General features: G+C 44.1%; 28 protein-coding genes (2 of these 28 cut by a window edge). 17 read left to right on the top strand and 11 right to left on the bottom strand.

Annotated features, from left to right (window positions below):
* From ACEN9X_RS13980 to ACEN9X_RS14000, 5 genes are all read left to right on the top strand, one after another.
* A protein-coding gene (locus ACEN9X_RS13980; RefSeq protein ID WP_413670946.1) for an AsmA family protein crosses the window boundary here: on the top strand, positions 1–1,310 show its 3' portion. The gene continues 1,807 nt to the left of window position 1, outside the view; 1,310 of the gene's 3,117 nt are visible here — the last part of the coding sequence; its start codon lies off the left edge, out of view; it ends in the stop codon at positions 1,308–1,310.
* A gap of 160 nt (positions 1,311–1,470) precedes the next feature.
* Positions 1,471–3,114: a tetratricopeptide repeat protein gene (locus ACEN9X_RS13985; RefSeq protein ID WP_413670947.1), complete on the top strand. Its 1,644-nt coding sequence runs from the start codon at positions 1,471–1,473 to the stop codon at positions 3,112–3,114.
* A gap of 258 nt (positions 3,115–3,372) precedes the next feature.
* A complete protein-coding gene (locus tag ACEN9X_RS13990; RefSeq protein WP_413670948.1) occupies positions 3,373–6,144 on the top strand; it encodes a TonB-dependent receptor domain-containing protein in 2,772 nt (923 codons plus the stop codon).
* 34 nt (positions 6,145–6,178) lie between these two features.
* Positions 6,179–7,432, top strand: a complete 1,254-nt coding sequence (locus ACEN9X_RS13995; protein WP_413670949.1) for a right-handed parallel beta-helix repeat-containing protein — start codon at positions 6,179–6,181, stop codon at positions 7,430–7,432.
* Between the two features lie 61 nt (positions 7,433–7,493).
* Complete coding sequence (locus ACEN9X_RS14000) at positions 7,494–8,594, top strand: phytase (RefSeq protein WP_413670950.1); 1,101 nt, start codon at positions 7,494–7,496, stop codon at positions 8,592–8,594.
* Between the two features lie 278 nt (positions 8,595–8,872).
* On the opposite strand, the gene ACEN9X_RS14005 is transcribed toward ACEN9X_RS14000, so the two are convergent.
* Positions 8,873–9,433, bottom strand: coding sequence for a thioredoxin family protein (locus tag ACEN9X_RS14005; RefSeq protein WP_413670951.1), 561 nt, complete (start codon positions 9,431–9,433; stop codon positions 8,873–8,875).
* Positions 9,434–9,845: 412 nt separating this feature from the next.
* Here ACEN9X_RS14005 and ACEN9X_RS14010 point away from each other — a divergent pair, with 412 nt between their 5' ends.
* From ACEN9X_RS14010 to ACEN9X_RS14020, 3 genes are all read left to right on the top strand, one after another.
* Positions 9,846–13,052: a VCBS repeat-containing protein gene (locus ACEN9X_RS14010; protein WP_413670952.1), complete on the top strand. Its 3,207-nt coding sequence runs from the start codon at positions 9,846–9,848 to the stop codon at positions 13,050–13,052.
* A gap of 9 nt (positions 13,053–13,061) precedes the next feature.
* Positions 13,062–14,387, top strand: a complete 1,326-nt coding sequence (locus ACEN9X_RS14015) for a vanadium-dependent haloperoxidase (RefSeq protein WP_413670953.1) — start codon at positions 13,062–13,064, stop codon at positions 14,385–14,387.
* Between the two features lie 142 nt (positions 14,388–14,529).
* Positions 14,530–17,730 carry a glycoside hydrolase family 2 TIM barrel-domain containing protein gene (locus ACEN9X_RS14020; protein WP_413670954.1) on the top strand — a complete coding sequence of 1,067 codons (3,201 nt, stop codon included), beginning with the start codon at positions 14,530–14,532 and terminating at the stop codon, positions 17,728–17,730.
* A 55-nt stretch (positions 17,731–17,785) separates the two neighbouring features.
* Here the strand turns inward: ACEN9X_RS14020 and ACEN9X_RS14025 are convergent, their stop codons facing one another.
* Positions 17,786–19,615, bottom strand: a complete 1,830-nt coding sequence (locus ACEN9X_RS14025) for an ABC transporter ATP-binding protein (protein WP_413670955.1) — start codon at positions 19,613–19,615, stop codon at positions 17,786–17,788.
* 195 nt (positions 19,616–19,810) lie between these two features.
* Here ACEN9X_RS14025 and ACEN9X_RS14030 point away from each other — a divergent pair, with 195 nt between their 5' ends.
* Both ACEN9X_RS14030 and ACEN9X_RS14035 read left to right on the top strand, forming a co-directional pair.
* Complete coding sequence (locus ACEN9X_RS14030; protein ID WP_413670956.1) at positions 19,811–21,739, top strand: sialate O-acetylesterase; 1,929 nt, start codon at positions 19,811–19,813, stop codon at positions 21,737–21,739.
* 27 nt (positions 21,740–21,766) lie between these two features.
* Positions 21,767–23,290 carry an acetylxylan esterase gene (locus tag ACEN9X_RS14035; protein WP_413670957.1) on the top strand — a complete coding sequence of 508 codons (1,524 nt, stop codon included), beginning with the start codon at positions 21,767–21,769 and terminating at the stop codon, positions 23,288–23,290.
* A gap of 568 nt (positions 23,291–23,858) precedes the next feature.
* Here the strand turns inward: ACEN9X_RS14035 and ACEN9X_RS14040 are convergent.
* Positions 23,859–24,605, bottom strand: a complete 747-nt coding sequence (locus ACEN9X_RS14040; protein WP_413670958.1) for an SDR family NAD(P)-dependent oxidoreductase — start codon at positions 24,603–24,605, stop codon at positions 23,859–23,861.
* Between the two features lie 16 nt (positions 24,606–24,621).
* Positions 24,622–25,650: a LacI family DNA-binding transcriptional regulator gene (locus ACEN9X_RS14045; protein ID WP_413670959.1), complete on the bottom strand. Its 1,029-nt coding sequence runs from the start codon at positions 25,648–25,650 to the stop codon at positions 24,622–24,624.
* Between the two features lie 157 nt (positions 25,651–25,807).
* On the opposite strand from ACEN9X_RS14045, the gene uxuA reads away from it, so the two are divergent.
* The 3 genes from uxuA to ACEN9X_RS14060 all read left to right on the top strand — a co-directional run bounded on the left by uxuA (position 25,808) and on the right by ACEN9X_RS14060 (position 30,514).
* A complete protein-coding gene (uxuA, locus tag ACEN9X_RS14050) occupies positions 25,808–27,013 on the top strand; it encodes a mannonate dehydratase (protein WP_413670960.1) in 1,206 nt (401 codons plus the stop codon).
* 184 nt (positions 27,014–27,197) lie between these two features.
* Positions 27,198–29,378 carry an alpha-glucuronidase family glycosyl hydrolase gene (locus ACEN9X_RS14055; RefSeq protein WP_413670961.1) on the top strand — a complete coding sequence of 727 codons (2,181 nt, stop codon included), beginning with the start codon at positions 27,198–27,200 and terminating at the stop codon, positions 29,376–29,378.
* 23 nt (positions 29,379–29,401) lie between these two features.
* Positions 29,402–30,514 carry a glycoside hydrolase family 43 protein gene (locus tag ACEN9X_RS14060; protein ID WP_413670962.1) on the top strand — a complete coding sequence of 371 codons (1,113 nt, stop codon included), beginning with the start codon at positions 29,402–29,404 and terminating at the stop codon, positions 30,512–30,514.
* 67 nt (positions 30,515–30,581) lie between these two features.
* Here the strand turns inward: ACEN9X_RS14060 and ACEN9X_RS14065 are convergent, their stop codons facing one another.
* The 4 genes from ACEN9X_RS14065 to ACEN9X_RS14080 all read right to left on the bottom strand — a co-directional run bounded on the left by ACEN9X_RS14065 (position 30,582) and on the right by ACEN9X_RS14080 (position 40,737).
* A complete protein-coding gene (locus ACEN9X_RS14065; protein WP_413670963.1) occupies positions 30,582–31,505 on the bottom strand; it encodes a S1C family serine protease in 924 nt (307 codons plus the stop codon).
* Between the two features lie 238 nt (positions 31,506–31,743).
* Positions 31,744–32,928, bottom strand: coding sequence for an alginate lyase family protein (locus tag ACEN9X_RS14070; RefSeq protein WP_413670964.1), 1,185 nt, complete (start codon positions 32,926–32,928; stop codon positions 31,744–31,746).
* Positions 32,929–33,283: 355 nt separating this feature from the next.
* Positions 33,284–39,070 (bottom strand): gliding motility-associated C-terminal domain-containing protein, encoded by a 5,787-nt coding sequence (locus ACEN9X_RS14075; protein WP_413670965.1) that lies wholly within the window; start codon positions 39,068–39,070, stop codon positions 33,284–33,286.
* Between the two features lie 317 nt (positions 39,071–39,387).
* Entirely contained in the window at positions 39,388–40,737 is a 1,350-nt protein-coding gene (locus tag ACEN9X_RS14080) for an alpha-L-fucosidase (RefSeq protein WP_413670966.1), read from the bottom strand.
* 117 nt (positions 40,738–40,854) lie between these two features.
* On the opposite strand from ACEN9X_RS14080, the gene ACEN9X_RS14085 reads away from it, so the two are divergent.
* The 3 genes from ACEN9X_RS14085 to ACEN9X_RS14095 are packed head-to-tail and all read left to right on the top strand — an operon-like array spanning position 40,855 to position 46,976.
* A complete protein-coding gene (locus tag ACEN9X_RS14085; RefSeq protein ID WP_413670967.1) occupies positions 40,855–42,036 on the top strand; it encodes an ROK family protein in 1,182 nt (393 codons plus the stop codon).
* Between the two features lie 41 nt (positions 42,037–42,077).
* Positions 42,078–45,389, top strand: a complete 3,312-nt coding sequence (locus ACEN9X_RS14090; RefSeq protein ID WP_413670968.1) for a SusC/RagA family TonB-linked outer membrane protein — start codon at positions 42,078–42,080, stop codon at positions 45,387–45,389.
* Positions 45,390–45,407: 18 nt separating this feature from the next.
* Positions 45,408–46,976, top strand: coding sequence for a SusD/RagB family nutrient-binding outer membrane lipoprotein (locus tag ACEN9X_RS14095; protein ID WP_413670969.1), 1,569 nt, complete (start codon positions 45,408–45,410; stop codon positions 46,974–46,976).
* Positions 46,977–47,063: 87 nt separating this feature from the next.
* Here the strand turns inward: ACEN9X_RS14095 and ACEN9X_RS14100 are convergent, their stop codons facing one another.
* A complete protein-coding gene (locus ACEN9X_RS14100) occupies positions 47,064–47,981 on the bottom strand; it encodes a PorP/SprF family type IX secretion system membrane protein (RefSeq protein WP_413670970.1) in 918 nt (305 codons plus the stop codon).
* 28 nt (positions 47,982–48,009) lie between these two features.
* Positions 48,010–55,299: a putative Ig domain-containing protein gene (locus tag ACEN9X_RS14105; RefSeq protein ID WP_413670971.1), complete on the bottom strand. Its 7,290-nt coding sequence runs from the start codon at positions 55,297–55,299 to the stop codon at positions 48,010–48,012.
* A 1,447-nt stretch (positions 55,300–56,746) separates the two neighbouring features.
* On the opposite strand from ACEN9X_RS14105, the gene ACEN9X_RS14110 reads away from it, so the two are divergent.
* Positions 56,747–57,490 carry an SDR family oxidoreductase gene (locus ACEN9X_RS14110; protein WP_243483182.1) on the top strand — a complete coding sequence of 248 codons (744 nt, stop codon included), beginning with the start codon at positions 56,747–56,749 and terminating at the stop codon, positions 57,488–57,490.
* A 49-nt stretch (positions 57,491–57,539) separates the two neighbouring features.
* Here the strand turns inward: ACEN9X_RS14110 and ACEN9X_RS14115 are convergent, their stop codons facing one another.
* Positions 57,540–57,671 carry the 3' portion of a PLP-dependent aminotransferase family protein gene (locus ACEN9X_RS14115; RefSeq protein ID WP_413670972.1) on the bottom strand. The gene runs 1,344 nt beyond the window's last position, so 132 of the gene's 1,476 nt are visible here — the last part of the coding sequence; its start codon lies beyond the right edge, outside the window; its stop codon occupies positions 57,540–57,542.

Consider the following 57,671-nt stretch of genomic DNA (forward strand, 5'->3'; position numbering starts at 1 on the left):
CATTAAAAGGCCTTAAGGTAAACATCAAGCCGGTGTCGTTTAACTTTGAAGGTCAGCCATTTTTACTGAGGGCTAATCTCCGCAATTTTGATGATCTTGATTATAACGTGGCCTCACGCGGTAGTCTTGACCTGGGTAAAATTTATAAGGTATTTGCCGTTAAAGGATACGATGTAAATGGTTTTGTAAGTACCAACTTCAAACTGAAAGGCAAGCAAAGCGATGCTACCTCGGGGCATTATGATAAACTGGACAACTCAGGCAGTATGAAGGTGAAGAACATCAAACTTACCACCGAGTTGTTCCCTAAGCCATTTTTTATTACCAATGGCGTGTTCAGCTTTAACCAGGACAAAATGAAGTTCGACCAGTTTAAGGCCAACTACGGTAAATCGATAGTGGTGCTTGACGGTGCTTTATCCAACGTGATAGGTTATGCTATGCAACCAAATTCACCGTTAAAAGGTGAGTTTAATTTGAAGAGTGACCTGATCATTGCCGATGATTTTATGGCCTTCGCAGGTGTGCCCGCTTCTGCCAAGCCAACCAAATCATCTGGGGTAATATTGGTGCCTTCCAATCTCGATCTTAATTTTGCTGCCGATGTTAAAAAAGTAAAATATAACGGTTTGGATATCAGCGATGCCAAAGGTGCAATGAATATCACCAATGGGCAGATCGTGCTTAAGCAAGCCGGATTTAGCCTGATAGGGGCTCCCGTTGTTATGGATGCCACTTACGGCAGTATTAATCCGCAGAAAGCATTTTTTGATTATCACATCAATGCCAAAGAGTTTGATATTCAACGAGCTTATCGCGAGATCAAATTGTTCCATGATATGGCTACTTCGGCAGAGCATGTGCAGGGTGTTGTATCGTTGGATTATAAATTGGCCGGCAAGCTTAACAGCGACATGAAGCCTGTTTATCCGTCATTAAAAGGCGGTGGCGTACTCTCCGTAAAACAGGTTAAGGTATATGGATTGAAGCTACTGAGTGCTGTAGGAAAACAAACCGGGCACGACAGTGTTGGCCACGGCGATGTGAAAAAAGTAGATATCAAATCAACCATTGCCAACAACATCATGACCATCGAGCGCACTAAAATGCGCATTGCCGGTTTCAGGCCAAGGTTTGAAGGCCAGGTAGGTTTAGATGGTAAACTAAACCTGAAATTCAGACTGGGACTGCCGCCTTTCGGCATTTTTGGTATCCCGATGACCATTACAGGTACCCAGGATAAACCTATTATCCATTTGGGTAAGGGTAAAAAGGAAGATGAGCTAAAAGAAACGCAGGACGATGAATAGAAGCGGGTTGAGCGGCCTGATTAGTGTAATATAGTTAACATGCTGCGGTTTGTTAACATTAAAGTAACATTGAAGTGCTTCTTTTGTATGCTCTTTTGACGCTTTAGTGGTTAAAGAGTGGCTTCTTTCGCTTAAAGATCACCCCGCTCAATTTTCAGATATGATTAAACGCTACGCCAGGCTTATTCAAATAACGCTGTATCTGTTTTTATTAATAACTGGTACAACGGTTTTGGCTCAGTCAAACAAAACTGACCGGTTTCAGGAACTGCAATTACAGGCCCAGCAGCATCCCGATTCAGTGCTCCTCGTTCTTAAAAAGATCCATGCCGATGCAATTCAGGATAATGATAACCTTACTGCGGGCTTGAGTCTGCAGCAAATGGGGCAGATCTGTTTTAACCAGGGGCATTATGCCCAGGCCCTTGATTTTTATTTACATGCTGATAAGGTATTCGGGCAGATAGGTAACAAAGATTTGATGGCCGAAAACTGGGGCAAGATGGGGATCCTGTATTATTACAACCGGCAGTCGGACAAATCATTTCAATTATACAACAAGGCACTCAATCTTTACAAGACCACCAATAATAAAAAAGGACAAGCTGAAATTTTCGGTGCAATAGGGCATCTCTATGAGAAACATCATAAGTACGATAGCTCTTTTTACTACCAGCGCCTGGCACTGAACAGCTATCAGCGCATAGGTGATGATTATGGACAGGCAAAAATTTACGAGAACCTGGGCAGTATCCATGAAGACCTGGCCAATTACGATTCATCATATTCCTGTTTTAAAAAGTCATTAGAAATCTATAATAAGTACAATAACGAGGTTGCCAGCATTGAGGTGATCAATAACATCGGCGATATTTTACGAAAAACCGGCAAATATGAAGCAGGGATCCTGCAATCGCGCAAGGCATATGCATTATCATTAAAAACAGGAAACCTGTACCAGTTAGCTGCCTCCTGCCGTGACCTTGGGAAATCATATCAGCTGCTTAACCGTATGGATAGCGCTTATCATTACCTTGAACTGAGCCGTAAGTATTCGCTTGATGTATACTCAAGAGAAAGTTTAAAGCAGACCTCGTTTTTGCAGGTGCTGTATGACATGGATAAAAAGAGTGATGAAATTGTTCGCCTTAACAATATCCGCAAAACCAACCAGATAATTACCATTGCAGGTATTTTGATATTTATGCTACTTGTTGTACTTGGGTTTGTGACGTTCAGCAGGCAGCGCCTTAAAATGCGCGACCAGCGCGCCCTGGCCGAACAAAACCGGTCCATATTTGAAGCCCAGCGCGATTTAATGGAGCTGGAACTTAAGAATAAACAGCTACAGGAAGAAAGCCTTAAGCAGCAACTGGAACTTAAAGGGCAAGAACTGTCATCGCACACATTAAACCTCATCAAGAATAACCAGTTGTTGGAGAGCATGCGCAATACGCTGCAGGATATGGTGAAAGAGGATAAGCGCGATCAGAAACGTCAGATGCAGCAAATCATTCAGCAAATAAACCAAAGCTTTAACCATGAGCAACATTGGAAAGAATTTACTGTTGCTTTTGAACAGGTTCACCAAAGCTTTTTTGAGAAGCTGAAGCAGCAGAGCAATGATCTTACCTCAACAGATCTACGTTTGATTGCCCTGCTGAAAGTTAACATGGATTCAAAGGATATTGCCGGTTTATTGGGTATCTCTATTGATAGTTTACGCGTTGCCCGCTACCGTTTACGCAAGAAACTCAATATTGATCAGGGTGAAAACCTGACCACTTTTATACAGGCTCTGTAGTTTAATTGCCGCTGATTTCTTTGTCTTTTTGCGGCTTAACATTAGCTTAATGTAACGGTAACTGAATGATAATGGAGGTTTGCGTTTTTGTTATTTATTTGAAAATCAATTGATTGAAATTTTATGCTGCTGTTGCGTATACGCCTCATGTAACGCTGTTTCCTTTTTGTAACGGCATGTTTTAGCAAATGTATTGTTGGTTTAAACACTTTTGCGCCGTCAAAAAGCAAATCACAATTGCATTAATCGTTTCGCAAAATGAAAAAATACTTACAATCATTATTATTCATGCTGTTATGCGTTACCGCCGCTAACGCAACCAAGCTAAAAGGGCATGTTTATGACCGTAAAACCGGCGAGCCTATGGTGGGGGCCACCGTAAGCCTCGACCGAACGAAGATTGCTACGACCACCGGTTTGGATGGCTCCTTTGAGTTAAAGGATGTGCCAAAGGGTTCATATACCGTTAGGGTATCTTACATTTTGTACACTACGGCAACGCAACAGGTTGAAATAGCCAAAGATGATAACCCGCATCTGAAAATATACCTGGAAGAAGCCAATAAACAATTACAGGAGATCAGCGTAGTGTCGCAAAAAAACGGCTCGACCGAAAGGACAGCCCGCCGTATTGAACAGCAGGCCACACAGGTAATGAACATTGTTTCGGGCAGAGCTATCGAAGTTTCTCCCGATTTAACGGTGGCTAACGTGATTTCCCGCGTATCCGGTGTATCGGTTGAACGTAATACCAATGGCGATGGCCAGTATGCCATTTTACGTGGTATGGATAAACGCTATAACTATACTCTGGTAAATGGCATTAAAATACCGAGCCCGGATAATAAATACCGTTACGTGCCACTTGATATTTTTCCTTCAGATCTGCTATCAAGGCTGGAAGTTTATAAAACGCTTACCCCAAACCTGGAAGGCGATGCCGTTGGTGGTGTTGTTAACATGGTGATGAAGGATGCCCCGGAGCGCTTTGAAATTAACGCAAATATCGCGGGTGGCTACAGCCAGTTGCTTCTTGATCGTAAGTTTATGAGCTACGATTATTCAGGCATCAACCACAAATCGCCTTATGAAATAAACGGCAAAACATACCAGGCAACCCAGGCCGATTTTGGTACCGGCACTTTAAACTATTCGCTTAAGCACCCTGCACCAAACCTTGTTGGTAGCTTATCATTAGGTCAGCGCTTTTTTAACAATAAATTGGGCGTGTTGGTAGCTGGTAGCTATCAGAATACTTATCGCGGTAGCAACAGTGTGTTTTACAACACCAAAGTAGTTCCAACTGCCGAGTACGCCGCTGTTACCAGCCGGGCCGACAGGCAATACTCAGAACAACAAAAGCGTTATGGCTTATTTTCAAAAGTTGATTACGTGATAAACAGCCGCAGTAAACTGAGCTTGTTTAACACTTATGTTAACTTAACCAATATCCAGGTCCGTGATGAAAAATCTACCAGCTTTTCAACCGATTATGATCCGGATAAAGGAAATGCGCAGTTAGGATATTCAACCCGCAGCCGTTTTACCGAGCAACAAATTTACAGCGGAACGTTGCGTGGTGATCACAAATTATTTAACGATAAACTTAAGGTGCAATGGTCGGCAGTTTATTCTTCGGCCGAAAACGAAGTGCCAAATAATACCACCATTAGTCTGAATGGTGTGCGCGAAAACTTTGTAGACAGGCCTACCTATTTAACCAACGGTACCTCGCTTACCCACCGTTGGGAGCGCAATACCGACGAGGATAAAGCAGGTTATTTAGACCTTACCTATACCGCGCCAATTGGAGGTGTTAATGTAGATTTCTCTGCCGGTGGTTTATATCGTGATAAAGAACGCAGCAGCTTCTATAACAACTACAATCTTACTGCTGCCAATCCAAGTGCATTGTACGGAACAGATTTTACAAACTATACCCAGCTGAATTTTAACGTAACCAACCCGGCCGGCGCGGTAAATAATTCCTTAACCAACGATGCATCTGAAAAAATCGGTGCTGGTTATGGTATGTTTAAATTCACCACAAAAACTATCCAGGTAGTTGGTGGTGCACGTGTAGAACATACAGACCAGGGTTACAGGATGCTTTTCCCGCAGGGCGAGTCAAGGCCAACAGGCAATCAGAAATATACCGATGTATTACCGAGCTTAACGCTGAAATACTTCCTGACTGATAAGCAGCAGTTTCATGCTTCTTACTTTAAATCAGTTAACCGTCCCGGCTTTTATGAGCTTATCCCGGGCGGAAGAATTGGTGATGAGTACAACGAGCGTGGTAACCCTGATCTTAAACATGCCGTTGCCGATAACTATGACTTAAGGTACGAGTTATTCCCTGATGCAAGCACTCAGTTATTAGCAGGTGCATTTTACAAAAGGATCACCAATCCTATTGAGTACAGCTTCCAGGCGGATGCAACACGCGGCCAGGATACTTATTATGTGCCAGGTAACTTTGGTACAGCTAAAAACTACGGTTTGGAGCTCGATTTCATTAAATTCTTTAACAAGTTTGGTGTAAAGGCAAACTATACCTACACGCACTCGCGCATCACTACGCCTAAAGACACTTATGTAACTGATGCTACTACTGGTGATACCCACAAAATTTCGGTAAATCAAACAAGGCCATTGTATGGTCAGTCAGAGCATATCGCCAACCTTTCATTGTTATATAAAGACACCAAAAAGGGCTGGGATGCGCAAATTGCCGGAGCTTACACAGGGCCACGTATCAACACAGTATCGCAGTTCCTGAACAATGACCTTTGGCAGCGCGGCTTTATCCAGATGGATGCATCTGCCGAAAAACGTTTCAAAAACAACCTGAGCGTATTTATCAAAGCGGGTAACCTGCTTAATACACCGGCTAAATTGTTCCTGAAAGGTACCAACCCGGAGAACGCAACATTGAAAGATGATAACATTGTAGCAAACGGACAAACGCTTATCCGCAGCGACTACTACAAGCAAACTTACCTGATAGGCGTTCGCTATAAACTTTAAATTAATTTATCAACCATAAATAAAAGGCATTACAATGAAACTAAAACAAATATTTGCAGTAATGCTGCTATCGGCCATAGCCTTTAGCAGTTGCAGAAAAGCTAATCTTGACGTTGATGCAAGCTCTGGCGACGGATCAGCAAGCGGTGAAGTATCAGGTGTTTGGGCTAAAGGCAGCACGCAGATCATTAAAGGTGATATCATTATCCCCGAAGGTAAATCGCTTACTATTGAAGAGGGTGTAACCGTACTGATGGATACCATTGCCAAACCTGAGTTTATAGTAAAAGGCAACCTGTATTCATTAGGTACTGCCGAAAACCCGGTAAGGATAACTGTAAACCCGGCATATCGCACCGACGCCAAAAAATTCGGTAAAATGTGGGGCGGCATCCTCGCAGCTAAAACCTGTGCCGAGCTGGTGCTTGACCATACCATTCTGGAGTACGGCGGCAACACTACATCTGATGGTTCAACATCAGTAAAATTAGGCCTTTATAAAGCTGTTGCCGGCGAAAACTTACCTGCCCTTTGGTTTTCAAACGTGAATGGTAAATTGATTGTTGTAAACTCAACTGTGCGTAACTTCCAGGAAGATTGTACTTATATTGAAGGTGGTAAGATCATTTTTGCCAACAATACTTTTTACACTACCGGCGTTACTGGTGGCGAGGCCATGAACTTTAAATCGGGCTGTTTGGCCGATGTTGGTTTCAACCTTGTTTATAGTGCCAACACCAATGCCTTGAAATTATCAAACTCGGGCGACCGTGACCCGCAGGCTTACATCATCTGTTATAACAATACCATGGTGAATACCGGCTGGCGCAGGCCATCGGCTAAAGGTGGTTCTGTTTGGTTGGAGAATAACGTTCGTGCTGATATCTATAACAACCTGTTTGCAAACACCCGTTTTGGTATCAAACGCGATACTAAATCAACCGAAGATAAACGTACCGTGATCAGCAATAACCTTTACTACGGTTATGATCAAACTACGGTAAACCAGTTCCAGCCATCAAAGGATATTATTGGCGGAGTAAATGAGATCAAGGGTACCAAAGCGGGCGATAACGATCCGAAATTTGTGAACTATCCCGAATCAACTCCGGTATTGAATGCGGTTTATGATACCAATTGGGATTTTCATTTACAAAGCGGTTCTCCTGCTTTAAATAAAGGTGTAACCAACTTTACCCGCCACCATGCTGCAGGTATCACCGTAAACGGGATAACTTACGTTTCTCCTGATCCGGCTACTTATATCGGCGCCTTCGGAACAAAATAAATTAACTCATTGCAATGGTCCTGCATACTCCTGCAGGATTATTTTTTATTACTAATGATCAATGAATAAACTGAGCAAATTAGCTTTTGTAGCACTTGCTGTTGCCATAGGTAATGCCGCTTGCGGTCAGAGCCAGGTACATAACAGCAAAGCACTTACCATTCCCGGCAGTACAGCATCCGAAATAAAGCCGGTAGTAATTACCGAAGCTGTATTATATGACACCGACGATCCTGCTATATGGGTTAACCCGGTTGACCCTTCTAAAAGCCTGATCATCGGCACCGATAAAAATAGCGAAGGTGCCCTTTTTGTGTTCGATCTGCAAGGTAAGATTATTAAAGATAAAGTTGTACGCGGCTTGAAACGCCCGAACAACGTTGACCTGGCCTATGGTTTAATGCTTGGCGGCAAACCAACGGATATTGCTATCACCACCGAACGCATGACCCACAAACTCCGGATCTATTCATTGCCAGATATGAAACCGGTAGATAACGGGGGCATCGATGCCTTTGTTGGCGAAACCGGCTTTGAATACCGCGATTTGATGGGCATCTCTATCTACACCGCGAAAGACGGAAAAATGTACGCTATAGCGGGCCGCAAAAATGGCCCGCAAACCGGCGGATATATCTGGCAGTATTTGCTTGAGGATGACGGAACCGGTAATGTGAAAGCCACGCTGGTACGCAAGTTCGGTAAATACAGCGGCAAAAAGGAGATTGAATCAATTGCTGTTGATAATGAGCTGGGTTACATCTATTACTCAGATGAGCAGGTAGGTGTTCGCCAGTATTATGCCGATCCTGAAAAAGGCGATCAGGAACTGGCAATATTCGGTACATCGGGTTTTAAAGCCGATCACGAAGGGATTTCCATTTATAAATTAACTGACACAACTGGCTACATCCTGGTATCTGATCAGGGGGCTAACCGCTTCCAGATCTTTAGCAGAGAGGGTACCAAGGCAAATCCTTTTGAACATAAGCTGCTGAAAATAGCCAATGTAGCCGCAAGGGAAAGTGACGGTAGCGATGTAACCGCTACTCCATTAAACGATACCTTTAAACATGGTATCTTCGTGGTAATGAGTACCGATAAAACTTTTCATTATTACCGTTGGGAAGATATAGCAGGCAAAGAGCTTAAGGTAAAATAACAGGACAAAAAAACTTCTATGTGTCCATATCTTTTTTATTGTACTATTATATAAAAAATGTCATTTCGACGAACCCAGGGTGGGATTTATGCGTTGGAGGCGAGGAGAAATCTTCTACGCCCTGCTTTTACAGGCATAGTTGCAGAGCCTGAAGTAGAAGATTTCTCTTTCGCCCCGTCGTTCATGCCCATCCTGCTCTATCGAAATGACATTTTTTTAATTGTGTACGCACAATAGCCTTTGGATAGGGTTTGCATGAAAGTTGTTTCCCCCAAAAATCATAATATCTGATTAATTATCTCTAAAAACTCCAGCTGAAAACTTACGCCTTTATCTTCATTATACCATTTCTGGAGCGCTATCTTTTTTTCGCTCATTTCAACGTGGTCTTTAACCATTTGCAGGTATAAGCGCTGGCATTCTGCTGGCCGGGGACCCCAGGTGCCGAGATCTTGATTGTTTTCATCTGCAATAATAATTTTCGGTATTGACCGGGTACTATTGGTAAGATAGCTCTCAATCAAAAACGGCGGAGAATCCCTTAGCTGATAATCAACCTTGATGAGCGGATTCAATTCCGAAAGACGATGCAGGAAGGGTATAGTATGCGATGCATCGCCGCACCACGCTTCGGTAATAACCGTCCATACTTGTGGTTTGCTGATCTTTTCAATGGCGGCTGTCAAATCAGGGTTCAGTACGCCAACTTTTAACCATCGCTGCTGGCGCGACCAATTTAGCTTTGTATAATTTAAATAATCCGGGTTGTCATAAGGAGCCGGCGGATTAGGGCTGTTCAAAATATCGAAAAATAGCTGCTGATATGCTGTGAAATCCATAATAATTGCATTTGGCGCCATTTATGGCAATTCCTTTTACGACATGAAATTAAATAATGTACAGGTGAATTTTGTTGATGTAGGTTAATTTCGATAACCTTTACAGGGTTATGATAAAATGTGCGATATTTCCTTTATCCATAAATCCACAAATCTGCTCCGAATAGTCTCCTAAAGCTATTTTTCTAAAGATGTTTTACATGCAGAATAATTGTTATATTGACATCAAATTTGCGATGCCCATTATCGTAGCCACAATTAAACCAAAATGAAGATATTCCGGTTCCTATTCCCGCTTAAAAAGCGAAAAGAACGATTGTTTTTGCTGTTTCCCGCCTTATGTGTTCTGATACTATCCGCAGGTTGTAATCATGAGTCCCCTGAAAGTTCAGATCAACCTTTATTTAAACTATTGCAGCCAGAACAAACCCATATTGATTTTGCAAATACCTTAACCGAAGGTTTGAACACCAACGTACTGATGTACGAGTATTTTTATAATGGCGGTGGTGTAGCCGTTGGCGATTTGAACGACGATGGCTTGCAGGACCTTTATTTTACCGGCAATATGACCGATAATAAATTGTACCTGAACCAGGGCAATATGCAGTTTAAGGACATTACAACTGATGCAGGCGTGGCCGGCAGGCCGGGTCCGTGGAAAACAGGTGTTACCATGGCCGATGTTAACGGCGATGGTAAGCTGGATATCTATATCTGCTATTCGGGTAAAATACGGGCCGAGAAACGGGTTAATCAATTATTCATAAACCAGGGAAACAACGCTGCCGGTGTGCCCATATTTAAAGATATGACTGCTGATTACGGTCTTGATTTTCCATCGTTCAGTACACAGGCCTACTTTTTTGATTATGACCGGGACGGTGATCTCGACCTGTTGTTAGTTAACCATAACCCGGCGCGGATCAGTATTCTTGATGATGCCTTTGTTAAAGAGATGTCGGCCAAAAAAGATAGCGAATCCGGGATCAGGCTGCTAAGGAATGATAATAATCATTTTACTGATGTTACCGGCCCTGCAGGTATTATCAATACTTCACTGTCATATGGCCTTGCAGCAGGTATTGCCGATATTAATGGCGATGGATGGCCGGATGTTTATGTATCAAATGACTACAGCATTCCCGATAGGCTGTATATTAATAATGGTAAGGGTGCTTTTACGGATGAACTGCAGAAACAAATCGGTCACACTTCATTTTATTCCATGGGGAATGACGTGGCCGATATCAATAACGACGGCAAGCCAGATATCTACACGCTGGACATGCTTCCTGAAGATAACAAGCGGCAGAAACTGCTGTTCGGCATTGATAATTACGAAGCTTTTGATCTGAACCTGCGGGTTGGCTTTTATTATCAATACATGCGCAATATGCTGCAGATTAATAATGGTAATAACTCGTTCAGCGAGATAGGACAGCTGGCAGGCATTTCCAATACAGACTGGAGCTGGTCGCCCCTTTTTGCCGATTATGATAACGACGGCTGGAAAGACCTGTTTGTAAGCAACGGCTATACCCGCGATTATACTAACATGGATTTCCTGAAATTTATGGGCGATAACCTTAAAGACAGGCGCGTAATGCGGCAGGACCTCCTGGATATTGTGAGCCAGATGCCATCATCGCAAATGAAAAGTTATTTGTTTAAGAACAATGGTAATACAACATTCACCAATAAAAGTGAGCAATGGGGCATAACACTGCCATCAAACAGTAACGGCGCCGTTTATGCCGATCTGGATAATGACGGCGATCTTGACCTGGTGGTAAACAATATCAATCTCCCTGCTTTTGTTTATGAAAACCAGGCGGCTAAACAAAATGATAACCATTATTTGGCTATTAAGTTAAACGGCAGCGGTGCAAACACGCAGGGAGTAGGAGCTAAGGTCAGCATTTATTCGGGTAATAAAACACAATACCTGGAGCAAATGCCAAACCGCGGTTATCAATCTTCAGTTTCAACTATACTGCATTTTGGCCTGGGGAAAGATAAGCAGGTTGATTCATTGCGGATCACATGGCAAAGCGGCAAATCGCAGGTACTTCAAAAAGTAAAAGCCGACCAACAAATTGTCTTAAACGAAAAGGACGCTACTGCCGCAAGCCCTGCGCAAAAACTAATCAATCCGATATTTAAAGAGGTACCTGCCCCCATCGCAACCAGTGAGAGAGATAATACCATCAATGATTTTAAACGGCAGCCTTTAATGGTTAACTCTATCTCGTTTTCGGGCTCTATCCTTGCCAAAGGTGATGTAAACGGCGATGGATTGGAAGATATATATGCCGGCGCGCATGATGGCAAAGCCGGTGTTTTATACCTGCAGCAAAAGGATGGTAAATTTATAAGCAATGCAGTTGCCGCCTTTGAAGCCGATAAGAATAGTACCGATGCCGCAGCTTTGTTTTTTGATGCCAATGGCGATGGTAAGCCCGATTTGTATGTAGCCTCTGGCGGTTATGCCGATTATAAACCGGATGACATCCTGCTGCAGGATAGGTTATACCTTAACGATGGCAAAGGGAACTTTAGCAAAGCTAATGGCGCCTTGCCCAAAATGATCAGCAGTAAAAGTTGTGTAAAAGCAGCCGATATTAATGGTGATGGTTTCCCTGACCTGTTTGTTGGCGGCAGGGTAATACCCGGGCAGTATCCCGAAGCGCCCGAAAGCTATATTTTGATCAATGACGGTAAAGGACATTTCGCCGATGAAACCGCAAAATATAATCCGTTGTTAAAAAATATAGGTATGGTGACTGATGCCGCCTGGGTTGATATGAACGGCGATAAAAAGCCCGACCTGGTGCTGGCCGGCGAGTGGATGCCGATCACCGTTTTTGAAAATAACGGCGCTAAGCTAACCGATGCCACAACAAAATATTTTGATAAAAAATATGCGGGCTGGTGGAATTGCCTGCAGGTAAGCGATATCAACCATGACGGCCATCCCGATATTATTGCCGGAAACATTGGCTTAAATACGCAATGCAAGGCAAGTGACGCCGAGCCGGCAGAAATGTTTTATAAAGATTTTGACGATAACGGCTCTGTTGACCCGGTGCTTTGTTTTTACATTCAGCATAAAAGCTACCCCTTTGTAAGCCGCGATGAGTTGCTTGACCAGTTAAGCGTTATGCGAGGCCGCTTTCCCGATTATAAAAGTTATGCTGATGCCACGATGGACAAAATTTTCACCCCGGAAGAGTTGAAAGGCGTGAAAAAACTGACCGCTAATGAACTTGCAACAACCTGCTTTATCAGTAATACGCAGGGACGCTTAAAGCAAATGGCACTGCCTTTACAGGCCCAATACTCGCCCATTTTTACCATTACTACGCTTGACTATGACCATGATGGTAAAGATGATCTTTTGCTTTGCGGCGATATCAACAAGGCGCGCATCCGTTTTGGTAAATATGATGCTAACTACGGCGTATTGCTTAAGGGAGATGGAAAAGGCAACTACCAATATATAAATCAGCAGCAATCGGGCTTCAACATCAGGGGCGATGTAAGAAGTGTACTTCAATTAAATAACATTTTACTGTTTGCTCTTGATAAAGGCAAACTAAAGGCATATAAGCAATAATACAAGGTGATGAAAAAACTGTTAATGCTGATACCTGCCTGCGGCTTATTTGCAATGATAAGCTGCAGCAAGAAAAAGCAACCCGAATTAACCAACCAGGATGTAAGCAAGGTTATTGGTCACATGACCAGCGTAATGATCCATGATGTTACCAACCCGCCCTTAGCCTCGCGTTTTTTTACTTATACCTGCCTTGCCGGTTACGAGATTGTCGCCGAAAATGACAAGCAGATCAGGAGTATGAGCGGTGTATTGAACCAGTATCCTGATATCAAACATCCCAAACAAAACACGGGTTACAACTATCAACTGAGCGCTGTACTGGCCATGTTTGAAACTGCAGCCAAGCTACAGCCATCAGGTACTTTGATGCTGGGATATGAGGCTTCATTTATTGATTCATGTAAAAATATCGGCTTCAGCAGTGAGGTTATCGACAGTTCAAAAAGTTATGCCAAAGTAATCAGTAAACAGATCCTGGCCTATGCCAAGGCCGATGGCTACAGGAAAATAAGCAACTACCCGCGTTATAAGCTTAAGCAAACACCGGGCAGCTGGGACCTCACCCCGCCTGCTTATATGCTACCAGTGGAACCTTATTTTAATACCATAAGGCCCATGACGCTTGATTCGGCGGGGCAGTTTGTTCCTGATGCACCCATTCCTTTTTCAACCGATAAAAACTCAACTTTTTATAAATACCTGCAAATGAGCTATGCCAAAAGCGGCGACGGCTTAAAGCAGGAAGAAAAGGATATTGCCAACTTTTGGGACTGCAACCCTTTTGCTGTTCAAAATGACGGGCACATGCTTATCGGCCTTAAAAAGATTTCGCCGGGGGCGCATTGGATGGGAATAACAGCCATTGCATGTAAGCAGACCAAAACCGGTTTCTCTAAAACGATGCAGATCAATACAGCCGTGGCCATAGGCCTGCTTGACGGTTTTATTTGCTGTTGGGATGATAAGTACCGCACCAACCGCATCCGCCCCGAAACGGCTATCCGCAGATACATCGACCCTCATTGGAAACCCCTGCTGCAAACCCCGCCATTTCCGGAATACATCAGCGGGCACTCGGTAGTTTCATCATCAGCGGCAGTTATCCTCACGCATTATTTGGGCGATAACTTTAAATATACCGATAATGTGGAAGTGAGTTATGGCATACCGCCAAGGCATTTCAATTCGTTTACCCAGGCCGCTAAAGAAGCTGCCATATCAAGGTTTTGGGGCGGTATCCATTTTATGGATGCTATTGATAATGGTATTGTGCAGGGTAACAAGGTTGGCAACCTGGTTGTTGCTAAACTAAGCGGGCAAAAGAAGCCGTAAAATAAGATGACAGGGAGTGATAAAAGGTTTTAGCTTTTTAATACATATGTATATGTGACAGTTGTTATATTTGGTTTTTATATTTCTTTGTTCTGAATCTGCCATATAAAAATCAAATCATTGCAAACAATTATATATACCTATGTGCCAATCTCATTTTAACAAACAATTCCTTAGGGTTTTGTTGCTTTTCATTTTTGTTTTTAGCCATAAAGCAGGCTTTAGCTTTCAGCAGGCAGATAACGGGCTATCGAAGTCAGATACAGCTTCTGTTCCGAAAGAGATCGAAGATCCCGAAAATATCGGCATCAATAAAGAAGCAAGCCATGCCACGCTTATGCCTTATGCATCTTTAAAAGAGGCTTTGGCCGGTAATAGGCGTGCTTCAACCTTTAGCCGCAGCCTGAACGGGCTTTGGAAATTTAATTGGGTTGACTGGCCACAAAAACGCCCGGTTAATTTTTATAAACCCAGTTATGACGTATCCGGCTGGAAGGATATCAAAGTGCCATCAAATTGGCAGGTTGAGGACTACGGTACACCTTACTACAGCAACTTTACCTATATTTTTCAAAAAGATTTTCCGAGGGTGATGAGCACCCCGCCGGTAAAATATACCGCCTATAAGGAAAGAAACCCGGTAGGCAGCTACCGCCGCGATTTTACCGTGCCTGCCGAATGGAACGGTCGCCGTATTTTTATCACTTTTGACGGGGTTGATGCAGGTTTCTTTATTTGGGTAAATGGTAAAAAAGTGGGCTACAGTGTAAACAGCCGTAACGCTGCCGAATTTGATCTTACCAAATATGTTAAACCCGGCAAAAATACATTGGCCGTCGAGGTGTACCGCTTTACAACCGGCAGTTATCTTGAAGACCAGGATATGTGGCGCTTAAGCGGCATATTCAGAGATGTAACGCTTTGGAGCAGTCCGCAGGAGCATATCAGGGATTATTTTGTAAAGACCAATCTGGATAAACAATACAAAAATGCTGATGTGCTGGTATCGGCCAAAATAAAAAACTACGGGACAGCCGCTGTTAAAGCCCGTTTACTTGATGTTGCTTTGTATAATGGCTCGGTTCCTGTTCCGGGTGCTACTGTTAAAAAAGCTATCCCGGCCCTGAAGCCAGGTGAGGAAGTAACGGTTGAAGCCAGCTTCCATGTAAATAATCCGCAGAAATGGACGGCAGAAACACCAAAACTTTATACTACGGTAGTAAAAATTGATGATGGTACCAATACCGTTGAAACCCTCTCGTCACGAACCGGTTTCAGAAGTATCGAAATCAAGGGCCGGTTGTTTTTGGTTAATGGCGTACCCATTAAACTCAAAGGCGTAAACCGCCATGAAAACTGGCCGAATGATGGCCATGCTGTTACCGAAGAGCAAATGATCAGGGACATTGTATTGATTAAACAAGCCAATTGCAATCACGTACGTACCTGCCATTATTCTGACGATCCGAGATGGTATGAGTTGTGTGACCTGTATGGAATTTACCTGGTTGCCGAAGCCAATTTGGAAAGTCACGGTGCATGGGACGAGTTTAATGAAGAACCAAGGATCAAGGCCGCGCTGATTGACAGGAACGTGGCCAACGTAGAAAATTTTAAGAATCATCCTTCGGTTATTATCTGGAGCTTGGGTAACGAATGCGGCAGCGGCGGCTCAAACTTCAGGGCTATCCTGAAAGTGATCAAAAGTATTGATGATACACGTCCAACACATTACCAGGGTTTTGGCATAGGCAAAAACAACCCTGCCGATATGGACAGCGAAATGTATACCGATGTAGAGAACCTGGAAAAACATGCCAACGATCAAACCCTAACCAAGCCGTTTTACCTGTGCGAGTATGCACATGCCATGTTTAATTCCATGGGTTCGGTTGATATTTATAATGATCTGTTTGATAAATATCCGCAGTTGTTAGGTGGCGCCATCTGGGAGTGGCAGGATCAGGGTATCTATAATAATCGCGACCCTAAACATCCTATAACTGCTTTTGGCGGTGGCTTTGGAGAGTATCCTAACGATCAGTATTTCATTCACAAAGGCGTTGTATTTTCCGACCGTTCGCTGAAACCGCACTATCCTGAATTAAAGCATGCTTATCAGTGGATCAGCATTCATCCAAAAGATCTGAAAAATGGCCTGGTAACAATTAAAAACCGCTACCAGTTCATTAACCTGAATAGCTTAACTGCTAAATGGGAGGTGACTGAAAATGGAACATCCATATCGTCGGGTAATTTAGCACTTAAGGAAATCAACCCGGGCGAAGAGCTTGATGTAAAAGTTCCGTACCAGGTTGCCCCTAAACCCGGAGCAGAATATTTCCTGAGGATATCATTTGACCTTGCTACAGATAAAATGTGGGCCAAAAAAGGGTTTGAAGTAGCAGCTCAGCAGCTGGAACTGCCAATTGCTATTCCGGCCGCCAAAGAACAACCTGCAACGGGTAAACTATCTTTATCAGATGCCGGTAACCAGATCAAAGTAAAAGGCGACGGTTTTAGTCTCGAGTTTGATAAAGAAAAAGGCACTTTCTCAAAAATGGAGAAAGATGGGGAAAACGTTTTGCAAAATAACGGCGGCCCTATTCTGCACTTATGGCGTGCACCCCACCGCAAAGATGATATGTGGGCTTATGAGGATTGGGTTAAATATGGTTTGAAAGAGATCAGCTGGAAAACTGATGCGGTAAAAAGTATGCAGTTGTCAACCGGCCAGGTGGAGATCAAAGTAAATCTTACCGGTACCGGTAAACATGATTTTGTTATTCATCACCAGGTAATTTATACCATAAATGGTAACGGAGTTATCAAAGCAGATAATAACGTGAGCTTTAATGCGGATCCTAAACTGGTGCTGGCCAGATTAGGCGTACGCTTGTTTTTGAAAAAGGACCTGGATCAATTTGAATATTTTGGTCGCGGCCCGATGGAAAACTATGCAGACAGGAAGAGCGGCTTCGATGTTGGCCGTTACTCAAGCAGTATAGCACAGCAGCAAACCCCGTATGAAAAACCAATGGATTGCGGCAACCACGAGGATGTTAGGTGGGCCAATGTGAGTACTGCTAAAGGTATGGGCATTGCTGTTAAGCAGGCTGGTGAACTGTTCCAGATAACTGCGCTGCCATACAGCGATGAGGAAATGACCGATGTGGAGTACAAGATAGATTTGCCGAAAAGCAAAGGCACCGTACTATGCATCAGTCATAAAACTTTGGGCGTTGGCTCATATGGATGTGGCCCTAAACCGTTGGAGCAATACAGGGTTTATGCAAAAAATGCAAGTTTTAGCTACCAGATCCAGCTATTCAGTAAAAAATAGTTGCTGGTTAAAATAATATAAACTGGGGGAGCAGATGATCATTTGCTCCCCCAGTTTATTGATATCCCGCTGCCTGCAAACTAAATAATTCGGCATAACGGCCGTTGTTTGCCATTAGCTCCTGGTGCGTGCCGGCTTCAAGGATCTTGCCTTTTTCTAATACGATGATCCGGTCGGCCAGCCTTGCCGTTGAAAACCGGTGCGAAATAAGCACGGCCGATTTACCCTGAGTCAGAGATGAGAAACGTTGAAACACCTCATACTCGGCCCGGGCATCAAGCGCTGCAGTGGGCTCGTCAAGAATAAGCACCTGCGCATCTTTCATATAGGCCCTTGCCAGCGCTACCTTTTGCCATTCTCCGCCCGATAATTCAACACCCTCATTAAACCGCCTGCCCAGCCATTGCTCATACCCCTGCGGAAGTTTAGCCGCAAGTGCATCTGCAAGGCTTTCATGCGCAGCCTTACGGATCAGCTCAGTATTGTCCTGTTCATCAATATTTCCTACTGCTATGTTTTGCGAAAAGCTCATCTGGTAACGAATATAATCCTGGAAAATAATACCCAGGTTTAGCCGGAGATCGACGATGTCATAATCTCTCAAATCTGCGCCATCCAATAGGATCCGTCCTTCTGTAGGATCATATAAGCGGGCCAGCAGCTTAACCAAGGTTGTTTTACCTGCACCGTTTTCGCCAACCAGCGCAATCTTTTCGGCGGGGTGCAGTGTGAAGTTCAGATGCCTGTTGGCCCATGATTCGGCGTTGTTGTATTTAAAACCAACATCCTCAAATGTGAACCCTTGCTTTATTGGGTTTGGAAATGGTAAAGGAGAAGCAGCAACTTTGATCTTTGGTTTGATCTCGAAAAATTCATGGAAATCATTGAGGTAAATAGCGCCTTGCGATACGGAAGTAAACCGGTTCAATGAATTTTCCATCAGGCTGCTCAATTGCCTGAATGAACCAGCCAGGAAGGTGAGTGTACCTACCGAAGATTTGCCCGTGACGGTTTGATAAATAATAAAACCGTACGCTGCATAGTAACCAACACTGCCTAAAACAGAAAAGAAAGTGCCCCAGGCCGAACGCCGCACGGCCAGTTTGCTGTTATCAGCATAAAATTTATCTGATAATGTTTTAAAGCGGTTAATAATAAAATCAGATAGGCCGAAGATCTTAACTTCTTTAGCTGTTTCATCGCTCGCGCCAAGGTAGCGTACATAATCCAGTTCTCTTCGTTCAGGCGTTTGGCTCCGGGTGAGTGCATAATTTTGGCTGTTGAAATAGCTTTCGCCCATAAATGAAGGGATGATTGATATAAGCAGCAGCAGGATGAGCCAGGGATTTAAAGTTAGCAGGCCGGTAAGCAGGAAGCCTATGGAAATGAAATCCTGAATCTGGCTCATTACCTGTGATAAAAGTATGGTACGCCCAACGGTTTGCTGTCTTGCCCGTTCCAGCTTATCATAAAAAACAGAATCTTCAAACTGCTCCAGATCGAGGGTGGCCGCGTGGCGCATGATGCGCATAGAGGTGTAGTTGGCAAAAAGATCGCCCAGCAAGTTATCCATGAGGCTGATCATGCGGTTTAAGCCGTCGGTTGCAACCGCCAGCAAAAATTCGATGATGACCAGTTGCCACAATTCATGCTGGCTACCACCGTGGCGGTTAAGTAATACAACCTGGTCTATAATCAGCTTGCCTACATATAGCAAAGCAACCGGCATGGCCGAACGTACGATGCGTAGCAGAAAACTCATGGTTGTTTTACCCGGGCTGCTTTGCCATACCAGTTTGAAAAACTCGGGGAGATTGCTTAATGCCGACAGGCGCTCTCTGAACGAGATCTTTTGTTCTGGTTTGATATTTCTTGTTTTAGCCATCTGCCGGTTTTGATAAATGCGATTTTAAACAAAAAAATGTTCATTGCTACTGCATTGCAGGTTTAAGGGCCTATTTATGATGGTTTACTGACCAAGCGGTAATTAAAATAAAAAAAGATTTGTGCAATCGATTGCACAAATCTTTTTTTATTTGTTACTTAGTGAAATAAACCATCAATAAAAATTTTCGGAGTTATGAGGTCAGTGAAGCTGTTAATTGTAGCGCTGTTCGCTTGTTTGATATTGCCGTGCTATGGAATAGTGCGCTTGCCGCAATTGGTTGCCAATGGCATGGTGCTGCAGCGCGATGCCAAAGTGAAGATCTGGGGATGGGCAGATGCGGGTGAAAAGATCACCATTAACTTTCAGCATAAAACATACCGTACAGTTACCAACCAAAGCGGCTCATGGAAAATTACCCTGCAGCCAATGAAAGCAGGAGGGCCATATACCATGGAAATTACCGGTAATAACCACATCACAATCCAGGATATCTTGATCGGTGATGTATGGTTCTGCTCGGGCCAGTCAAACATGGTTTTGCCTATGGAGCGGGTAAAGGAAAGATACCCTGATGAAATAGCTAAAGCCAATTATCCGCAGATCAGGAATTTTTTTGTGAAGACAGAAGCAGATGTAACCAAACAGCATCAGGATCTGTTACCCGGTAAATGGGTTAAAGCCGATTCTGTAGCGGTGTTAGGTTTCGGCGCAGCATCCTGGTTTTTTGCTAAACAGCTGTATCAAAAATATCACACACCTATTGGTATCATCAACTCAAGTGTAGGCGGTACGCCTATTGAGGCATGGATCAGCAATGATGGCCTGAAAGACATCAAACCCTATCATGACCGGGTTGCCCAGTTTGGTAATGCTGCTTTTATAGACAGCGTGATGAAAAAGCGCCCGCAACCCGAGCTTCCGGCTAATGTTGATAAAGGTTTAAATGAAGCCAGGCCATGGTACGATACTGATTATTTGCCGCACGGCTGGCACCATTTCTGGCTGCCCGGCTATTGGGCCGATCAGGGTATAAAAGGCCTCAATGGCATCGTATGGTTCAGGAAGGAAATAAACCTGCCTGCATCCGTACAAGGTAAAGCGGCCAAACTGTTTTTAGGCAGAATAGTGGATGCCGATCAAACATACATTAACGGCAAACAGGTAGGGAACATTACCTATCAGTATCCGCCAAGGCGTTACCCTGTGCCTGCCGGATTATTGAAGCAGGGGAAAAATATTATTGTGGTACGTATTACCAATACATCGGGCAAAGGTGGTTTTGTACCCGATAAACGGTACTACCTGGCAATAGCCGGCGATACTATCGATATTCGCGGCGACTGGCAATACAAGGTAGGGCAGGTGTTTGAACCGGTTTGGATGAAACCGGAGTTTTCGGCCCAGAATGAACCCACGGGGCTCTATAATGCCATGGTAGCGCCGGTTATCAATTATACTATTAAAGGCATGGTTTGGTACCAGGGCGAAAGTAATGCTTCCCGTGCATCCGAATATGGTACACTATTAAAAGCCCTAATTGCCGATTGGCGTAACCGCTGGCAACAAGGTAATCTCCCCTTTATCTATGCACAGCTTCCTAACTTTAACGAGGTACAGTACTCGCCAGCGGAGAGTGACTGGGCGAAGTTGCGGGAAGGGCAGCTTAGTGCCCTGGAAGTACCCAATACAGGAATGGCGGTGACCATCGATGCCGGCGAATGGAATGATATTCATCCCCTCAATAAAAAAACGGTAGGCGAACGGCTTGCCCGGGTTGCGGAAAATGTGGCTTATGGTGATGCGGATGTCGTTCCAACAGGACCGATTTATCAATCGGCTAAAATTGACGGAAATAAGGTTGAGATCACTTTTAAAAGTACAGGTGCAGGACTTGTTGCTGAGGATGGCGATGAGCTGTCGCAATTTGAAATAGCCGGTGCCGATAAAAAGTTTGTTTGGGCAAAGGCTGTTATCAAAGGAGATAAAGTACTGGTTTGGAGCGATAAAATCTCAGCGCCGCTTTATGTAAGATATGCCTGGGCCGATAATCCGGATGGAGCGAATCTTTATAATAAGGAAGGCCTTCCTGCATCTCCATTTCAAACGGAGAAACTACAATAACCATAAACCCCAATTAAATCAGGAGCAATGAAAAGTACTGCCTTCTTTTTCTTACTCACATGCGCTATCGCGGCCAAAGCTCAAAATGCTGCACCGGTAAACTTTACTGCCGATCAGGATCATCAGAACATGATGAAACAGTTGGGGATTAAAACCTTACGTAACGGGCCCAGCGGTGATGAATCTGCCCCTAATCACGCTAATTATGATGAAGCGCTGGCTAATCCTTACCCGGATTTGCCCGATGCGCTCACATTAAAAAATGGTAAAAAAGTAACCACAGCCGAAATGTGGTGGAAGCAGCGCCGCCCCGAAATTGTGGAGGACATGGAGCGCGAGGTTTACGGTCGCATTCCTGCCAACGTGCCCAAAGTAACATGGTCGGTTAAGGTTACAGATAAAGAACGGGTTGGCTTTTATCCGGTGATCGCCAAACAGCTTATTGGTCATGTTGATAATACGGCTTACCCGCTCATCAATGTCAATATTGAAATGACCCTGGTAGTTCCGGCAAATGCCAAAGGGCCGGTACCGGTATTGATGATGTTTGGCCGAAGCGCTTTACCTGCGCCCGCGCAACCCCCTGCGGCCGATGTAGAAAAAATCAACACTGCATTAAAAGAGTTGCTTGTAAAAGAACACCCCGAGTTTAAAGCCATTTTTGAACAATATCCCGCCTATAATCCCATTGCCGAACAATCCCCTTTTGGCCCCGGTGGTTTCCCGGTTATGAAAGGTGATCCGCCAACGGCAACGCAGCTGATAGCCAGCGGCTGGGGTTATGTGTTAATTGATCCGTCGTCTATTCAGGCGGATAATGGAGAAGGCTTAACCAAAGGGATCATCGGTTTGGTTAATAAAGGCCAGCCACGTAAACCGGAGGATTGGGGCGCTTTGCGTGCCTGGTCGTGGGGAGCGGCACGCGCGTTAGATTACCTGGAAACTGAGCCCGCTGTTGACGCTAAACATGTAGGCATTGAAGGTGTATCCCGGTACGGAAAGGCTGCACTTGTAACACTGGCTTTTGAGCAACGGTTTGCTATGGGGTTAATCGGTTCGTCGGGGGAAGGTGGGGCCAAGCTACATCGCCGAAACTTTGGCGAAGCTGTGGAAAGCCTTACCGGTGGAGGATACTATTGGATGGCCGGTAACTTTATGAAATACGGCGCATCAGATGCCTCGTTTGGCGCAAAAACTGCGAAAGACCTTCCGGTAGATGCGCATGAACTGATTGCCTTGTGCGCGCCGAGGTTTACTTTTATAAGTTATGGTGTTCCGGAACAAGGCGATGCCAAATGGCTCGATCAGCAGGGGAGTTATATGGCAACCGTGGCAGCCGGTTCTGTATTTAAACTGCTTGGTGTAAAAGATATAGGTGTTTCAAACGATTATAAAACCGAAAAGATGCCTCCGGTTAATACAGGGCTGCTTGATGGCGAACTCGCCTGGCGTCAACATGATGGCGGCCATACCGACGCTCCAAACGTAAAATATTTTATTGCCTGGGCCAATAGATTGATGCATTATAGGAAGGAAGGCAGTGGGAAGTGATTTATCAAAGAGCGATGCTGAATAGGTGAATTTCTGTGGTCTTTGAATGTTAAATAACATTAGACTATTGTCATTCTGATGGAGTAAAATTCGCTGAATTTGAAGGAGATATGGCATTTTGCCCTTTGTCATGCTGAGGCACGAAGCATCTTCTTCGCCCTGCATTGCGGCTCTGTATCTTGTAGAAGATTCTTCGCTGTCGATCAGAATGACAAGCTTTTTTTAAACATGCCTGGTCTCATCAGGGTCTCTGCGAGTTTAAGTTAACCCACAAAATTGTTTTGCAGTTTAATCAGCAAGGCGTTCTGTTTTGCCCCTCTGGGGCAAATGGTATTTCTATACTTTTTATGCTACAAACCTTTTGCACCTCTGGTGCATCTGTCCTTAAGCACCTCAATTAATACCTGATTATGTAGTAAAACCTTGCCGGCCCCAGCGGGTCCACGTGTTTATAATATTAAAAGATGACATTTTTTGGCTCCGTAGGTGCCTCCTATTGAACTTTCAGGTTGGTGAATTTTGTGGGTTAACTTAAACTCGCAGAGGACTCTGATGAACCTTATTCCTATTAAAACCCTATCGAATTACCCCCATCAACCTGTAATACAACCCCGGTTACATATTTGGCGCTGTCTGTAGCCAAATAATAAACGGCTTCGGCAACATCGGCAGGTTCGCCTAATTTACCCATTGGAGTGCGGCCCATAACCTTTTGCTTGCGGACCGGATCATTATCCAGCGCCTTTGCCGACATATCGGTAGATATAAAACCCGGAGCAACGCAGTTGACCCTGATGCCTTGCGGTGAGAGCTCGGTAGCCATAGCCCTTGTCATACCCTCAATAGCAGTTTTAGACGCGGAATAAGCAATAACATATGGAATGCCGTATTGCGCCGCCATCGAACTGATGTTAACTATACTTCCGCCGCCTGCTTTTAACATACTTTTTACCACCTCGCGGCTTATGGCAAATACCGAGGTAAGGTTAGTTTGGATCACCCTTGAAAACTCTTCGTCAGTAACCTCGGTAAAAGCCTTTTTATGGTTAATGCCTGCATTATTAACTAAAATATCGGGCACGCCAAATTCAGCTTCAATCTCAGCTATTAATTGTGGGATGCCGGTTGTATCGCTCAAATCGTATTGCCTGTAGGCGCAAAGCTCTCCAAACTGCTGTGCTGCCGAAATGAGTTTTGACTCGTCGCGACCGATAATAATAGTTTTGATGCCCTGTTCTATGAATTTCTTGGTGGTGGCAAGTCCAAGGCCGGAAGCTCCCCCGGTTACGATAGCAAGTTTGATTTTTGAGTTCATTAGGGTTTAAAAAATATTATTTTCTTCTGGAAGATTCACGCACTATCAATTCCGATCTGAGTATGAGGCTATGCGTTTGCTGCAGATCCTGCCGGTCTGCCAGATGGTTGATGAGCATACTGGCGGCCGCTTCGCCCATTTCATATCCTTTATAATTTACGGTAGTAAGATTGGGCTCAATTACACAGGCTGCCGGGTCATTATTAAAGCCGGCAACAGCTATTTGTTCGGGTATTTTGATGCCCGCTTTTTTCAACACTTGTATGCAGCTTACGGCACTCACATCGTTAACGGTGAATATGCCATCAGGAAGGGGATTCATTTTTAATATGGTTTCGGTAGCCGCTACAGCTTCTTTCGCGCTCAGATCATTGATGATCACTAATTGCTCATCAAAATCAACGTGGTGTGCTTCGAGTGCTTTTTTATATCCGCGAAGGCGTTCGGCATAAACATTACGCAATTGGTTGCCGGTGATATGCACTATTCTTTTACAGCCCTGTGTAAGCAGGTGATCAGTTACCTCGTAGGCAGCCTTGAAGTTATCTATATAGATTTGTGGGTATTGCTCATGTTCAAAAATCCTGTCGAAGAACAGTACCGGGATCTTACGCTTAATAAAGGGTTCAAAATGCTCAATGCTGGTAGTGTCATAAGCCAGTGAAACCAACAAGCCGTCAACCCGGTTATTGAGCATCGCCCTGGCATTACTGGCCTCTTTCTTCATCGTTTCTAACGACTGGCTAATGATGAGGTTGTAATTGTTGTTATTTACAACTTTTTCGATGCCGGCAATAACATCCGACATGAAACTACTGTTGAGCCGGGGAACAATAACGCCTATAATATTACTGTTTTTCCTGCGTAAATTACTGGCAAACGAATTGGAACGATAACCCATTTCTTCGGCAGCCTTAACGATCTTCTTTTTAGTATTTTTATTAACCCGGGGATGATCTTTAAGCGCACGGCTAACTGTAGCTGCCGAAACATTTAACTTTTCGGCAATATCATATATGGTTATCTCTTTTTCGTTGTCGTGCATATCAGTGATCTAAAGCAGATAAACGATGTTGCCGGGTGGTTACTACCGGTGCAAAATGGTTTACGGGATAAAAGTATAAAAATATTAACAGATTATTCAAATTTATGCAATCGGTTGCATAAATTTATCGCGTTAATAAATATCCGTTTAAAATAGTATGGTACCAGATTTAGAACAAACCTTCAGGTGGTTTGGCCCGGCCGACCCGGTAACTTTAAATGCAATAAAACAAACAGGTGCAAGCGGGATAGTTACCGCGCTTCATCATATAAACTGTGGTGATGTTTGGAGCCGGGAAGCGATCAGGCGGCGGAAGGTTATAATTGAAAATGCGGGTTTTAACTGGGCGGTTGTGGAAAGTGTAAATATTCATGAAAGTATTAAAATCGGCAATGCTCAGCGTGATAAGTATATCGATAACTATATCCAAACGCTGCAAAATTTAGCACAGGAAGGAATTTTTACCGTTTGTTATAATTTTATGCCGGTATTGGATTGGACCCGCACACACCTTGATTATCGTTTAGCTAACGGTGCCTCGGCATTGCTTTATAATGCCCCTGCTTTGGCAGCGTTCGACCTGTATATTTTAGAGCGGGAAAATGCCTTTAATGAATTTAGCGCCGAGCAGCAGGCCGCCGCAAAGATTTATCTCCAAGGATTGAATGATAGTGATAGAACACTATTAACCAATACGATATTGGCCGGTCTGCCCGGAACTGATGAGGTTTTTACTATTGCCGAGTTTAAAGAACATCTTAATAAATACAGTGGGGTAGATGCTTGCGCATTAAAGGAAAACCTGTTTTATTTTTTAAGGGCGATCATTCCCTATGCCGAAAAGCTGGGTATAAAAATGTGTATCCATCCCGATGATCCTCCGTTTCCTATCCTTGGATTACCAAGAGTAGCATCTTCCTTAACCGATCTTACTGATATTGTAAACTGTTATCCTTCAATTGCCAATGGTATAACGCTTTGTACCGGTTCGTTAGGGGCATCAGGTACAAACGATATTCCTCAAATTATAGCGGATTTAGGGGAGAAGATCCATTTTCTGCACCTGCGTAATGTAGCCCGGCAACAGGACGGCAGCTTTTATGAGGCTGATCATTTAACCGGCAGTGTTGATATGTTTGCTGTGATGAAAGCTATAGTTAATGAGCAAGTAGCACGCAAAAATGCAGGCCGGACTGATATAGCGATCCCTGTACGGCCAGATCACGGGCATAAGCTATTGGATGATTTTAATTATGATACCTATCCCGGTTATTCAGTAATTGGCAGGCTAAAAGGCCTGGCCGAGCTCCGCGGATTGGAGATGGGGGTAAAGCGCATGTTGTACTATGGGCTTAGGGAATAAATAAATTCCTATTTGAAATATGTGATAGGAATTATATCTTGTAATCGATTGCAAGATATAAAAATTTATAAACCGTGCTAAATGAGGCGGGATCTTAGTCCGTTTCATTCATGAATTTTTCAACAGATCAATTGTAGTTTTTTATAAATCGCTTAGTGGTTTATGAAACTGAATTAATAATGCCATGGCCAAATATTCAATAAAGTACATGTGTTTACTTGCACTGCTTTTCATAGCGGCGATAAGCAAAGTTTATGCAGACAATGGCTATAAACTGTGGCTTGAATATAATAAGGTAACCAACACGCAACTGGCTGCCGGCTACAGGCAGCAATTGAAATACATGATCTTCCCGGCACAATCAGATCAGCTTAAAGCTTCAAAAACCGAACTTTTAACCGGCTTGGACGGAATGCTGGCATTAAAACCTGCCGAGGCTAAAAATATCATGAACGGGCAGACTATTATAATAGGTACGCCACAAACATTAAAGGCGTTTTCGATAAGTGTTCCTGATAGCATTGGCACCGAAGGATATCTCATTAAAACAACATTGATTGGCCAAAAGAAATGCATTGTGATAATGGCCAATACCGATTTAGGGGTTATGTACGGTGTTTTTAATTTTTTAAAACTGATCCAAACCAACCAATCCATAAATAAACTGGATGTATCTGACCATCCGCGCATCATGTACCGGGTGCTGGATCATTGGGATAACCTGAACCGCACTGTGGAGCGGGGGTATGCGGGTTCGTCCATCTGGAACTGGCATAAACTGCCGGGCGTTATCGAACAGCGATACATCGACTATGCAAGGGCCAATGCCTCGGTAGGGATTAATGGCTCGGTTGTTAACAATGTAAATGCCGATGCCCTGATCCTTTCACCTCAGTATTTGTTAAAGGTGCAGGCGCTGGCCAATGTGTTCAGAACGTATGGTATCCGGATCTACCTGTCGGTAAAATTCAGTAGCCCGGTTGAGCTTGGCGGCTTAAAAACTGCGGATCCACTTGATCCTGCAGTACAAAAATGGTGGGCCGATAAGGCTGATGAAATTTATCATTACATCCCCGATTTCGGAGGTTTTTTGGTGAAGGCTAATTCGGAGGGGCAACCCGGCCCGCAAAGTTATGGCCGCACCCATGCCGATGGCGCAAATATGCTGGCCGATGCTTTAGCGCCGCACCATGGTATAGTGATGTGGCGTGCCTTTGTTTACGATAATAAAGTGCCGGATGATCGCTTTAAGCAGGCCTATAATGAATTTAAACCCTTTGACGGCAAGTTTAAGGACAATGTGATTATCCAGGTAAAGAATGGCCCGATAGATTTTCAGCCGAGGGAGCCATTTCATCCCCTGTTTGGCGCTATGCCCAATACGCCGCTGATGATGGAGTTTCAGTTAACCCAGGAGTATCTCGGCTTTTCGACCCACCTGGTTTATGAAGCGCCGCTGTTTGCCGAATGCCTGCAATCAGATACATACACACATGGCAGAGGCTCAACCGTAGCGCGGGTTGTTAAAGGCGATTTTAACAGGAAACTGATAACCGGAATGGCGGGTGTAGCCAACATCGGTACAGATTTAAACTGGTGTGGCCATCCATTTGCACAGGCCAACTGGTATGCCTTCGGACGCATGGCATGGAACCCCGATCAGTCATCGGCTGTAATTGCCGGCGACTGGCTCTGGATGACGTTTACAAATGATGAAAATTTTGTATCCCCTGTAAAAAGCTTCATGCTGCAGTCAAGAGAAAATACCGTTAATTATATGACACCGCTTGGGCTGCACCACATCATGGGCGTATCAACGCACTACGGCCCTGGCCCATGGGTTGATAATGCCGGTCGCCCGGACTGGAACGCTACTTATTATCATAAGGCCGATTCGGCAGGGATAGGTTTTGACCGTACAACTTCAGGAAGTAATGCGCTATCGCAATATGCACCCGAGGTTAAAGCGCACTGGGAAAACCTGCAAACCTGCCCTGACGAATACCTGCTGTGGTTTCATCGTTTAAGCTGGACATACAAAATGCGCTCGGGCAGGTCATTATGGGATGAATTGGTTTACCACTACTACAGTGGGGCCGATTCCGTTAAGCAAATGGGGCTTACCTGGGATAAAATGCAGGGCAAGATAGACGCCGAACGTTTTACCGAAGTAAAACAGTTGATGGAGGTTCAGTTAAATGAGGCTACAACCTGGCGTGATGCCTGTGTTTTATATTTTCAAACATTTTCAAAAATGCCTGTTAATGATACCTATCCCAAGCCGGAACATCCGCTGGATTATTATAAAAAGATGAAATTTTATTATGTGCCTGGTATAGGGGGCAATAATTATATGACCAATTAATGATCACCATAAACCAAACACCAATGAGCAAACAATTTATCACAGCAAAATTAGTCCTAACGCTTTTTACGCCGTTATGCATTTTGAGTGCGTGTAACTCATCAACTAAAAAAACAGCCGATGCGGCAGACAGTACAAAAGCGGATACAGGCAAAAAAGTTAAATACCTTTCCCAGCCGCTTATCAGTTCCATTTATACTGCTGATCCTTCGGCGCATGTATTTAACGGTAAGATTTATATTTATCCATCGCATGATATCAATGCGGGGATCCCTGAGAATGATAACGGCGATCATTTTGCCATGAAGGATTATCATATCCTGTCGATGGATAGCATTGGCGGTAAGGTTACAGACAATGGTGTGGCGCTTGATATTAAAGATATCCCCTGGGCAGGCAGGCAGCTTTGGGCACCCGATGCAGCTTATAAAAATGGGACCTATTACCTGTACTTCCCGGTGAAGGATAAAAAGGATGTTTTTCATATTGGTGTAGCAACTTCTGCTAACCCGGCGGGCCCCTTCAAAGCCGAGCCTGAGCCAATAGCAGGAAGTTACAGCATTGATCCTGCTGTATTTACGGATACAGATGGAAAAACCTACATGTATTTCGGTGGAATCTGGGGAGGTCAGCTTCAGCGCTGGACAACCGGTAAATACGAGGCAAACGGATCAAAAACCGATTCGAAACAGGAAGATGCCCCGGCCATAAGCTGTAAGGTAGCTTTGTTAAAACCAGATATGAAAACCTTTGACGGCACTGTAAAAGATGCTGTTATTGTAGATAGTCTTGGTAAGCCGCTGCTGACCAAAGACCATGACCGCCGCTTTTTTGAAGGTTCATGGATGCACAAGTACAACGGCAAATATTACTTCACCTATTCAACCGGCGATACACATTTCCTTTGCTATGCTATAGGCAACAGTCCGCTGGGGCCATTTACCTATAAAGGTGTATTTATGAAGCCGGTACAGGGCTGGACAACTCATCATTCCATTATCGAAATAAAAGGCAAATGGTATATATTTTATCATGATACCCAGCTATCGGGCAAAACGCATCTGCGCAATGTGAAGGTAACCGAACTACAGCATAACGCTGATGGATCTATTAAACTGATTGATCCGTTTTTGTAGGAGAGCATTCAATAAAATGTATGAAAATAAATGGGGCTGCTTCCATGTGAAGCAGCCCCATTTATTTTCAGTTCTTTTGCACAGGCGTTATCCTGAACTCAGTTTTATAGTTGTTCCTAAGAATGCCGACGTACTGAAACTGGCCTATTTTATCCTCGGTAAGCATTTTAAATAGACTGTCTGATGTTTCAACCGGTTGGTTGTTGAAGGAATAAATAATATCCCCGCTAAGGATGCCAGCCCTGGCGGCAGGACTGTCTTTAGCAACCTCCGAAACAAATAACGCCTGTTTATTAGATACCTCATGAATTGCCCGAAGTTTCGGAACCAGATCTATCTGCTGCATAACAACACCAAGGTATGCCCTTTTTACCTTGCCAAACCTGATGAGCTGATTGGCAATATCCTTGGCCGTATTAATACTGATGGCAAAACAAATACCTTGCGCTCCTCTGATCACTGCTGTATTTACACCTACTACCTCGCCATCGCCGTTAACTAACGGCCCGCCTGAATTTCCGGGGTTAAGTGCCGCATCTGTCTGGATCATGCTGTCCATCAACCTGCCGCCCTGGCCTTCTAATGTTCGGCCTAAGGCGCTAACCACGCCGGCAGTTACCGTATGCTGAAAGCCTAATGGGTTCCCGATAGCAATGACCAACTGACCGATCTGAAGCTGATCGGCATCTCCTAATTTTACCGGTGTAAACTCTGCCCCATTGATTTTAATGATGGCTAAATCCGTATCCGGGTCTTCGCCAATAAGTTCGGCCGTGTGTACGGTACCGTCATGCATTTTTACCTTAATCTTTTTGGCATTGTGTATAACATGGCTGTTGGTAAAAAGATATCCATCCGAAGAAAATAGGAACCCTGATCCCGTTCCGGCAGTCTGTTCCTTACCATTAGCATTACTGAAAATCTCGATTTTTACAACTGCTGTCTTCACCTTGTCAACAGCATTGATAATTGTAGCCGAATAGCTATCCATAATAATCCTTTCAAAAGGCAGCGCTCAAATTGCATTCCCTATTTTAAAAGATCATTAATTGTGGCGATTTTACGTCCTTTTGTCTGTTGTAGCCTCAGAGCGTGGTTATTATGTCAGTTTTATGCTTTGCATGATAGTGCTGTGGCCTTTGATTTTATTAAAGTAAAAAGCTGCTCCGCTAATGAGGTCAGTCATAAACGGGCAGCTTCAACAAGATTTTAATTAAGTCGATGTTTTGTTAAAAAGTAGTTGGCACATTGTTATGCGTGTAGTTTGTCCAGCATAAAAAGCCAATATCGCCATTAGGCAAACCATTGCTGTCGCATACATAATTGCTGGCGATGTAGCTGGTTTCGGTAGTTCCGTAATGGCGGTTAGCCACCTCAATGCCCGGCCAGATTGGGTTGTTAACATTGCCGTTTGGCGAACATGGTGGTGATACGGTGCCGTGCATCAGCTTGTACTGGTAATTAAACCCGGTTAACAAACGGCTGCTGCTTGCCGAGTAAATAGACAGATCGCCCTGGATGCCTGCGATGTTTGCGGCATAGCTTAATCCTGTAAGCGAGTATTGATAGTGCACATAGTCATTATGTGATCCGCAGATCTCGCCATTCATTGAACCATCAGATGCTATTACATTAGGCAATACGGTTTTTACAGCTGTGATACCGTTTTGGTATACAGTTTGGCTGTCTTCAAATACACCTATAGCCATTTTTGCGTATCCGGCAGATACGTTCCAGTTGTTGTTAAAGTTGGGCACGTTATTGATGTAATTATCTTTCATGTTGTTCAGAAAGTTTACAAACTGCGTGTTTTCGGCAGTGGTCCAGCCGCCGCCAACACCGCTGGCCGGAATGTAGTATTTAATAATTTCTGCAGCGGCTGCAAAGGTAGGCGCCGCCCATGAAGCCTCAAGCGATGCCTGGTTAGGCTGTGAACCGGTTACACTGAAATTTTGAAAGCTATTGGCCCAGCCGTCAAGAATTTGTTTTACAGTGGTTGCATAGGAGGCGGTACCGGTTTTAGCCCAGCGCAGTGCCAGGGCATAGCTTAGCAAAGCATCGCCTTTAAATGCAATTTCATCGGGTGTGGTAACGCCGCCTGCAACCTGTACGGTAGCTTTATACGCACCGCTGGGGCTGTGGTTGTTGCAGTAGTTGAGCACAAACTGATAGGCAGCCAGCCGGTTGGCATCGTTTGAGTTTGCTTGCTGGCCTACATAATCAAGTGTTTGTTGAGTGTTAAGGATCCCGGGGTGGATAAAGCCGGTAGCCTGGGTTTTTAATGCCGATGAGGTTGCATTCTTGTCTGCCGCCGCCGGTGTCACTTGTTTTTTAGTGCAATAAGTGAAAAATAGAGCCACAAAAAGGGCTAAACCCAACAGGGTTACACAGGTAGTTTTTGGTTTGTTGTTCATAAATTGGTTTTTAGTTTATAATTGTTATTCCCGGCATAATGCCATAAAAACAAGCCGTTTACGGGTTAATCTGACCCGGCATTTTTTTTGCTTAGCATACGGTCTTACAGTAGTTTTGGAATACCGGGCAATTGGTTTGACAAAACGAATTTATTGTAAACTATTGATTAAAAGCAAGATACATTGTTGTCGATACGCTTGATCCGCAAAGGCACTTCGCGGCTGCGTGGCTGTTTTAATGGAAAAAAAAGTTGAATTTTTTTTGCCTGATACGGTTTATCCGCATAATAAAGTGAGAATTAAGGGTTGTTCGTGCTTCTGAATTTATATTAATTAGTGTGTTATCGGCGCGATTTTATCTGACTATAGCTACCCAACCCGACTTTACCGGCGATTTATCTTTGAGGTTGATAACATAATAATAGGTGCCGGTGGGCAGCGGGCTCCCACCCAACTGGCCATCCCACTGCCTGCCATAACCAATAGACGAAAATATCCTGGCTCCCCAGCGGTTAAATATGTCTACGGTACAATTTGGATAGTATTCAATGTACTTTATAGCCCAGGTATCATTTATTCCGTCGCCGTTGGGGCTGAAGGTGTTAAATACAACTACTCCTGCCGGTGTTATGGTAAGCACTCCGGTTACATAGGTAAAGGTGTAATTAGGCGATTCCGCTCCGCTTGCAAATGAAATGGTATATTCTCCAACAGCCGATGCTGGTGTGGCCATTGTTCCTGTTACCGGTTTTTTTATAAGGTCCGATTCGTTTTCGTTATTTACAAAGCCGCTGTATGTGACGGTGAATGGAGGGTTGTCTGAGCGGTAGGGGCGGGTTTTGTTATCTGCGGTAACTATTACAGAGGCGGGGACAACCGTGCTGTTAGGTACAGGCAAAATATTTGCCGTACCACTGGTGTTTAACGAAACGTTACCGGAATAACTGCCAACGGTGGTTGTTTTCGCCAACCTGATATAAACAGTGGTGCCGGTAAGTGTACCTGCACTACCTATGGTTACTGTGTTGTTAAAATTTATACCATCTGTACTTGCCTCAAAGCCTGCAGGCGGAGTGATTGTTACGCCGGATAATAGATTATTTCCCGATACACTGAAGCTGCCCGAAGCGGATGGTGTGCCGTAAACTGTATTGAGCGATGATAAGTTGCTTGTAAATGTTATTGCAGGTACAAGGGTAGGTTTAATAGTAATATTAAAAATAACAGGGCTTCCTGTACACGACCCGCTTGATGGCGTTACGGTTATAGTTGCCGTAATCGGGTTTGTTGTATTATTGACGGCCGTAAATGATGGTATGTTGCCTGTGCCAGTGGACTGTAGGCCTATGCCAGGCATGTTGTTTGCCCATGTATAAGTGGTAGCTGTACCGGAGAAATTGATGACTGTTGTAGCCGAGCCGTTGTTAAAAGCAAAAGGTGGCATAGGATTGACGATGGGCAATCCGTTAATATTGCCAGATACATTAACTGTTTTATCGGTGGCCCCTGCTGATGAAATACTAACTACTCCTGAGCTACTGCCTGCAGGGGCGGAGGCCGAAGAACGTACGTAAATAATAGTATTGCTAACTTTTCCGGCTGTTGGTGCGAGTGTAAGCATAGTTGTATAGCCGGTGGCCGGATTAAGAGATATTTCAAAATTTGCAGGGGCTGCTATCTGCATATCGCTTACAAGACTATTGCCTGTTACCGGAAACTGCTGGAGATCCGGACTGGAAGATGCTGATCCCTGACATGCAGTAATGCTTCCGCTTACAGCACCTGTTGTCAGGGATGGAGGAGTTGGAATAATATTGATTTTGAAGATTGTAGAATTGCCTGTACATGTTGCATTTAGCGCCGTAACTGTAATGGTTGCGCTAAGCACCGTTTGCCCGTTATTGACGGCTGTAAACGAGGGGATATCGCCACTGCCATTAGAAGGCAAGCCGATAGCCGGGTTCCCATTGGTCCACGTGTATGTAGTTGCCGTGCCTGTGAAATGTATAGGTGTTGTTGCAGCTCCGTCGTTAAAGGTTTGAGTAGATAACGCATCAACTACAGGCAGGGCTTGCACCGTGCCGTTTACAGGTACACTTTGATCTGTGGCGCCGGCAGATGACAATATCACATTGCCTGAAATATTGCCGGCGGGGGCTATATCTGCTATTCGTACATAAATTTCTGTATTGTCAACTTTTCCGGCACTTTGTGCCAGCGTAAGTGCGTTGGTATATCCTGTGTTTGGATTAAGTGATATTTCAAAATTTGGAGGTGCCGCTACCTGCATATCCCCGGTTAGGTTTGCACCTGTAACGTTGAATTTTTGAATATCCGGACTGACTGAAGGTGAGCCCTGGCATGCTGTAATATTACCGGTTACTGCGCTGCTTATTAAGGTTGGAATTGCCGGCTTTATATTGATTTTGAAGCTCATGGAATTGCCCTGGCATGAAGCATCCGAAGGTATTACAGTGACGGTTGCGGTAACTACGGCCTGGCTGTTATTAACGGCCGTAAATGATGGTATGTTGCCGCTTCCACTGGCGGGCAAGCCAATAGAAGGTAAATCGTTGGCCCATGTATAAGTTGTTGCTGTTCCGGTAAGGTTGATGGCAGCTGTTATGCTTCCATTGTTAAAAGTTTGATCATTTACCTGATTGGCGATTGGCAACGGACGGATCACCCCATTTACAGTAACCTTTTTATCGGATACCCCGGCGTAGCTGAGCACTACATCGCCGGAAATATTACCCGAAGTGCCTGATGCTGCCGAACGGACATAAACAATTTGATCCGTTACAGTGCCGCCCGTTTGCACAATGGTTACGGTATTTGCAAATCCGCTGGTCTCACTTAACGACATTTCGAACCCGGCAGGCGCTGTGGCTGTAATGTCGTTTGATAAGTTATTGCCGGATACCTTAAACTGCTGCGTATTTGTTGATGCCGAACCGGCGCATGCTGAAATAATACCCGTAACGGTACTGGCTGTGATAACCGAAATTCCGTTTACGGTTATGGTAAATTTAGTTGGTATACCCGTGCATCCGGTTCCGGGGACAAAAAAGCTTCCAAAGCTTTTGCTCAACTGCCCGGTTACGTTGATCGTGTTAATTATTGAATTAGTAGCAGTGCTGATAATATTTACACCACTTGAACCTTCATTTGCTACATAAACATATTTTCCGTCGGGAGTTATGGATACGCCAAAAGGGTGGTTGCCTGTGGGTATGGTAGCAATTACTTTATTGAGCTCGGCATCTACTACCATCACGTTGTTGCTCAGTGTATTGGATATATACACTCGTTTACCATCCGGGCTAACGCAAACACCGGTAGATACATCGCCGACGGGAATGTTAGCTATAACTGTTTTTGTTGCCGCGTTTATTACTTTGAGCGATCCGTTGTATTGTGCGCTGGTGGCATATACACGGCTATTATCCGGGCTCACCGCAACCCCTGTAGGGCCAAAATTTACTTTGATCTGGCTTGTTTGATGTGTTTGGGTATTAATAGCAATTATCGCATTTTCGCCGGTACTGCCAACATAAACAGTTAAACCATCAGGGCTTGCGGCTATGCCATAGGGGCCAAACCCAACATAAATAGGTGGTTCGGCTGTGGCTGTGGCTACATCTATGATGGTAACGTTAGAGGTACGCTCGTTGACTACATAAACCTTTTTTCCATCCGGACTAAAACAGATTCCTATAGGGGTAGAAACGTTATTAACAGTTGACACCACCTTATGGGTAGTTGTATTAATAAATTTGACAGCATTGGCATTGTAATCGGTAATGGCCACCAGGGTGCCATCAGGGCTAACCGTTGTTCCGATTGGCTGCCCGTCGGTATTGATAGTTCCTGTTTGTTTATTATTATCGGCATCTACCAGGATCATATTATTTGCTCCGGCGAGGTATAAGTATCCGTCAGAAGAAGGTGTAACTGTAATGTTGGCCTTTACCGGAAGTATGCCGGTATTTATAGCGGTAAAAGACGGGATATCACCGGTGCCGCTTGCTGCCAGACCGATTGATGGCTTATCGTTGGTCCATGTGTAAGTATTAGCTGTGCCTGTAAATTTAATGGCGGCTGTTATATCGCCGTTATTGTATACCGGATTGTCAGTGGCATCTGTAGTAGGCAGGTCGTTAACTACACCTTTTACGGCTACGCTTTTGCTGGTTGCTCCTGGCGTACTTAAAACCACATTGCCCGAAAGTTTAGCCGCCGTGCCCGATGCTTTTGCACGAACATAAATTACCTTATTGGTAACTGCGCCGCCGGTTGGTGTAATATTTAAAACACCGGCAAAACCACTGGTTTGACTGAATGAGATCTCCAGCCCTGCGGGAGACATAGCAGTTATATTCCCCGACAAATTGTTGCCAGATATTGTAAATTGCTGAAAACTTGTTGAAGGGGCGCCTATACACGTGGTAATAAGCCCCCCAACTGTTCCTGGCGTAATAGTGGTAGGCGAGGGGTTAACCGTGATCTTAAAATTGGTTGGACTACCGGTACAGGTATTTATGCCGGGTGTTATAAAATTGCCCACAACATAAGGGAATATACCACATGGTATGGTGGCAGAGACCGTATAATTTGATGTGTTAATAACCGACAAGGTGCCGGAGCCAGCATTGGCAACATATACATATTTACCATCCGGAGTAATGGATAAACCTTCGGGTGATTGCCCGACGGGTAGGGTGGTCATAACAGCGTCGTCAGTAGCATTGATTATGGTTACAGTACCCGCAGTTTGATTGGTAACATAAATACGGGTGCCATCAGGACTTATGGCGATTCCTTCTGCATCAGCAGTTAAGCCGATAACTGCTGAAAGGGTATTGGTGGCGACATCTATTACGTAAACACAATTGGAGTAACTTCCAGTGAAGTAAACCTTGCTTCCATCCGGGCTTGTAACAGCATAGCGTGCCCCCTGGGCCGGAATATTGATGCTCGGGAGGTTGTTACCGGTATCATAAATCCGTATATCACCATTTGCGAGGTTGGTGGTATAAATCCATTTTCCGTCGTCGCTTAAGGCAATCCCGGCCCCACCCGAAGGAAATGTAAGTGCCGTTAATACAGCATCATTTGCAACATCTATAACAGTACATTCGCCACTTTCACCGGCAACGTAAGCCCTGGTTCCGTCCTTACTGAATACCAACGATGTGGGGTTATCAAAAATCGATATGTCCTTAGCTTGGTTGGTTTGCGTGTTGATAATTGAAAGACTTCTGCCAGATACATTGCCAACATACACTTTCTTCCCATCCGGGCTAATGGCAACGAATCTTGGATTGGCACCCACGGGAATATTGGCAATAACTTTATTGTTTGTGGTGTTAATTGCCAGAACCGTATTCGAAGCATAATCGGGCACATAGGCAATGTTGGCTTTCTGGGATGTTACACTGATGTGCGCCACTACAGGGCTGGAGCCGGTATTTGCGGCGGTAAAGGAAGGGATATTATCCTGTCCGCTTACAGGCAGGCCAATAGCGGGTTTATCATTTGTCCAGTAAAAAGTATTCCCGGTACCGCTGAAGTTTACCTGGGTGGTATTGTCTCCGTTAATAAAAGTAATATCTGATATATTATCGACCGTTGGAGGGCTATCGATAATACCCTTTACGGCGACATTTTTTGTAGTACCCCCCGGTGTAGTTAATGTTACAAAGCCGGAGAGGTTAGCCGGGGCACCCGCAGCTTTGATGCGTACATATATTGTCTTTTGGCTTACCGAACTGCCTTGTGCAACCAGGAAAAAAGTATTGGTAAAGCCACCGGCGGGGTTAATTGAAACCTCAAAGCCTGCAGGTGCAGTAACAGTGATATTACCTGTAAGGTCACTTCCTGAAACGGTAAATTGCTGTGTGCTTGCAGAGGGTGAGCCAATACAGGCCGAGATTACCCCGCTTGCTGCGCTTACTGCAATATCAGGTGCCGCAGATCCCGGTTTTATTTTACTTATCCGGCTATAGTTAAATTTAACAAAAGAGGGTGTTATTATATTGCTTTGACTATGATGATCCGGTAGCACTGTTGGCTCGGTTATCCGTGTTGCCGGAGTAAAAAAAGCAGAAACTAAACTCAATAAAAGTAAAGCTTTACACATGACTAAGTTAGGTTGAATGCAGGTTTCAGTAGTCGAATTTACTCAGTATGAAGTTATTACTTTAATTGTGAAATATAAAACACTTATTAATTAGGATGTTTTTTTGAAGAATGAATGCTAAGGTTAATACTGTATGGTGATATTGTAAAATTTAGTTACTTATCATATTTTTTTAATCATGATAGACGAATATCGAAACAACTGGCAAAAAAAAGCCTGCAATTAATTACAGGCTTTTGATAAATTGATATCAGGGTATAGGAGTTGTGCAGATATAAAGGCTTTAGGCCTTCCGCTTTTAGCTTTAGGCTTTTCTGTTATTCATTGGTCAGAAATCCGCCTTTGCCATGATAAAGGTCAAGTTTGCCGTTAAGTTCAATTTTTATTACCGACATATACTTATCCTGCTGGCTTTCAGGAATTGGGATGTACAATAAGCCCGGTACCGCGCTCCATGAAATTTTGCCAACGATTTTATAGGTTAGTGGTGTATCGCTGCCAAGAACGCTTATTTTTTTGATGCTGTTTTTCAATCCTTTCACCAATACCGGAGCACTTGTTTTAGCCGGAACAAACAGGTATACCGTGGTTGAATCTTTTGACAAGGTACTCGCACCGTAATAGTGGCCCTGTGGCATGCCGGCTATGGTATTAAAAACACCTTCGCCATTTTTCTTGTTCCAGGCACCCAGCTCTTTGAGCATGTTCACTTCCTGCGGCGGAATGCTGCCATCGCCTTTAGGGCCAATGTCCAGCAGTAAGTTGCCACCGTAGCTTACGGCGTCAGTAAAAATGCTGATGATTTCATAAGGGGTTTTAAAATTAGTGTCCTGTGGCTGATAGCCCCAGTTATCATTAATGGTCATACAAAGTTCCCACCATTTGTAATTAGGTCTTGACACCGGGAAGTTTTGCTCAGGGGTGTCATAATCGCCAAAGCCCTGCAGGCGTCCGTTTATGATAGTGTTGGGGTTGTAACCTAATAGTTTTTGTCGCACTGCCGATGCGTTCCATTCCTCGGCGCTATGTTCCCAATCACCGTCAAACCACCAAAGGTCGGGGTTATATTGTTTGGCCAGTTCATCAAGCTGCCCGTTCATAAAGGTTAAATATTTGGCCCATTTCGCCGGTTGGGAACTAACCTGGTACCTGCTGCTGTCTTTCAAAAAACCCGGATAATCGACATGGCTCCAATCAATAAGCGAAAAGTAAGCTCCTGCTTTTACGCCATGTGCACGCAAGGCATCGTATAGTGGTTTTAACAGGTCTCTTTTTGCAGGAGTTTTTTTCACCACATTCAGCGGGCCGTATTTGCTGTTCCATAGCGCTACACCATCGTGATGTTTGGTAGTCATTACCGCATAGCGGGCCCCGCTTTCTTTTATTAGCTCTGCCAGCTCATCTGGTTTATATTGATCGGCTGTAAAGCCTTTTAGCTGGTTCATATAATCCGGATAGCTGATCTTTTTGTTATGAAAACTCCAGCTTTCATCAATTCCTTTTACCGAATAGATGCCGTAATGAATAAATATGCCCAGTTTGGCATCGGCAAACCATTGCATTTTTTCTTTGATTTCATCAGGATTTACACGGTGTTGCGCCTGTGCATAACCCGTGTATAACATGGTAAATAATACCATGAAAAGGTGTGATAGTTTTCTTCTCATTTTCAAAAGTAATTATTGCTTTTATAAATCTTTACTATACTTTTTAAAAAAAATAAAAAGTTTTCTTTGGTTATTAAATTAATTTATTTAAATATGCAGATATAAACCCCCTGCTATATGTTTCTCAAGAATATCGACCTTATTAAAGGGCTGTATTACAGCAAGGCTGCTTCCCTTAATGACCTGAGTATTTACACAGGCAGAAGCATCCCTTATGTAACCAAAGGGATAGCTGATTTAATTAAGTTAGATATTGTAAAGGAGGTTGGCATACGGGCCTCAAGTGGCGGTAGGAAACCCGCAACCTACTCATTGATAGCCGAAACCGGCTTTATCATTTCGGTAGCTATGAACCAGTTTTTGACAAGGATTGTAATTGTCAATATGAGTAATGAGTTTGTAGGCGAAGTGCAGGAGTTTAAATTAAAGCTGAACGATAACAAGGATGCTATCCATTCATTGATAACCTGTATCCAGACCGTAGTTGTTAACTCAGGATTGCCAAAAGATAAATTTTTAGCTATAGGTATTACCATGCCGGGTTTTATTGATGCGTTTTTGGGTAATAACCTGAGCTTCCTTAAATCGCCGGAAGAAACATTGGTAACTTACATTACCAAACAAGCCGGGCTACCTGTGTTTATTGAAAACGACTCGACGGCTATAGCCCTGGCCGAGCAAAAATTTGGCCTTCCCATCGCCCGTAATAACTCTATGATCATAAACCTTGGCTGGGGTGTTGGCCTGGGGATGATCATCAATAAAGAGATATTTAAAGGGCATAGCGGTTTTGCGGGAGAGTTTAGCCACCTGCCGCTTCATAAAAACGGAAAGTTATGTTCATGCGGCAAGCAGGGCTGTTTAGAAACAGAGGCTTCTTTGCTTGCTATTGAAGCCAAAGCCGTTGAAGGCTTAAAACAAGGCGAAGTTAGCAGCCTGGTAAAATATGATACATTATCGGCAGATGATATCATTACCGAAGCGCTCAAAGGCGACGCATTCGCTATAAAAATAATTTCGGAAGCAGCTTATTTTATTGGTCAGGGGCTGGCCATATTGCTGCACCTGATGAATCCCGAAAGTATTATTTTAAGCGGGAAGGGAAGTGTTATAGGCAAATTATGGCTTAGCCCTATTCAGCAGGCCATGAATGAGCATTGCATCCCACACTTAACCACTTACACCCAATTGGCGGTTTCAAACCTTGGCAACAACGCACAACTGTTAGGGGGCGTAACCACGGTGATTGAAAACCTATATAAACTTAGTCCGCAGGCCGGTATTTCCGAACCTGCATAAATATACCCAAGAGCTTTTTTTAACTCAATTAATCAATTTTCATGCAACAATTTTATCTAAACTTGAAAAGGTGGGTGGTCCTGCTACTGCCCCTTTTTATCTCGGCAAATTTATTTGCCCAAACAAATGTTACAGGAGTGGTGCGCGATGATACCGGGCCATTACCTGGCGTAACTGTAACGGTAGTGGGTACCACAAATGGTACGCAAACCAACGCAAACGGTGCTTACAGCATTAAAGTTGCTAAAGGCACGGTACTTAAATTTTCATCTGTAGGCTACACCCCCAAAGAAGTTACTGTTGGCGATAATTCCGTGATCAACGTAACGCTGGCCGCAGGTAAAGGCGAGTTAAACGAAGTTGTAGTTACCTCATTCGGTATCAAGCGCCAGGAAAAAGCCCTGGGTTATGCCACTACTACCATTACGGCAAAACAGTTAACCGAGGCAGGTAATACCAACTTTGCTTCGGCATTGTACGGTAAAGCTCCTGGTGTTAAAATTACTACTGCTCCGGGTGGTTCAAGCAGTGCTGTAAACGTGCAGATCCGTGGTATCAACTCACTTAACTACAACACTCAACCGCTGTACGTTGTGGATGGTGTTATTATCCGTAACAACAGTGAGGCGGGTGCCGGTGGTTCAAATAACGACGGTTACTGGTCTGATCAGCGCATCAGGGGTAATGGCATTCTTGATATCAACCCACAGGATATCGAAAGCCTTACCGTATTGAAAGGTGCGAGTGCAACAGCGCTTTACGGATCTGACGCTATGAGCGGCGCTATCGTGATCACCACCAAAAAAGGTTCAAAATCAAGGGGCCTTGGTGTTGATTTCAACTATGTAGGTACTGCAGAGCAAGTAGCGTTTACTCCAAATTTTCAAAACGTTTATGGCCCGGGTTATGATCGTGCTACCAACCTTGCAGGTGGTTTTACCGAAGATGGCTGGTTAGCTGATGCTAATTCACCGTCAGGTTACAGGCCACGTTTTAGCTCATATGCACAATTTGGCCCTAAAATGGAAGGTCAGAAGATCAGATGGTGGGATGGTGAGATCAGGGATTATACTCCGCAGCCAAATAACTACAAAGATCTGTTTCAAACAGGCTATAGCTCAAACGCCAACATCGCTATATCAAACCAAACTGATAAGGTTAACTACCGTTTATCGGCAACCCGTTTGGATTATACCGGTATTCAGCGCGGTCAAAAGCAGCAAAAAAACTCATTTAACTTAAATACTACAGTTAAATTGAGTGACAAAATAAGCACAGACATCGTTGCGAGTTATGTAAATACTTTAACTCATAACCGTCCGTACCAGTTAGGTCGTGTTTTAGCCAACTTTGGTGGCTTCTTAAACCGTTCGGAAAAAGCGGATGTATTGCTGGATAACTACCAAACATCTGAAGGTTATAAATACGTAACGCTTGCTAATGCTGCCAGAAACCCAGCTGAAGCTTTCAAATACAATATGAGCGGTGCCGATATTATGGACTTTTTCTGGACACAGTTAAAGAACAGCGAAGATGAAAACGAAAATCGTTTGATCACCAGTGCTACTTTAAACTGGGACGTACTTAAAAATGTAAAGTTCCGCGGACGTATCGGCAGTGATTACACCGGCCGTAATACCGAGTCACAACAATACAATGAATATCCTACCGCATTTAACGGTTCATCAAGCACTGGTTATTATGGTGTTACCAAAGGGCAGTATTCTGTTACTTACGGTGACTTATTGTTAACCTATTCGCCAAAATTGACCAAAGACCTGAGCCTGTCTGTTAGCGGTGGTTACACTTCACGCAGCGAAACTTACCGCGATCAATCTTCTGGTACTAATGGTGGTTTGGTTACCGAAAACTTCTTTTCTATCTCTAACTCATACGGTGTGCCAAATACAAGCGCAACCCGCGGTTACCTGAAAAGCCAGGCCTTTTTCGGAATCATGAACTTTAATTACAAAAATTACCTGTTTTTAGAAGGTACTGCACGTAACGAGTCGGCTTCAACACTTCCAACACAAAACAATACCTATTTTTATCCATCGGTAAACGCGGGCTTCATATTTACAGATGCGTTTAAAATGCCTGAGTTTATCAGCTACGGAAAATTAAGGGCGTCATACGGCGTGGTTGGTAACAAAGCTCCAAGATATGTTCCTAACGTATTGTACAACCAGTCATCATTACAAACACAAAATGGTTCAGTAACTCAACTTACTTTTGATGCTACTTATGGTAACCTGCAGTTAAAACCAGAGATGAAATACGAGCAGGAATATGGCTTGGAGGCCCGTTTCCTGAAAGACCGCTTAGGTTTGGATTTCACTTACTACAACAACCAGGTTAAAAATGTAATTATGGCGCTTAACGTTGCGCCAACAACAGGTGCTTCAAGCTTATTAGCTAATGCTGCAACGTTACACAGCGATGGTTTGGAAGTTGGTTTCAGCGGTAAACCGATAACCGGTAAATTTAACTGGGATGTGCGTTTAAACTTTGCTGTTAACCATTCTAAAGTAAACAACCTTGCGCCAGGTTTTGACAGGCTTACCTTCTACACCGGTGATCAATCTGCATTATTAGTTGTTGCCCAGCCAAACCAACCTATAGGTAATATATTGGTTTACCCGATCGCTAAAGACGCTAATGGCAACAAGATTGTAAACAGCGATGGTTTATACACTATTGATAAATCAAAGTATGTGAACGTAGGTAATATACAGCCTAAAATTGTAGGTGGTATTGCCAACACTTTCAACTACAAAGGTTTCTCTCTTGATGTATTGGTTGATTATCGTTTCGGCGGTAAAATGGTGTCAAACCCATTGAAATATGGTACTGCTGCAGGTATGTACGAAAGTACTTTACAGTATCGTGATGCTGCCCACGGTGGTTTAGCTTATTACATTGATGGCAATGGTGGCAAACATTTGGGTACTGCTCCAAACGGAGGCAAAACCTATAATGACGGTGTTATACTTCCGGGTGTAAATGAAAACGGAGAGAAAAACACTACGATTGTTGACGCTGCTTCATACTACCTGAATACTTATGACTGGGGCGAAAACTCTGTAAACGAAAACGCAGTATTTAAAAACAACTACGTGAAATTGCGTGAAGTTGTGCTGGGCTACAGGTTGCCTGCAAGCGTAAACAAAGCGCTGCACCTGAACAACCTAAGGTTCTCTTTAGTAGGAAGAAACTTATTGTATGTGTACCGCACACTTAAGAACCTTGATCCTGAAGCGCCAATTGGCGACAAATGGTACAGGCAAGGTGTTGATGAAGGTTCATCACCTGCTACCAGGAGTTTTGGATTCTCATTAAACGCGAATTTTTAATAGCACAAGTCATTAATTATGAAAAAGAATTTTAAAAATATAGGATATGCGTTGCTGCTTGCTTTATCATTGGGAAGCTGCAAAAAAAGCATCGACGAAAAATTTAACAACCCGGAAAAAACAGCCGTGGTAACTATCCCGTACATGTTTACCGGTATGTTAAATAATACCAGGGTAAGGGCCGAGTACTGGCATTACAGAACATTTGTATTAACTGCCACAGCTGATTTTTCACAAACATGTTTCCTGCCTAATACCAATACCGTATATCAGCCTAATGACGGATACATGGGCAATCGCTGGGAAGATTTTTATCATCCAAATGGTTCCGCTAATGGTGTAATGGCTTTATACCGCACCATGGAAGTTACCTACAACCAGATGTCGGCTACGGATAAGGCAACTAATGATGTGATCATGAACGCTGCCCGTGTGGTTTTATATGATCAGGCATCAGAAATGGTTGACTGCTGGGGCGATATTCCGTTTAGCGAGGCGGGTAGCCTTGAAACAACTGCTGCAGTAAAAAATCCAAAATTTGATGACCAGATAGCACTGTACAAAAGCTTCATCTCAGGTTTGGATGCTGCTTCAACATATTTTAAAACAGCTACTTTATCTGGCCAGTCAAGCAAAGCATTTACACAACAGGATATCTTGTTAGGTGGTAGTGTTGATAAATGGAGAAGGTATGCTAACTCTATCCGTTTGCGTATGCTGATGCGTATGTCTTTTTATGACGAAGCGGGTTCAAAAGCTGAGGTTGCCAAAATGCTGGCCGATCCAACATCATATCCATTGATTGACGGCGGCAACGTTGCAGCTTACAGTCCGGCAGCTACCGACGTTTTATTAACGCCGTTAACTACTTATACCGGGTCGTTACAAAACGCGCTTACCGAAGGTGGCAGTAACTATGCGCCAGATTATCTGTTAAATACAGTATTGCTGCCGGCTAATGATCCAAGGATCCCTGTATTATACGACAAAAACGGTAACAAAACTTACCAGGCAATGCCGGTAACTTTTACAAGTGAGCAGGCTTCAACTGAAGCTGCAAAATATTCGGTAGTTGATTCAACCACTTTCTTAACCAATAACAAACTTCCGGGTATAGTAATAACTGCACCTGAAGTTAACTTCCTGAAAGCTGAGGCTTTTGAACGTTGGGGTGGTGGTGATGCTAAAGCAGCATACGAAACTGCGATTAGCCAGTCTGTTTATTACTATTTTTATCTGAATAGCTTAGGCACAGGCAGTAAACCAACCTTGAATGCTGCTGATATTGCAACTCTCCTTACTTCGGCTTCAGTAGCTTATACCGGTACGCAGACCCAAAAGCTGGCAAAAATATGGACACAGAAATGGGCGCATTTCGGATTTATGCAAGGTACCCAGGCCTGGAGCGAATACAGGCGTACAAAATACCCTGTACTTAATTTCCCAAGTACTGGTAAACTGGCCAATTATACCACGCCGCCAACCCGCTTAGTATATCCAAGTATCGAAACAGGCTTTAACAGTCATTATAGCGATGTAAAAGCAAAAGATACACGTACAACAAAGATCTTCTGGGATGTAAAATGAGACACCAGATAATAGTTGATTGAGAAGCTGCCCACAATTGTGGGCAGCTTTTTTTATATGCAACAGCAATCAAATTATCGATCTTTACTATAACCGGTTTGGGGCAGAAGTTTTTCCAAAGCGATAGCTTAATGTTACTTCATGAGTGGCCAAATTAAATCTGCCAAGATTTTGAGAGGAGGTACCGAATTCATAACTGTACCCGATATGGAATTGGTCGAAATTAACAGTCATTATTCCGGCAGCTTGTTTATTTGTCCGATAATTAACGCCGAGCCCAAACTCGTTTTTCAGATAAAACGTGCCGGAAATATCTGCAGTAGTAGGCAGCCCATTAGTGATAGAGATCAATGTAGCAGGCTTAAATTGTACATCTTCGCTAATTGGGGTTATTAAACCGCCCGAAATGTAATAATGGTTTTTGAATGGGATCCTGGACTTATCTGCCGACGACCCCGAAGCCCGTATGGCAATTTGAGGGACAGAGATACCTGCATAATACCAGTCACTAAAATACATAACGCCTACTCCTACTGTAGGATCGGTTTGCCTTACATCGTTGGCAAATTGCGGATCAGCGGAGTCTAATGACGAATAATTAGCAGAATAATTCATAAATCCGGCATTCAGGGATACAGCCAGAAATTGGTTTTTCCCTACTTGTACAGCTTTCGCAAAATAGCCGGTTACGTTTGTTTGACGTTCGATCGTAAATTTATCATTGTATACTATCAAACCGGCTGATGCATTGATGGAAGGCACAGGAATGCCGGCATCAAATAAAAACGTTGTTGGTGCACCGTCTATACCCACCCATTGTTTGCGCACCAGGGTGTTTACAGACCCAACATTATTCACGAGCGAATATGCGGAATTGAATGGCCGCTGATTGTCCATATACTGTGTATACACAATTGGCTGTTGCTGCCCGGCAGCCTTTATAACCGAAATTATAAGACATGCAGTAGTTATCATACAGGCTCTAAAAGCTCTTTTTGGAATCATGGTAGTGTATGTGATAAGTTTTATAAGCTTAGTATTTTAATATAAAGTACCCTGTTTTTCTTTTCTTTTCGCCTTTGTCGGTATACTCTACCAAATAGAAATATGATCCGGCCTGTTGAAGTGAACCTGAATTGGAGTGGCCGTCAAAAACGCGGGTACTATTATCGTAGTTTTTGACATGGAATATATTATTCCCATTGCGGTCAACTATGGTAACGGAATTATCGGGGTAATTCTTTATACCTTCAATATACAGCTGTTCATTGATGCCATCGCCATTAGGTGATAAAGCCTGATGAACAACTATATCATCACCCAAGTCATCAGTTACAGTCACTACCCGTGTTACGGCTGCAGCTGCTAAGTAATTGGCATCTCCGGGCTGCGATATTGTTATTGTTGCTGTGCCAATGGCAAGTGCCTTTAATGTTTGCCCGTTTACAGAAGCAATTGTAGCGTCGGAAGTGGTAATCGTCACAGGCAACCCGGAACTTGCGGTAAACACACTCAAATCAAACTGTCCGCCTTTTGTTAAGACAGTTATCACCGGCCCATTAATAGTTTGATTTGCCTTGTTAACTGTTAATGATCGGGCTACAGGTATGGCAGCATTGTAATTACTGCTGCTGTCAACACTTGCTGTTATTGTACTGGTACCTGCACCGGTTAGGTGTATCTTACCGTTTACTATGGTAGCCACTGCCGGGTTACTGCTTGTATATGCAAGTGCAGCCCCGCTGGTAACGGTTGCACCAGGAGCAAAGTCAGCTGTGCCGTAATCCACATTCGCCAATGCATTAAAGGTTATTGTTTGATCTGCCTTTGCCCTGTTCACCACTATGGTATAGGTTTGTGCCAATCCTCCATCAGCTGATGATACCGCTACTTTGATCGTATTTGCATTTGTATGCAATGGAATAGCAGCGGAAGCAGAGCCGGATGTAACAGCTGCACCATTTACCTTTATAATGGCAGAAGCATCTGTAGCTGTCGGCGTTACCTGTATACTTGAAACCGCGTTGGTTACATTCGCTGTATAATTCAAGGCATTGCTTGCAAAGGTTGGTGTTAATGTGCCTGCACTCAATGTTAAGTTACTAAGCGAATGATCGTCGACTGCAATATTCACTATAGTCGAGGTCTTTCCGGCTTCATTATATGCAGTTATAGTATAAGGGGTCAGCGCACTTGTTGTGGTTGGTGTGCCGCTTATTATACCCGTAGTATTGTCAAAGGTTAAACCGGGCGGCAAAACAGGGCTGATGCTGTAAGAGCAAAGCTGAAATTTGACTATTCTGCCCGGTGTTTGGTTCTGAGCCGCATATATATTTCCGGCGCCATCAAGTGCAAGACCATATCCCGACGTAAAATCAGTGACAAGGGTCTTGGCCGGATGTCCGTTAGCGGGTATCATATATATAGCTCCGCCGGTATTAGTAGTGTAAACATTTCCTGTCACATCCACCGCAACGCCGGTTACCTGGCTCAAATCTAAATTATAGCCCAACCACGCCCCTTCAAGCGCCTTGCCGGGGCCAAACAGTAAAACAGCACGGGCACCGGGATCAGAGGCATAATAAGTTACATCTGCCCTAACAACAGCAAGACCTGTGGGATGTATGAGCGGTATAATACCACCATTGTGGGGAGTAGTCAGCGTATAATACCCATTCGCCGCATCCAATACACTGACATCGTTCGTCTTTATTGCGACGGCTACTGGACTTGTAAATGAACCGTATTTTACAGGGGCACCTCCACCAGCAGGGATTTTAGCTACTTGAGCGTCATTTGGCTCCGCTACAAAAATATTTCCGCTCGCATCAACAGCTAATCCGCTCGCGTTATTTATTGCAGGGCTTATTGATACGGGCGCACCTCCGCCGGCCGGTATTTTCATTACAGGGGCATTACCGGTGCTGCCAAAATATACATTACCGGTATTATCTACAGCCACACCTGCGGGGGCATTTAGCCCGGACGCCAGCACAACAGGGAAATAGCCCGATTTGGTTACGCCACTACTTGTGGGCGATAATGGCGAAATAGATGTATTCACTGTATAATATTGAGAGCCGCCGCTGTAGCTTATTACCGGTAATGGAATCTGATCCACGGTGATGTTAATGGTAGTTGAGGCGCTTCCTGTAGAATTATATGCGGTAACAGTATAAATGGTTGACGGGCTGCTTACAAGTGGAGTCCCGCTTATCGCACCAGTATTGCTATTAAAACTTAGCCCGGAAGGTAACATCGGGCTGATAAAATAGTTGCCTGTCGGTTGTAATTCCTTAATCAGGTTATTGCCTCCATCTGCAACAAACAGGTTCCCCTTACTATCAACCGCAATACCTGTGGGGCTGTTGTATCCTGCAGCCACGAGAGTGCTCGTGCCGCCTTCGGCCGGGATCATTCGTACAGTATTATTACTATTATATGTAGCGTAAATGTTGCCGCAAGAGTCAACCGCTATTCCTACTCCCCCCCCGATGAACTCATTGCCAATTTTTTCAGGAATACCACCTGAGGCTGGTATTTTAAATACGCCGCTGTCACCTGAGTCATTAAAATAAACATTGTCATTGCCGTCGACAGCTATCCCGGTCAACAGCGTATAATAGGTACCTGAACCGAATATATTCACGCTAATCTTCAGCGCCGGGCCGCCGCCGGCAGGTATACGCCTGACAGATTGAGAACCTTGATCAGTATAATAAATATTTCCTATGGCGTCAACCGCAATGCCATAGGGCTTACCGACATTATTGATTGCTACAATGCTTCCGTCAGAGGCTAAGATCTTTTTTATCGCCCCGTTTCCCCAGTCGGCTACATATAGGTTACCCGCGGCGTCAAGGGCCACACCCGTTGGCTTGTTAAATCCAGAACCTAAAACAACAGGTGCGCCACCGCCAACGGGTATTTTTTTCACTAAACTGTTAGCATAATCGGCAACGTAAATGTTTCCGGCTTTATCAACAGTTACTCCAGTAGGGTTGTTAAATCCAGAGCCTTTGATTACCGGAGCCGAATAAGACCTTGCAACTACGCCGGTACTGGTCGGTGTAAGCGGGGTAATAGCCGCATTGACTGTATAATGCTGAGAACCGCCGGTGTAACTTATCGTTGGTAAGGGAACCGGCGCTACGCTGATGTTGATGGTAGCAGTTCCTCCGCCTGTAGGGTTGTAGGCAGTGACAGTATAATTGGTTGATGGGCTGGCAGCGAGCGGCGTTCCGCTTATTGTGCCTGTGTAGCTATCAAAGCTTAGGCCGGCAGGCAGCATGGGGCTGATAAAGTAATTGCCTGTCGGTTGCAATTCCTTGATTGCATTATTACCCGCGTCGGCCACAAACAGATTTCCCGCGGCATCAACCGCTAAACCAGCCGGGTTGTTATACCCTGAACCTATCTGGACACTATTACCGCCGTTGGCCGGAAACATGCGTACAGTATTATCAGACCCAAAGGAAATATAAACATTTCCGGAAGCATCAACTGCTAATCCGGCCGCTTTTGCTATGGGGGGTGAAATAATCTTAACACGAGACCCATTGCCATTGGCCGGTATTTTGTATACCGCGTTACCATCCGCGTCATTAAAATAAACATTGCCATTTCCATCAACGGCTATACCGGTGAGTATATGATAGTAAAAATTATTATCGGTAATGCCGGTACTTATTATTATAGGCGCGCTGCTGCCGGCCAGGATCTCCTTAACAGTTTTTGAGGTTTGTTCGGTAAAAAAAATATTCCCTGCTGCGTCAACTGCAACACCGTAGGGGGTGCCAAGATTGTTGAACGCTACAATACTGCCATCTGAGGCCAGGATCTTTTTTATCGCCCCGTTTCCCTGGTCGGCCACATATACGTTACCCGATGCGTCAACAGCAACACCGGTGGGGCTGTTAAAGCCTGAACCTATGTTGACCGGCGCGCCACCGCCAACAGGTATTTTTTTCACTAAACTGTTCGCATAATCGGCTACGTAAATATTGCCTGCGTTATCAACAGCTACGCCCATCGGATTGCTAAATCCTGAACCCTTGTTCGCCGCAGCCGAATATGATTGCGCACCTACCCCGTTACTGGTTGGTGTTAGTGGGGTAATGGCCGAGTTAGCTGTGTAATGCTGAGCACCTCCACTATAGCTTATTGTTGGCACAGCAGCCGGAACTACGGTGATATTGACCGTAGTTGAGGCACCACCCGCAACATTATATGCAGTAACGGTATAATTGGTTGAGGCCCTGGCTACGAGCGGAGTTCCGCTTATAGTACCCGTATTACTATCGAAACTTAACCCCGAAGGCAGCATGGGGCTGATAAAATAATTGCCTGTTGGCTGTACTTTCTTAACAGCATTGTTGCCGCCATCGGCCACAAATACATTCCCTGCAACATCTACCGCTAACCCTGCGGGATTATTATATCCTGCACCTACCTGAATGTTGTCACCACCATTAGCAGGATATACCCGTACACTATTGTCAGCCGTTGAGGACACGTAGACGTTACCGGAGCCATCAACTACCAACCCAACCTCCTGAATTATTGGCTGCAGGTTTACCTTAACGGCGGTACCACCACCGGCAGGTATTTTATATACAGCCTGGCTATCCGAGTCGCTAAAATAAACGTTGCCGTTGTCATCCACAGTTATTCCGGTTAGCCCATTGTAACTTGCGCTAAATGTTTGGGGGGAACTGCCACCAGCAGGTATTTTCCTGACCGTCAGATTTGCCTGGTCAGTATAATAAATGTTTCCTGCCGCATCTGCCGCAACGCCGTACGGCGAGCCAATGCCATTGAACGCTACAATGCTTCCGTCAGAGGCTAAGATCTTTTTTATCGCGTTGTTTCCCCTGTCGGCCACGTATATGTTACCCGAAGCATCAACAGCTACACCTGTAGGTTTATTAAAGCCCGAACCTACAACAACAGTTGCCCCACCGCCTGCAGGAATCTTTTTCACCAAACTGTTCATATAATCGGCCACGTAAATATTGCCCGAAGCGTCAACGGCTACACCTGTAGGATCATTAAATCCTGAGCTTTTTGTAACCGGGGTTGAATACGAGGCTGTAGCCACTCCCTTACTTGTTGGCACCAGCGGCGTAATTGGCAAATTCACCATGTATTGCTGAGGCCCTCCATTATATGTTAAAAGCGATATGGGGGCAGTTGCTACCGTAATATTAACAGTAGTTGAAGTCCCGCCTGTAGTGTTGTATGCAGTAACAGTAAAGTTGGCTGAAGGACTGGCGGCAAGCGGCGTTCCGCTTATGGTACCGGTATTGCTATCAAAAGCCAATCCCGACGGCAGCTCCGGATTGACAAAATAGCCTCCCGTTGGTTGTGATTCCTTGATTGCATTATTACCCTGATCGGCTACAAATACATGTTGATTTGCATCAACAGCTAAACCTACCGGACTGCTGTATCCTGAACCTACCAATACACCGCTGCCTCCACTGGCGGGGAACATACGTACAGTATTATCAGTAGATGAAGTATAGAGGTTCCCGGAGGCATCCAACGTTAATCCCACCATGCCAACTATTGATTGCGAGTTAACCTTAACAGGCGTGCCGCCACCCGCTGGTATTTTATATATTGACTGCCCGCTTAAATCGCAGAAATAAACATTGCCACTTCCATCAACGGCTATCCCCGTTACTGAGTTGGAAATTGAGGTGAGTGTAATAGGGGTATTGCTAATGGATGGTATCTCCTTAACTGAGTGGGTACCCTGATCTGTATAATAAATGTTTCCCGTTGCGTCTACTGCAATGCCATAGGGTAAGCCAAGATTTTTATATGTGATAATACTGCCATCAGATGCCAATATTTTTTTTATCGAGCTGCTTCCCCTGTCGGCTACGTAAACATTTCCTGATGGATCAACGGCTACACCAGTTGGGGCGCTAAACGTACCCAAGGCAACCGGCGCTCCACCACCCGCAGGTATTTTTTTCACCGGTCCGCTCAAATCAGACACATAAATATTCCCGGCTTTATCCATAGCCAAACCTGTGGGCTTATTAATCGCCGAATTTTTGATGACCGGTGTGGAATAAGAACGTGCAGCTACTCCGCTACTCGTTGGCGTAAGCGGGGTAATGGCCGTACCGGCTGTGTAATGCTGCGAACCTCCATTGTAACTTATTACTGGTAACGGAGCAGGAGGTGGTAAAGCTACTGTGATATTGATTGTGGCTGAAGCGCTCCCTGTTGCGTTATATGCCAAAACGGTATAATTGGTTGAAGGACTGGCTGCAGTCGGCGTACCACTTATTGTGCCTGTGCTGTTATTGAAATTTAACCCGGGCGGCAACGGTGCATTAATAAAATAACCTCCTGTTGGTTTCAATTCTTTTATCGTCACATCTATGGTGGCTACGAACAGATTTCCCATGTTATCGAACGCCAAACCTTGCGGTTGGCTGGCCATGGTACCTATCAGAACGCTGCTACCGCCATTGGCGGGGAACATCCGTATAGTGTTATCAGACGTTGAGGCGCCATAAACGTTACCGGAGGCATCAACTGTTAATCCTACGTCCTGAATTATTGGCTGCGAGTTTACCTTAACTGCAGTATTGCCACCAACCGGTATTTTGTATATAGCCTGACTATCCTGGTCGCTAAAATAAACATTACCTTTACCATCAACCTCTATTCCTAATAATCCGTTGAAAACTTGACTACTAAGCGTTACGGGGGTGGTACTACCCGCAGGTATTTTTTTAACAGTTCCGGACTTCCCATCAGTATAATAAATATTTTCCGCTACATCTACCGCGATACCGAAGGGATAATCTGCACTATTGATTGTCACAACACTGCCGTTAGAGGCTAAAATCTTTTTTATAGCATTGTTTCCCGCGTCTGCCACATACACATTACCTGATGCTCCTACAGCTATCCCCGAAGGATTAGTAAACCCCGAACCTATACTAACCGGCGCACCGCCACCTGCAGGTATTTTTTTTACCGAACTGCTCAAATGGTCGGCTACGTAAATATTCCCGGCATTATCAACAGCCACATCAAAAGGTTGAGAAAACCCTGAACCTTTGGCTATCGGTGCGGAATAAGACAGTGCAGCCACTCCGCTGCTTGTGGGTACCAGTGGGGTAATGGCCGTACCAGCTGTGTAACTTTTCGGCGTACTATAACTTAGGGTTGGTGATTGTGCTAGCAAGCCGCCAGGCACCAAAACCAGCAAAAATAAAATGCACACAACAAAAATAATGGGATTGGATGCCAGTGGCAGCTTAATCGCATGTAAAGGAAATTTCCTATTTTTCATGAAAGGTTCGGAATTAGTGATAAACGAGACGTAAAGGTTCGTAAAGACCTTACTAAGATACCAAAAACTTATAAACGTCATCGATTATGCAAGAATATTGTTGCATATGCTTTCATTTATTCTGTTCCGCGTATGTAAATGAAATAGTCAATGATGGTTTTGATAATGAGGATAGATTTTCTGGTGATATGACCTGTATGCTTTTCAGATAGATGATATTCATTTCGGAGCTGGGCCGAGATTGGTAAAAAGAAGGATAGGGATTTAGAACATTCAGAAATCTCGACGGTTGACTTTGGGCGCTTGATTTAACCGATTTTTGACTTTTGGTACAATCAGCGGAGAGGGAGGGTTCAGAACCTGTCTCTGTATTCCTTTGATCTTCAGTCAATTATTGGTTTTTCGAAAATTGACTCACCGCGTGACTCACCAGTTTTTTCTTGTCTGAAAATGGGGACGCAAATCTTACGCAAAGATAAGATGTAGGTACTAATCATATTCTAAAATTTGAATTATTTATCGAAAATATATCTGGAGGAATCATCCCTTTTGGAGATCGCAAGAGCTGATCATGGTTGTGCTTCCAAATTTCTAATTGTGTCTTCAGGGATTTCCCGGAGTCTTCGCTTGGGGTAGTTAAGTGGGTTTTAATAAGTGCCCGAAACTGGACATTCCGGAGTCATTGATCACCCTTTCACGGATTAGCAAACAGCTAATTCCGTAACACTTTGATCATCGTAGTTTATTGAGTCCTAATTGCGATTTTCTTAAATGCTTACACAACCTGGAGCTCCAATGCGCACGGAATGGCCTGGTTATGCCTTCCGGAATACCCACCATTAAGCCGGTTTATGCCCAGAAGAAGCTATGAAGAAGCCATGCTTTTTAAAAGCATTGCCACAATTGGCTATTTAATACCCCTATTAAAATAACCTGATATACAAACTTTATTAACTTATAAAGGTTTCGGCGTTGCACTAAAAAAAGCCCGTCTTGCAGGCGGGCTTAAGGTAGATTTAAGGCCATCTAGGGGTATTAAAATATTTGGCGGCGGCCTTATAAAGATAACTAACTAAAAGCTCCTTGTAATGATAATTTGAATGAAATTATAGCAAGAAAATGGCGTTTTTTTGAATTTCTGAAAACGAGATTCGTTTAAACTGTCGATAAGATTATTTCATGGTTGTGATTGAATTTAGGTTACTTGCCAAATAAGAGGAATAAGTTTTCATCAAAAGTAATTCCCGGCCGGCCACAGAGTACCAATTATGGTTTCCTTCTGGATGGTCATGTTTTTGAAGCTTGGATGATTACCTTCATCCACAGGATCCTTTATTTTGCTTAAATAAAGCGATCGCTATTGTAATGTTCTCATTAGACCGAAAATCTTGATCAAGGGGGAGTACATTGTGTTCGCTAATTGAGATAATAAAAAGATATAGCACTTATGAAAATTTTAGTAGTTGGAGGGACCGGACTGATTGGCAAGGACGTCAGCAGAAAATTGACTGAAGCAGGTCATGAAGTGATCATTGGATCACCCTCAAAAGGTATCGACGTTGTTTCTGGCGAGGGCCTGGAACAGGCGCTGGATGGTACGGATGTGGTTATAGACCTGTCCAATTCTTCGTCGCCGGATGATGAAACGGCATTGAATTTCTTTAGGGCCGCAGGAAAGAATCTTGCCGCGTTGGAAAAGAAAGCAGACGTTAAACACCACCTAGTACTGTCGATCGTAGGGACAGACCGCGCTACCTATATCGGATACCTCAAAGCTAAGAAAGAACAAGAAGATAACATCAAAAGTTCCGGGATCCCTTACACGATTATTCGTTCTACCCAGTTTCATGAACATATCACGACTTTAATTGCGGTTCAGGGTAACGAGACGGAAGTGAATATTTCTACCGTTGAGTACCAGCCGATCGCTGCTGCCGATGTCGTAGATCTTGTCGTAAAGCTGGCCTTGGAAAAACCTAAAAACGGAACTGTGGAGATCGCAGGTGCTGAACGTGCGTCAATGACTGATTTTGTCCAAAGATATATTACTCATAAAGGTAATAGCAAGGTTCTTATTCCGAACGATGAGGACAAATATATGTTTTTTGACATCCCAAAAGACCTGTTGGTTCCGCTTGGTGAGTTTCGGGCCGGTTCGATCCTTTTTGATGACTGGCTTAAAGCAAATTAATATGGGTCAAAATTAGCCGAAGTCAGGCCCGGTAAAGACCTGCCTTCGGTTATTTAACTTGAACAAGCGCCTGCGCGAACATGTCCATCTCCGAATCATTCAATGATGCAAATCCTACTCTCGTGCCGTTAATGGTAGTTGAGTAAGGATAAATACTGCCGTCATTCATATGAATCCCTTT

The sequence above is a fragment of the Mucilaginibacter sp. Mucisp86 genome, from assembly GCF_047324315.1.
Taxonomy (GTDB): Bacteria; Bacteroidota; Bacteroidia; order Sphingobacteriales; family Sphingobacteriaceae; genus Mucilaginibacter.

What these genes read in the sequence shown, in the direction of transcription:
- ACEN9X_RS14055 (WP_413670961.1), top strand. Translation starts at nt 27,198, where the DNA reads ATGGCCAAATATTCAATAAAGTACATGTGTTTACTTGCACTGCTTTTC.
- ACEN9X_RS14095 (WP_413670969.1), top strand. Translation starts at nt 45,408, where the DNA reads ATGAAAAAGAATTTTAAAAATATAGGATATGCGTTGCTGCTTGCTTTA.
- ACEN9X_RS13990 (WP_413670948.1), top strand. Translation starts at nt 3,373, where the DNA reads ATGAAAAAATACTTACAATCATTATTATTCATGCTGTTATGCGTTACC.
- ACEN9X_RS14080 (WP_413670966.1), bottom strand. Translation starts at nt 40,737, where the DNA reads ATGAGAAGAAAACTATCACACCTTTTCATGGTATTATTTACCATGTTA.
- ACEN9X_RS14070 (WP_413670964.1), bottom strand. Translation starts at nt 32,928, where the DNA reads ATGAACAACAAACCAAAAACTACCTGTGTAACCCTGTTGGGTTTAGCC.
- ACEN9X_RS13985 (WP_413670947.1), top strand. Translation starts at nt 1,471, where the DNA reads ATGATTAAACGCTACGCCAGGCTTATTCAAATAACGCTGTATCTGTTT.
- ACEN9X_RS14085 (WP_413670967.1), top strand. Translation starts at nt 40,855, where the DNA reads ATGTTTCTCAAGAATATCGACCTTATTAAAGGGCTGTATTACAGCAAG.
- ACEN9X_RS14105 (WP_413670971.1), bottom strand. Translation starts at nt 55,299, where the DNA reads ATGAAAAATAGGAAATTTCCTTTACATGCGATTAAGCTGCCACTGGCA.
- ACEN9X_RS14100 (WP_413670970.1), bottom strand. Translation starts at nt 47,981, where the DNA reads ATGATTCCAAAAAGAGCTTTTAGAGCCTGTATGATAACTACTGCATGT.
- ACEN9X_RS14075 (WP_413670965.1), bottom strand. Translation starts at nt 39,070, where the DNA reads ATGTGTAAAGCTTTACTTTTATTGAGTTTAGTTTCTGCTTTTTTTACT.
- ACEN9X_RS14025 (WP_413670955.1), bottom strand. Translation starts at nt 19,615, where the DNA reads ATGGCTAAAACAAGAAATATCAAACCAGAACAAAAGATCTCGTTCAGA.
- ACEN9X_RS14030 (WP_413670956.1), top strand. Translation starts at nt 19,811, where the DNA reads ATGAGGTCAGTGAAGCTGTTAATTGTAGCGCTGTTCGCTTGTTTGATA.
- ACEN9X_RS14040 (WP_413670958.1), bottom strand. Translation starts at nt 24,605, where the DNA reads ATGAACTCAAAAATCAAACTTGCTATCGTAACCGGGGGAGCTTCCGGC.
- ACEN9X_RS14000 (WP_413670950.1), top strand. Translation starts at nt 7,494, where the DNA reads ATGAATAAACTGAGCAAATTAGCTTTTGTAGCACTTGCTGTTGCCATA.
- ACEN9X_RS14015 (WP_413670953.1), top strand. Translation starts at nt 13,062, where the DNA reads ATGAAAAAACTGTTAATGCTGATACCTGCCTGCGGCTTATTTGCAATG.
- ACEN9X_RS14020 (WP_413670954.1), top strand. Translation starts at nt 14,530, where the DNA reads ATGTGCCAATCTCATTTTAACAAACAATTCCTTAGGGTTTTGTTGCTT.
- ACEN9X_RS14110 (WP_243483182.1), top strand. Translation starts at nt 56,747, where the DNA reads ATGAAAATTTTAGTAGTTGGAGGGACCGGACTGATTGGCAAGGACGTC.
- ACEN9X_RS14060 (WP_413670962.1), top strand. Translation starts at nt 29,402, where the DNA reads ATGAGCAAACAATTTATCACAGCAAAATTAGTCCTAACGCTTTTTACG.
- ACEN9X_RS13995 (WP_413670949.1), top strand. Translation starts at nt 6,179, where the DNA reads ATGAAACTAAAACAAATATTTGCAGTAATGCTGCTATCGGCCATAGCC.
- ACEN9X_RS14090 (WP_413670968.1), top strand. Translation starts at nt 42,078, where the DNA reads ATGCAACAATTTTATCTAAACTTGAAAAGGTGGGTGGTCCTGCTACTG.
- ACEN9X_RS14045 (WP_413670959.1), bottom strand. Translation starts at nt 25,650, where the DNA reads ATGCACGACAACGAAAAAGAGATAACCATATATGATATTGCCGAAAAG.
- ACEN9X_RS14035 (WP_413670957.1), top strand. Translation starts at nt 21,767, where the DNA reads ATGAAAAGTACTGCCTTCTTTTTCTTACTCACATGCGCTATCGCGGCC.
- ACEN9X_RS14005 (WP_413670951.1), bottom strand. Translation starts at nt 9,433, where the DNA reads ATGGATTTCACAGCATATCAGCAGCTATTTTTCGATATTTTGAACAGC.
- uxuA (WP_413670960.1), top strand. Translation starts at nt 25,808, where the DNA reads ATGGTACCAGATTTAGAACAAACCTTCAGGTGGTTTGGCCCGGCCGAC.
- ACEN9X_RS14065 (WP_413670963.1), bottom strand. Translation starts at nt 31,505, where the DNA reads ATGGATAGCTATTCGGCTACAATTATCAATGCTGTTGACAAGGTGAAG.